Below are 57,074 nucleotides of genomic sequence, written 5' to 3'. Positions count from 1 at the left end.
TGCCATGGGCAAGGCACTGGAGATCGCCACGGCGCATCTGGATGAGCGCATGGCCCACGAGAGCGAGCTGCGCGATTATGTCATCGACCGCGTCCTCAAGAACATCCCGGAAGCCCGCCTGAACGGCGGCCGCAGCCCCCGTCTGCCCAACAATGTGAACATCAGCTTCCCGGGTCTGGAAGGCGAGACCATCCTGCTGGATCTGGATATGCACGGCATCTGCGCCTCCACCGGCTCTGCCTGCAACTCCGACAGTCTGGACCCCAGCCACGTCCTGCTGAGCATCGGCGTGCCTGAGGAGATCGGCCACGGCTCCATGCGGTTCACCTTTGGCCCGCAGAACACCATGGAAGAAGCAAAATATCTGTGCGACGTGCTGGAGGAAGTGATCCCCCGCCGCCGTGCTATGAGTTGTATGTGGCTGCAGGGCCAGAACACGGCCCGCCAGTTCAGCCTGAAGGGAGAGCAGTAATTATGGCAAGCATGTATAGCGCAAAGGTCATGGAGCATTTTGCAAATCCGCACAATGTGGGTGAGATCCCCGACGCAAACGGCGTGGGCGAAGTGGGCAACCCCAAGTGCGGCGATATCATGCGCATGTACCTGAAGATCGAGAACAACGTGATCGTGGATGTCAAGTTCCTCACCTTCGGCTGCGGTGCCGCCATCGCCACCAGCAGCATGGCCACCGACCTCATCAAGGGCAAGACCATCGACGAGGCGCTCAAGCTGACCAACAAGGCTGTTGTGGAAGCTCTGGAAGGTCTGCCTCCCATCAAGGTGCACTGCTCTGTTCTGGCCGAGCAGGCCGTCAAGGCTGCTCTGTCCGACTACTACCGCCGTCAGGGCATCGATCCGGAACCCATCGTGGGTAAGCTCGAAGAGGACTGCGACCACTGCGAGAGCTGCGGCCACTGATCCCCGCATTATGGAAGCCTGCTATTGGACAATGTGCCCGATGGCGGGCTTCTTTTTTGTGGAAATGGGAATCCTTTACAGCATATTGAAAAATGATATAATAGAGAAAAGATTGTTGCCTTTTCAAAAAAGGAGGAAATATGAAAAAATGCAAACTTGCAGCGATGGCATGGTTAAGTGTATGTATTGTTCTGTTTACTTCCTGTGGCAATTCTGTGGGGGTATCTTCTGGTTCCACTAGCGAGGCGAAAAGTACGGCTGTAAGCGAAAGCACAGCGGAAGAAAAACAGCCCTATGAGATACTTCGTGAGAAAGAAGATGAAACAAAACAGATTGCGGCAGACGAAGAACAGCAGGTAAAAGAGCTTCAAGATGCGCTGAATGCGGTTAATTTCTATTATGAAGAATTTGACGGCGGTGATGCTCTGATGGGGGTAAGCCCCAATTGCGAAAATAACGAAAAACAGGGAAAAAGCTGCATTGTCCCAGTTATTTATGTTTTTGGTCCGTCGGTGGACCCAATAGCATGTATAGGGTTTGATTACATAGGTGATACGTATCTGGATATGGATACGATTGAAATTGATACGGATAACTATAGATATACCTATGGAAACACAACGTTTATAACTGATGTTCAGAAGGACAAGCTGACAATATCTCCGAATGGCGATGAAAAAACAGAAGAGGTTGCATTTCGCCTTGCGACAGAAGATGACTTGGATGCATTAGTGGATATTGTGGAATCGGATGAAGTTGGTCTGACATTCGCAAAATACAACACCGCAAAGCCGGTTTTCGTAGAATGCGAAATGCCGGAAGGAGATAGACAGGCTATCACAGATGTATTGAATGCGTATTACCTGTATCTAAATGCCAGCGAGAAGGTGCGTGCAAAAGCACTTGCAGATATTTCGTATACAGAAGTTGAATCGTGAATAGGAGGAGATAAGAATGCGGAGAAAAATTTCAGCAATCCTTGTAACAGTGCTGATAATGCTGATGGTAATGCCAATGGAGGCTTTTGCGGCAGTGCCTTCGGTACAGGAAGTGGAAACACTGATTGCACAGATCGGGACAGTCACGCGCGAGAACCGCAGTGCAGTCGAAAAGGCTGTCAATGCTTATAACCAATTGGACGATGCTTCTAAGGCTGGCGTGTCAAATTTTGATGTGCTGGCTGAAGCACAGCAGATTCTTGGCATCAAGGACGCGCTGGCGAAATTGAATGTCGAACACGACAGAGTAGAAAATAATTACACAATATCGGATTCTTATGTTGAGAGTACGCTGAATACAGGGCTATGTATGATTGCACCGAGCATTCGTGTTTATGGTGACAGGGACGAACTGGTTTTAATGATTTCTTTTGTCTATGTTGGAGATGAACTCCTAAATGCAAATAGGGTCATCGTGCGAGCAGGGGATAACAAATATACTTATAATCAAGATGCCTTTAGTGCAATCGGCCGAGATGTTTGTAAAATCAATACGGGTAAACTCAAATGGGTGGAGGGCTTTGTAACAAGAGCAGAAGATTTCGATATTGAACTGCTGCGGGATGCATTAAGTTCACAGGAAGCAATTTTCCGATTTAGCGGATATCAGAACTATGACTATGTATTAACGCAGCAAAATCGTCAGGCCATCACGGATGTGCTGAATGCCTACAACCTTATGTGCTCTGTCAGCCCGGATGTACTGCGAAAAGCGTTGGCATGACTTTTGAGCTGTGGGAACAGGCTGTTTTAAATAGCCGACGCTGTTGTATCCTATCCAAAACGTAATAAAGTAAGTGTAAAATATTATTTGTTTACAAAGATGCCCTGAATATGCACTCGTTCATGAAAAATTCATATATTGTTCAGAATGAGTTCACCACTTTTCGGTATAAGTAGGGCAACACAGGCGCAAAGAGCGCCGAACTCCCACGGAAGCGGACGAAGAACAGGGCAAAGAACGGTTTGCGGCACGCACTGCAAAGCGGGTGCGTCGGCCCCGGAAAACGTCCCGCCGCACAGGAAAGGAAACGAGTTAGTATGAAAATTGGTTTTTGGGAACTTGTCGTCATCGTGATCGTGGCGTTCGTGTTCATCGGCCCGGATCAGCTGCCTGTCTACGCAAAGAAGATCGGCAAGATGCTGCGTGAACTGAAAAAGTACACCGGCGCTGCTTCTGAGGAGATCCAGAAGAACGTTGTGGAGCCGCTGAATGAGATCCAGGCTCCCCTGAAGGAAGCTGTTGCCCCGCTGACCGATATCAAGAAGGATATCGACAACAGCGTCAAGGATGTGACCAAGAGCTTTACCGGTATCGGCAAGACCAGCAAGGAGGAAGCTGCCAAGGCAGAAGCCGCCGAGGAAGTGGCCGAGCTGACCGAGGAGCCGGTGGAAGAGCTGGAAGAGGACGCTGCACCTGCCGCCGCCAAGGCAGAGGAGAGCGCTCCCGCTGAGGAGACCGCTGCACCTGCCGAGAAGGCCGAAGAACCCGCCGCCCCGGTTGAAAAGGCTGAGCCTGCCGCTGCGCCCGCAGAGGAAAAGGCCGAGCCTGCTGCAGAAGCGGCTCCCGCACAGGAAGCTGCCGAGGCTGCTCCTGCGGCCGAGCCGGTGGAGGAAGACCCTCGTCAGAATGATGTTCTGCCGAAGGACTGATTACTTACTGGATGCACCCGCGCCCGCGGTTGCCTGATACATGCAATAAGCCCGCCACGCGGCGCGGCAAAGTAAAAAGGAGATTTTTATTATGCGTATTGGTACTAACGAACTGCTGATCATCCTGGTCGTCGCTCTGCTGATCTTTGGACCCAAGAACCTGCCGAAGCTGGGCAAGATGTTCGGCAAGACCATCAACGGCTTCAAGAAGGGCATGGAGGACGAGGAAGGCTCCGATGATTCCGAGGAGAAGACCGAGAAGAAGGTTTCCAAGAAGGACGAAGACGAGGAGTAATTGTGGCTACGAACGTTAAGCGCAAAAAGAAAAAAGCCGAAGTCATGGCAGAGGACGGCAGCATGACGCTGACCGGCCATCTGAAAGAACTGCGGAACAGGCTGATCATCTGCGCGGTGGTGTTCGTGGTGGGTGTTGTGGTCTCGCTGGCATACGCCGACCGTCTGATCGATCTGCTCACTGCCATGGGCCGCGACTATTACGAGTTTGTTTCCATTGCCCCGCAGGAAAAGCTGATGCAGTATTTCCGCGTCTCCATTCTGGCAGGCGTGGTGGTCACCGTTCCGGTGGCGTTCTACCACATTTATGCATTTGCAAAGCCGGGCCTGAAAAAGAGCGAGAGCTTCTTCTTCAAAATGGTCATGCTGCTGGGCCTGATCCTGTTCTGCGTGGGCGTGCTGTTCGCCTACAAGCTCATGATGCCCTTCATGCTGCGTTTCCTCAGCACCGGCATCGAGGGTGCCGAGTACATCCAGACCACCACCAGTATCGAGAGCTATGTCAACCTCTGCTTGACCATGTTCATCATTTTTGGCTGCGTGTTTGAGATGCCTCTGATCACCATCATCCTGTCCAAGATGGGCATTATCAACCCGCAGCTGCTCAAGCAGGTGCGCGGCGTTGCCATCGTGATCATCTTCTTCATCGCGGCCGTTGTCACCCCGCCGGATATCGTGTCTCAGTGCATGGTGGCCGGCCCCATGGTGCTGCTGTACTTCATCAGCATCTTCCTGAGCGGCATCTTCTATAAGCCGAAAGAGGACGATGATGACGAAGATGACGAGGATGAGGACGAAGAGTAAGCTCTGACTTCTGGTTTTCTGTTTTATCATTGCAAAAACAAAGGCTGCTGCGCCATTTGGTGCAGTAGCCTTTTTGTATGTAGCCTTTTTGTATGTGGAAAATGCTTCCGGTGCAGAGCGTAATCGCGTGGGGCAGATTCTATGGCTTTTGCAAAAGGCATTACCGCCGAATATGTACTCTTTTGCACGCACAAAAGAGTACCAGAAAGGACGGCGGTGCCCGTAGGGCATGAAAGCCCCGGTGGGGCTTTCAAGGCGCAGACCGGTTTGCGCAGCAAATGCTGTGTGTTCAACACAGCAAGGTCTCCGCTACTTTCGAGGCGCGGGAGGCGGCGGGTTGCGGCTCCCTGCGTCTGCTTCGTGCCTTGGACGGCACTCGCATCCTGCAGGCCGCTGCCCCAACTCGTCCAAAGCGAACGCGGCGGCAATTCCAAATCGTTGCTGCTCAGTCTATACAAGCCACTCGCCCTGTGCTAGAATGAAACCAACAAATCAAAGGCGGTGAAACCATGCATCCACTCCCGGAATACCCTCGCCCGGCCATGCGCCGGGACAGCTATGAGAACCTGAACGGCCTGTGGAAGTACGCCATTACCCAGACAGCTGAATACCCTGCTGCGTGGGACGGCAGCATTCTGGTGCCCTACTCGCCGGAAGCAAAGGCCTCCGGCGTTGGCCGCACCCTGCAGCCCGGCCAGTGGCTGCACTACCACTGCACCTTTGCTCCCCCTCCGGGAGAAGGGGGCCGGGTGCTGCTGCACTTCGGCGCGGTGGACGATGCCTGTGCGGTGCAGGTGAACGGCCATCTGGTGGGCGGCCATCGGGGCGGCTACTGGCCCTTCACACTGGATGTCACCGCCCAGCTCAACGATACGGGCCGCAACAGCCTGTGGGTGGCCGTGCAGGACTCCACGGACAGCGGCACGCAGGCCCGGGGCAAGCAGACCCTGAAGCCCGGCGGCATGTTCTATCCGGCCCAGAGCGGCATCTGGCAGACGGTCTGGATGGAGCGTGTGCCGGAAAACTACATCCAGTCGCTCACGGTCACGCCGGACTACGATGCCCGCACCGTGACCGTGAAAGCCCATACTTCCATGCCCGGCGGTGCGGTGAACCTGTGGGCCGTGGTGCGGGCCGGGGGCGTGACCATTGCCGAGGACTGGGGCAGCGACGAAGCGGACCGGGACGGCGAGGTGACGCTGAACATCCCGGAGGAACATTTCTTTCCGTGGAGCCCGGATACCCCGTTTTTGTATGACCTGACCGTGGGTACCACGCAGGGAGGGGAGGAGCAGTTCGACACCGTGCACAGCTACTTTGCCCTGCGCAAGTGGAGCTGTGAGCCGGATGCGCGGGGCGTGCTGCGCTTCTGCCTGAACGGAAAGCCCATCCTGCTCAACGGCCTGCTGGACCAGGGCTACTGGCCGCAGGGCCTGTATACCCCGCCTTCCGATGCGGCGGTGGAGCGGGAGCTGAGCGAGGTGAAAGCGCTGGGATTCAACCTGCTGCGCAAGCACGCCAAGATCGAGCCGCAGCGCTGGTACTACCACTGCGACAGGTTGGGCCTTGTGGTCTGGCAGGACATGGTGAACGGCGGCAGCAGATACAACCTGTGGTTCGTCACCTACCTGACCAATGTGCTGCAGCCCCTTGTGCGCCGCCTGCCCGACGCAGAGCCGCTCTGGGGCCTGCTGAGCCGCGGAAAAGCATCCAGCCGGGAAACATACCGCAAAGAGCTGCAAGCCACCGTGAAAGCCCTGCGCTGCCATCCGTGCATCGGCTGCTGGGTACCCTTCAACGAAGGCTGGGGCCAGTTTGATGCGGCCGGGGCCGTGCAGGCCATCCGCGCGCTGGACGATACCCGCCTTGTGGACGAGGCCAGCGGTTGGTATGATCAGGGCGGCGGAGATGTGTGCTCCATCCACAACTATTTCTATCCGCTGCATGTAAAGCCCGGAAACCGTACCGTGGCCCTGAGTGAATACGGCGGTATTGCATGGCCCATGCCGGGGCACGAAGCACCGGGCAAAACCTACGGCTACGGCACGGCCAAGAGCCGCGCAGACCTGACCGTCCGCTGCAAAAAGCTGCAGTTGGGCACAGTGCTGCCGCAGCTGAAAAAAGGACTTTCGGCGCTGGTGTACACCCAGCTGACGGATGTGGAAGATGAGGTGAACGGTCTGTTCACCTATGACCGGGCCGAGATCAAGCCGGATGCCAATGCCGTCCGCTCGGTGAATGCTGCCCTTGCCGCAGAGTTCGCAAAAGTGACGCGATGAAAGAAAAAACTCCCTCAGTCATCACGCAGCGATGACTGAGGGAGTTTTATGTTACAGCAGCTCTCAGTTGTTGGCGCTGTTGTTCACGATCTTTTTGGCGGGCAGCTTGTTCATGGCAGAGCTGTCCAGATCGTGTGCCAGCTCTGCACCGCCTGCGGCCAGTGCGTCGTCCAGCTCGCCGCCCTTCATATCGCTCAGGATCTGGCTGCGCAGGTCGTCCAGCGAGGAAACGCTCAGCGGGTCTACACGCACCATCAGGAGCAGGGTGTAGCTGTTGATCTGCACGGCAGCGGCTTCGCCGTAGGAAAGGCTGCGCAGAGCATCGGCTGCGCCATCCTGCGTAAAGGCCGAAGCAACATCGCTCTCGGTCAGCAGCTCGGTCTGGACGCTGGCGCTGTCGTCGGAAGTTTCGCCGTCCAGCACGGCGTAGATGTCCGGCAGGGCATTCTGTGCGGCCTCATGCAGGGCGCTCACCTGATCCGAGACCGTCTCGCCGCCTGCAGTGTTGACGCTGTCGGCAGCAGTCTGGGCCAGCCGGAGCATTTTGGTCTTCTGGTCGTCGTTTGCAAAGGCATAGGTGCTGGTGTTGTACAGCGGGATGCTGATGTAGCAGATCTCATACATGCTGTCGTCCAGATGGCTGGTCAGCTCGTCGTCCTCCACCGGGGCCTCGCCGTTTTTGCCGTAGACCAGTTCCAGCAGGGCGGTGTGCTCCATCTGCAGACGTTCATATGCCTTGACGGTCTCCAGACCGATGCCGTTGGCGGTGTAGGTGTCGCCGTACTGGTCCATCATCTGCTGGGCATAACGGTCGGCAGTGGCGATCTGCTCGTCGGTCAGCTCACCGCCCAGTGCCTTGAAGCGGGCATCCACAGCGGCCAGCGTTTCCAACGTTTCCTGCGTTTTCTGGGCCACATAGTCGCTCACAACTGCGGTCTCGCCGCTGTCAGAGTCGGTGGTGATGGTCTCTTTCAGGAAGGCTCTTACGTCGGTGGTGTCCTGATCGGTGCCGGCAAGCTGGGCGGCCTGCTGGTAAGCACCGTACTGTGCCAGCAGATACATGCCGGAGGTGATCTCAAAATCACCGATGCTGCCCACGGTGTCCGGGGCGGAAATGGTGCAGCCCACAAGGCTGAACACCAGTGCAAGTGCGCAGATCAGCGCGAGAAGTTTCTTTTTCATGGCAATGCTCCTATGATGTTTATTTTTGCTCGGCGGAGGCAAGGATCTCTGCCATCGCCTTGAGGATGCTTTGCAGCAGCTCCAGCGGCTTTTCGTCGGGCTGCAGCGTGACCGAGAGATAGGGCCGGTTGCCTGCACCGGCGGTGACGCGGCCATTGAAGGCTACCAGCAGGCCCCGGATCATGGGCAGCTCCAGACTTTCCAGCTGCAGGGTGAGGGTGTCCTTTTTCTGGGTCACTTCGGTCACGCCCACAGCGCTGGCCTGCACGCGTACCAGCGACACGTTGACCAGATCGCTCACCGAGGGCGGCGGGTCGCCGTAGCGGTCGATGAGCTCGTCCAGCACATCGGCGGCATCCTCTGCCGTCTGGATGGCGGCAATGCGCTTATAAGCTTCAATGCGGCCCGGGCCGTCTGCGATATATTTCTCCGGGATGAAGGCATCCACCCGCAGATCCACAAGGCATTCGCTCTTGTCCCGCCGGACAGGTTCGCCCTTGGCCCGGGCGATGGCCTGCCCCAGCATCTTCACGTAGAGGTCGTAGCCCACGGCCTCCATGTGGCCGTGCTGGCTGTGGCCCAGAAGACTGCCCGCACCCCGGATCTGCAGATCCCGCATGGCGATGCGGAAGCCGGAGCCGAAGGCCGTGAACTCCCGGATAGCGGAGAGCCGCTTCTGGGCGATATCGGTCAGGGTCTTGTCCCGCCGGAAGGTGAAGTAGGCATAGGCCTTGCGGCCGGAGCGGCCCACCCGGCCTCTGATCTGGTACAGCTGGGCAAGGCCCATGCGGTCAGCGTCCTCGATGATGAGGGTGTTGCAGTTGCGCACGTCGATGCCGGTCTCGATGAGGGTGGTGCACACCAGAATATCGATCTCGCCGTTCAGCAGATGCTGCCACACGGGGTTCAGCTCTTCCTCGGTCATCTTGCCGTGGGCAATGCCGATGCGTGCGCCGGGCACCAGCTTGCTCACATGGGCGGCGCAGGCTTCGATGTTGTCCACCCGGTTGTGCAGGTAGTACACCTGCCCGCCCCGGGCAAGCTCCTTCTTCATGGCTTCGGCAAGGATCACGTCGTTGTATTCCAGCACAAAGGTCTCCACGGGCTGCCGCTCGATGGGCGGCTGCTCGATGGTGGAAAGGTCCCGGATTCCGCTCATGGCCATGTTCAGGGTGCGGGGGATGGGGGTAGCCGAAAGGGTGAGCATGTCCACCCCGATGAAGTTCTCCTTGAGCTTTTCCTTGTGCTTCACACCGAAGCGCTGCTCCTCGTCGATGATGACAAGGCCGAGGTCATGGAACTTCACGTCCTTGGACAGCAGCCGGTGGGTGCCCACCACGATGTCCACACTGCCCGACTGCAGGCCCCGGAGGGTCTCCTTCTGCTGCTTTGCGGTGCGGAAGCGGGACATCATCTCCACCTTCACGGGAAAAGCTTCCATGCGGGAGAGGATGGTGTTGTAGTGCTGCCACGCCAGCAGGGTGGTGGGGGCAAGGATGGCGCACTGCTTGCCGCCCATCACGCACTTGAAGGCGGCGCGCAGGGCCACTTCGGTCTTGCCCACGCCCACGTCGCCGCACAGCAAGCGGTCCATGGGCCAGCCCTTTTCCATGTCCTGCTTGATCTCGGCGGTGGCGTTCAGCTGGTCGTCGGTCTCGTCGTAGTCAAAGCGGGTCTCAAAGTCTCGCTGCCAGTCGCCGTCCGGCGGGAAAGCGTAGCCCGTGGCCTGTCGGCGGCGGGCGTAGAGCTCGATCAGTTCCTGCGCCATCTCCTCGGTGGCTTTTTTCACCTTGGCGCGGGTACGCTGCCACTCGGCGCCGCCCAGCTTTGCCAGCTTTACCTTTTCCTCGTCGCCGGGGGCGGTGTAGCGGCTCAGCAGGTCCAGCTGGGTCACCGGAACATACAGCACATCCGAGCCGGAGTACTGCACCTTCAGGTAATCTTTCGTGGCACCCTGCACTTCCAGCCGCTGGATGCCCGCATACATGCCGATGCCGTGGCTCTGGTGCACCACATAGTCCCCGGGCTTGATGTCCGAAAGGCTGGAAAGGGCGTTCTTGTTCTTTTTGCGCTTTTTGGTCTCGGCGGAGATTTCTTCCTCCAGACCGTGCCTGCGGCTGGACAGCACTGCCGCATGGGCAAACGGAAAGGTGCACCCGGCGGTCAGATGGCCCGGCAGCACCTGTACGATGCCTTTTGTGGGCCGCACATCCCGGCTCATGCTCACGGAGTAGCCCTTGTCGGCAAGGTCGCGGGTGAGGGCGGCGGCACCCTTGGGCGTTCCGGAAAACAGGGTGACGGCATAGCCCTGCGCAATGAGCGGGTCAAGGTCTTCTCGCAGGGAGACAAGGTCGCCGTTCCAGTTGGGGGCGGCAAAGGCCTCGGCGTTGATGAGGTCTTTCAGCTTAAATTCGTTCATGCCGCGCAGGAAGTTCTCGCACAGCAGGGTGCTCTGCTTCTGGGCGGCAGCGGCAAGGTCGTCCATGGTCTGGTAGAGTACATCCAGCCCGGGGCAGAGCACACCCTCTTCCAACAGGCCGGTCAGCTCTTCGCTGCGACGGAACTCGGTGGCCTTCTGGGCATCCCGGATGCCGCCCACCTCGTCCAGAATGAACAGCGGTGTGTCCAGATGATCCAGCAGGGTGGCCGGGCTCGGATAGCGCAGGCCGTAGTATTTATCCATGGCTTCCGGCATCAGTCCGGAGTCCAGCTGAGCAAGGTCGGCTTCCGTGGCCTTTTCCAGTGCGGTGCGGTGCCGGCCGCGTGCCTTTTTGATGGCGGCACGCAGGGCCTCGGCAGTCTCGGCGGTATCGCCGAACAGCACCTCGCGGGCAGGGGAAAGATAGATCTTTTCCAGTGCGCTGTCCCGCCGCTGGGTGAGCAGGTCGAAGGAGGAAATGGAATCGATCTCGTCGTCCCAGTACTCCACGCGGGCAGGCTGGCGCATATCCGGCGCATAGATATCCACGATATCGCCGCGCACACTGAACTGTCCCGGGCCGTCCACCTGACTGCGCCGCACATACCCGGCGGCGAACAGCCGGGCCACAAGACCCTCGCGGTTGTACACCATGCCGGGTTTGAGGGTAAGAGTGTTCTTTAAAAATTCATCCCGGGGCACGGTGTACTGCAACAGCGCTTCGGCGGGCACGCAGACTGCGTTCAGCCGCCCGCCTGCAAGGGAGCCCAGCACCGAAAGGCGGCGGTACTCGTACTCGCGGCCCGCGCCCTCCACTGGGCGCAGCATAAAGTCCCGGGGCGGGAACACGGCGGCAGAAAGGCCCAACGCCTTGAGGTCGTCCGCAAAGTGGGTGGCCTCGGCCTCGCCGGGGGTCACGATGCACAGCACCCGGCCAAGGTCTTTCTGCAAGGCAGCGTACAGCAGGGCACGGCCTGCGGGCGGCAGACCGAACAGCGCGGCAGGACCAGGCTTTGCAAAGCTGGCCGCGATCTTCTGATATTCCGGTGTGGCCTTGAGTAAGGCTTCGTACATGGAAAAACCTCCTTTCCTGTTGGGATGACCATTTGAAATTGCCGCCGCAGACGGGTTGCGGCACCCAGCATCTGCTTCACGCCTTGAGCGGCGCTCGCATCTTGCTGGCCGCTGCCCCAACAACTCCTCCCTGTTTCCGCCACTGGCGGCGGTCGTCGCTGTTGCGCTTTGGCAATGGCAGAGGAATGATTATTTTTTATTTGCAGCAGAGAAAAGCCTGCGGGCTTTTCTCCGCTGTTTTTTCACGAGAGGAGTCGTGACCTCAAGATGCATCAAAGAACACAAATGCAGTTCGCCAGTGCTGCTCCACTCGGTGAAAATGTGTTTGGAGCGGCCCGCAGGCCGCGACAAACACGAACAATAAAAATAAAATTCCGCTGAAAATGCCCAGAGCGCAAGCGGAGGGCAGTTTAAATGAGGTCCTTACCCGTTATACTTGCTCTGTGCCAGACTCAGCTTGCCGTCCATGATGAGCTTTGCGGCGGCTTCCAGATCAGGGTAGCGGCCGCTCAGAGCCTTGGCATCCTCTGCCGGGAACTTGCCCAGCACCCACGCGGCAAGGTCGTAGTCCGGGTGGGGCTTGGCACCCACGCCGATGCGGATGCGGGGGAAGTTCTCCCCGCCCAAGCGGGCGATAATGCTCTTCAGGCCGTTATGTCCGCCTGCGGAGCCGGAGGGCCGGATGCGCAGCTTGCCGGGGTTCTGGGTGATATCGTCGCACAGAACGATGACGTGGTCGGCAGGGATCTTGAAAAAGCCCGCCGTGGGGGCGATGGAGTCGCCCGAAAGGTTCATGTAGGTCAGGGGCTTGAGCAGCACCACCTTGTGGCCGTCCACTTCGCCCTGACCCCACAGACCTTCAAATTTGGTTTTGCTGACCGAAATGCCCCACTTGTCGGCCAGATAGTCCAGCGCGGCATAGCCCGCATTGTGGCGGGTGCCGTCGTATTTTGTTTCCGGGTTGCCAAGACCGGCGATCAGCCAGATGTCATTTGTATTCATGAGTGTTATATTTTCCTTTTTGTGATAAATTGTCCGATGCAAGTCCTAAGTATAACATACGCGCGTGCAAAAAGATATACATCATAAGCGAAAAAGATGCACCTGCAAACAAAAACCGCCGCGCAGGGCCATCCTGTGCAGCGGTCTGTACGCGAAAAACGGACAGCTTACTTGCTCTGCTCGTCTTCCAGCTTCTTTTTTTTGGCAATGTAGGCTTCCATCTTGGGCTCTGCCCAGCCCTCCAGATTGGTCTGGCGCTCCCGGGCGATGCCCAGCGCCTGTGCGGGCACGTCCTTGGTGATGGTGCTGCCGGCGGCGGTGTAGGCACCATCGCCCACCTTCACGGGGGCTACAAGGTTCGTGTTGCAGCCGATGAAGCAGTAATCGCCGATCTGGGTGCGGAACTTATCCTTGCCGTCGTAGTTGCAGGTGACGGTGCCGCAGCCGAAGTTGCAGTACTTGCCCACGTCGCTGTCGCCGATATAGGTCAGGTGGCTCACCGTGTTGCCCCGGGCAAAGTTGGAGTTCTTGGTTTCTACATAGGCACCCAGGTGCACGCCGTAGTCGGTGACGGTGTTCACCCGCACATGGGTGAAGGGGCCGATGTTGTTGTGAGGACCGATGTGGCTGCTGTATACCTGACTGGCGTTGACGGTGCTGCCCTCGTCTACGATGCTGTCCTCGATGAGGGTGTTGGGGCCGATGATGCAGCCCGCACCGATGACCGTCCTGCCGCGCAGGATGGTACCGGCCAGAATGACGGCACCCGGGGCGATGACCACGTCCGGTGCAATCTGCACGGTGCGGCTGTCGATGATCACGCCGTTTGCGATGTGCTGCAGCAGAATGACCTCGCGGGCGGCTTCGGCGGCATCCAGCTGCTCACGCGCTGCATTCAGCGCGGCAGAAGAAACAGAATTTTCCATACGATAGATCTCCCTTCCGGCACGGCGGCTCCCGGCGGGTGGATGATAAGGCCCGACCCGGAAAAATGATGCATCCATATCCAAAGATGGATACAACAGAAGCTTTGTGCCGACAAAAAAGAAAAAACTGAAATTACAGGGATGGAAAGTTGTATCCAACAGACGGATAATCCGCGTCAGAAAACGAAAAACCTCTCGAACTTTTTCCCATTTTATATTACCGGAAAACTCGGCAAAATTCAAGTGATTTGCATAAAAAATATCAAACAAATTCGGTGTTTTGCACGGTGGAAACGGATGGATTTTCTGGTATAATAATTTAGCATTCACAAAACAATGTTCATCGATCAAATGAGACAAGGCAAGCGATGAGGCTGCGGCGCGGATGCTCCGCAGTCAAAAATGGGAGGTAAACAACGCATGAGCAAAAAGTATCTGTACTACTTCAGCGAAGGCAATGATGCTTTCGGCGGCGACAAAGTCACCATGAAGAACACTCTGGGCGGCAAGGGCGCCGGTCTGGCAGAAATGACCGCAGCCGGTATGCCGGTGCCGCAGGGTTTCACCATCACCACCGACGCCTGCACCCAGTATTATGCAGACGGCCGTCAGATCAATGACGAGATCACTGCTGATATCTTTGAGCATCTGAAGGGTCTGGAGCAGATCACCGGCAAGAAGTTCGGCGATAACCAGAACCCCCTGCTGGTCTCCGTCCGTTCCGGCGCACGTCAGTCCATGCCCGGCATGATGGACACCATCCTGAACCTGGGCCTGAACGACGAGGCTGTTGAAGGTCTGGCAAAGAAGACCGGCAACGCCCGTTTTGCATACGACTGCTACCGTCGCTTTGTGCAGATGTTCGCGGACGTCGTTATGATGGTCCCGAAGAGCCTGTTCGAGGTCGAGATCGACAAGATGAAGGAAGCCAAGGGCGTCAAGAACGACGTTGACCTGACTGCTGACGACCTGAAGGAACTGGTCGGCACCTTCAAGAAGATCTACGAGGAGAACGAAGGCCGTCCCTTCCCGCAGGATCCCCGCGATCAGCTGATCGAGGCTGTCAAGGCCGTCTTCCGCAGCTGGGACAACCCCCGCGCAAATGTCTATCGTAAGATGAACGAGATTCCCTACGAGTGGGGTACCGCAGTCAACGTTCAGCAGATGGCATTCGGCAACTCTGGCGACCGCTCCGGCACCGGCGTTGCATTCACCCGTGACCCCGCCACCGGCGCTAAGAAGCTGATGGGCGAGTACCTGATCAATGCACAGGGCGAGGACGTTGTGGCCGGCGTGCGCACTCCTTCTCCCATCAGCCACCTGAAGGATCAGATGCCTGAGGTGTACGATCAGTTCGTTGAGATCGCAACCCGTCTGGAGAACTACTTCCGCGATATGCAGGATATGGAGTTCACCATCGAGGACGGCCACCTGTACATGCTGCAGACCCGTAACGGCAAGCGTACCGCTCAGGCTGCTCTGCAGATCGCATGTGATCTGGTGGACGAGGGCATGATCACCGAGCAGGAAGCTGTCCTGCGCGTGGAGCCCAAGCAGCTGGATACCCTGCTGCATCCCCAGTTCGACGCCGCTGCCCTGAAGGCTGCAGAGGTTGTCGGCAAGGGTCTGGCTGCTTCTCCCGGTTCTGCCTGCGGCCAGATCGTCTTTACTGCTGAAGAGGCAGAGGAAATGGTCAAGTCCGGCAAGATGAAGAAGGTCGTTCTGGTCCGTCTGGAGACCAGCCCCGAGGATATCGTGGGCATGCAGGTCTCTCAGGGCATCCTGACCGTCCGCGGCGGCATGACCAGCCACGCAGCCGTTGTTGCCCGTGGTATGGGCACCTGCTGTGTCTCCGGCTGCGGCAATGACAACGAGGTCAAGATCGACGAGGAAGCAAAGACCTTCGAGATCAATGGCCACAAGTTCGTTGAGGGCGACTGGATCTCCATCGATGGTTCTACCGGCAACATCTACGGCGAGCAGGTCGCTACCGTGGCCGCTACCGGCAATAAGAACTTCAACCGCTTCATGGGCTGGGCAGACGCTGCTCGTCAGCTGCTGGTCATGACCAACGCTGATAACCCGCGCGACGCACAGCAGGCAGTGGATCTGGGTGCTGAGGGCATCGGCCTGTGCCGTACCGAGCACATGTTCTTCGCAGAGGATCGCATCAAGGCTGTGCGTGAGATGATCTGCGCACGTACCGTGGAAGAGCGCGAAGCTGCTCTGGCCAAGGTCGAGCCGTTCCAGCAGGGTGACTTCGAGGCCATGTACCGCATCATGGGTGAGCGCCCGATGACCATTCGTTATCTGGATCCGCCTCTGCACGAGTTCCTGCCCACCAAGGACGAGGACATCAAGGAACTGGCTGCCGATATGGGCATGACCTATGATGACCTGAAGAACGTGGTTACTTCTCTGCACGAGTTCAACCCCATGATGGGCCACCGTGGCTGCCGTCTGGCTGTTACCTACCCTGAGATCGCAGCCATGCAGACCCGCGCTGTGATCAAGGCTGCTCTGAACGTCTCTGCTGAGACCGGCCATGTGATCACCCCGCACATCATGATCCCGCTGGTCGGCGAGGTCAAGGAGCTGAAGTTCGTCAAGGACGTTGTGGTCAAGGTTGCTGACGAACTGATTGCTGCTGCTGGCGTTGAGATGAAGTATCAGGTCGGTACCATGATCGAGATCCCCCGTGCAGCCCTGACTGCCGGCGAGATCGCCAAGGAAGCCGAGTTCTTCAGCTTCGGCACCAACGACCTGACCCAGATGACCTTCGGCTTCAGCCGTGATGATGCCGCCAAGTTCCTGGGCGCATACTACGAGAACAAGATCTATGAGAGCGATCCGTTCCAGCATCTGGATCAGATCGGCGTTGGCAAGCTGGTCAAGATGGCTGCCCACGACGGCCGCGAGACCCGTCCTGATCTGGGTCTGGGCATCTGCGGCGAGCACGGCGGCGACCCCACGAGCGTGGAGTTCTGCCACAATGTCGGTCTGGACTATGTCAGCTGCTCTCCCTTCCGTGTGCCTATCGCACGTCTGGCTGCCGCTCAGGCTGCCATCAAGAATCCCCGCAAGTGATGGTGTGGGCGCTTGAAAAGCGCGAATAAAAACCCATAAAGCAAACGAACCGCCCCGGTTTCCGCAACGGAAGCCGGGGCGGTTTTTGTGTGCTGAAGAATATCAGGGAATGCAGACGCTTCCTCCGGATGGCGCGTGGTGCTGCCTGCAATTTTTTGGAAGGATAACGAGCACCCTTCCGCTCCCTGCATTTGCGGGGACGGAAAGCATCCGAAGAGCGCTGCCGACAGTGGCAGCGTGGAACATGGCGGTACGATTTGGGCTGTCATATCATAAAGAAGCAAGTGCAGGGCAGACCGTTGAAAAAATGCTGAAAGCATTCTGGAGCCCCCTGTGCTTGAAGCGAACGAACCTGCCGGAAGATCGTGCCGAAGGAGAACCATGGATGATCTTGGCGTTCAGCCGTGGAGAGCGGGGGAGAATCGGAGGCTTTGGTGCGAAAGCACAAATGTTTGCACAAGATAACACACTGCAAACATTTGCATACAACAAAGAGATTTTGCCGAAAGCGGGAGGATTGGAGCAATTCAAAGGAGAGAAAAAAGAGTGAAAAGGACAGATTGCTATAAAATTCCGAGAAATACTGTACGTTCCGACAAACATAACGGGGATTGGTTGACAAATAGTTGGGCATGGGCTATAATGCAAACGTAGTTCATCGAAAGACTGACTCGTAAGAAATGTGATCTTAGGAGAGGGAGAGTCGATGATAATTTTATCGGATGAATGCAAACGTTTGCATATAAGAGAAAAGAGACGGTGGGGGAAGGTGGTGCGGAAAAAACCACGCTTCTCACCCGCACAAAAGGAGGCAAAACAAATGGCGCAGATCATGACACGCGAACAGGCGGCAGCTCTGATTCAGGATGGGGATACCGTAGTGATCACGGGCAGCGGCGGCGGTGTGATGGAGGCGTACCACACCCTTGAGGGAATCGAGGAACGCTTTCTGAATACAGGCCATCCCGCAAACCTGACCCTGGTGCATGCCTCCGGCATTGGCGATAAGAACAGAGCCGGCGTTACCCGCTTTGCCCACAAGGGCATGGTCAGGCGTGTCATAGGCGGTCACTGGGGCTGGTCGCCGGAGATGCAGGCAATGGCGGTCAACAATGAAATCGAGGCTTACAATTTCTCGCAGGGCGTCATCTGCCACCTGTATCGCGAGATCGCAGCACAGCGCCCGGTGCTGATCACAAAGGTTGGCAAGTATACCTTTGTGGATCCGCTGCTGCAGGGCGGAAAGCTGAACGAAGTGACCAAGGAAGATCTGGTGGAACACATCAAGATCCATGACGTCGATTATCTGATGTACAAGACCTTCCCCGTCAACATCGCGGTCATCCGCGGCACCTACGCAGACGAGAGCGGCAACATCAGCTTTGATCAGGAGCCCGCACGGCTGGATATGCTGGAAGCTGCGCAGGCAGCGCACAACAGCGGCGGCAAAGTCATTTGTCAGGTCAAAGGCATCGTGGCAAAAGGCAGCCTGAGCGCAAAGCGGGTCTGGATCCCCGGGGCATACATTGACGCCATTGTGGTGGACCCCGCTCAGATGCAGACCGGGGAGGGCGAGTACAATCCTGCTTTCAGCGGGGATGTCACCATCCCGATCAGTCAGCTGAAAGCATTCCCGCTCAACGCACGCAAGGTCGTGGCCCGCCGGGCATTTATGGAGCTGGAGCAGGGTGCCATCATCAATCTGGGGTTCGGTATGCCGGATGGTGTTGCAGCAGTCGCTGCGGAGGAGGGCTTTGCAGACAAGGTCACGATGACCATTGAGCAGGGCATCTACGGCGGCATCCCCGCACAGGGCGCGATCTTCGGCGTGGCAAGCAATCCGGATGCATTTTTGGACGAAAGCACGCAGTTCGATTTTTATTCCGGTCATGGTCTGGATACCACATTTCTGGGTCTGGCACAGGCGGATGCACAGGGCAATGTCAATGTGAGCAAGTTCGGGACGACGATCTCCGGCAGCGGCGGATTCATTGATATTTCCCAGTCTGCAAAGAAGGTGGTGTTCTGCGGCACGTTTACCACAGGCGGGCTGAAAACCGCCATTGAGGATGGCAGGCTTGTGATCCAGCAGGAAGGACGCATCCACAAATTCGTCCCGGCGGTCGAGCAGATCACCTTCAGTACGCAGTATGCAGCGGAAGAGCAGCAGACCGTCGTGTATGTCACAGAGCGCGCGGTGTTCAGGCTGACCCAAGACGGTGTGGTGCTGACCGAGATCGCGCCGGGCGTGGATCTGGAAAAGGACGTTCTGGCACAGATGTACTTCCGTCCAAAAGTGGCAGAGGACCTGAAGATCATGGATGAATGCATCTTCCGCCCGGAACGGATGCACTGCAAGGAATGACGCATTGAAGCAGGAACCCGATGGCATAAGACGCTGTCGAACGATAAAATTCAGAAGGAGTGTGTACCTATGAGTGAAGAAATCTATCTGGAAAAGAAAACGGGCTATGCGATCATGACGATCAACCGCCCCAAGCAGATGAACGCACTGAACACCGGCATCGTGGAGCAGATCGACAAGCTGCTGGACGAGGTGGAGGCAGATCCCTCCATTCGCTGCCTGATCATTACCGGTGCGGGCGAGAAATCCTTTATCGCCGGTGCAGATATCGGACAGATGGGAACGCCGGGCTATCAGCCGGCCGATGCCCATTATCTGATCACCTGCGGCTACAAGGTGTATAACCGCGTGGAGGGGCTGAAGATCCCCACCATTGCAGCCATCAACGGCTATTGTCTGGGCGGCGGTCTGGAGCTGGCCATGTGCTGCGACTTCCGCATCTGCAGCGCAAATGCACGGTTTGCCCTGCCGGAGATCGCGCTGGGCATCATTCCCGGCTGGGGCGGTACGATCCGTCTGCCGCGCATCATCGGCGAAGGCCGCGCAAAGGACATGATCCTTCGTGCAAAGCGCATCAAACCCGACACCGCGCTGCAGTATGGTCTGGTCACCGAAGTGTTTGAAGATGTCGCCGCTCTGCGTGCAGGTGCCGATTCGCTTGCACAGGAGCTTGCCGCAAAGGCACCCATTACCATGGCGATGGACAAGGAGATGATCAACCGCTCGGTCTTTACCTATAACGACCTGACGGACTCGCTTGCTCTGTCTTACTGCTTCACCACGGCGGACTCCCGCGAGGGCATTTCCGCTTTCCTCGAAAAGCGCACCCCGGATTTCAAGGGCCGCTGAACCACAACGGAACAGGGCTGTATTAGAAGGAACAGCCTGAAAATAAAAAAGGCTTGTGCCGATTGCCAAAAACAGGAGGGTTTTATTATGGCGAAGAAGATGATCTCCCGACGCAATTTTATGAAGTGCACCGTTGCCATGGCTGCAGCAGCAGGTCTTGCTGCATGCGGCGGCTCCGGGAACTCTACCAGCACTGCGGCATCCAGCACTGCCGGAACTTCCAGCACGGCAGCATCGGGCGAGACCGTAAAATATCGCTGCTCCACAAACCATGCGGAGAACTTCAACGTTTCGCAGGCGCTACGGTATTGGTCCGATCTGGTTCTGGAGCGCACCAATGGGCGCATCGAGATCGACATTTATTACGATGCCGTTCTGGGCGATGAGAAGTCTGCCATCGAGCAGTGCCAGTATGGCGGTCTGGAGTTTGCGCGCATCAACATCAGCCCCATGTGCGAGTTCGTGGATGATCTGAATGCGCTGAGCATGCCTTACATCTACAAGAACGACGAGCATTTCTGGAAGGTCGCTGAGACGCTGGGCATGGACATCCTGCGCAGCGATAAGATGAAGGAAGCCGGTTTTTACGGTCTGACCTGGTACGATGGCGGCACCCGCAATTTCTACAACTCCAAGCACGAGATCCACACCCCGGCAGATATGAAGGGCATGAACATTCGCGTGCAGGAGTCGAACCTGATGATCAGCATGATCGAGGCGCTGGGCGCAGTTGCGACCGCAATGCCGTATGGCGATGTCTATTCCGGCCTGCAGACCGGCGTCATTGACGGTGCCGAAAACTCCATGGTCCAGTACAAGGAAGTTTCGCACTGCGAGGTGGCAAAGTACTTCACGCTGGACGGTCATACCCGTGCACCCGATATGCTGGTTATGAGCGAGAAACTTCGTCAGAAACTGAGCGAGGATGATGTCAAGATCATTGCGGATGCTGCAATGGAGAGCTGGGTGTACCAGCGTGACCTGTGGGCAGAGGTCGAGGCAAATGTCCGTGCTGAGCTGGAAAAAGCTGGCAATGTGATCACAGACCTGACCACCGATGAATTCCAGCAGTTCGTGGATGCATGCTCGCCGCTGTGGGAGAGCTACAACGACGGCAAGTATCTGGACCTCATCAATCAGGCTGTGGCAATGGGCTAAAAAGCGTCTGATTTGGCGGTTCTGGGTACAGAGCAGGGCTGCCAAACGATCAAAGGGGTGTGCAGGAGTCAAGAGTCGTTCCGAATTGTTGATTCCTGCACACCCTGTTTTTTTCGAGGGAAAGAACTTATGATCACGGGAAAAACACGTTATTATGCGATCCTCGGAGACCCCATCGAACAGGCGCTTTCACCGGTGGTGCACAACGCGGCATTTGAAGCACTTGGCATGGACGCCGTGATGCTGGGGTGCCGTGTAACGCCGGAGGAGCTGAAAAAGGCAGTGGAAGGCACCCGTGCGCTGCACTTTGAAGGGCTGGCGGTCACCATGCCGCACAAAACGGCGATCATCCCGCTGCTGGACGAATGGGAAGAAAAAATTGATTTTCTGGGTGCTGTCAATGTTGTCACCTGCAAAAACGGCGTCTACAAGGGCTATAACACGGACGGTGACGGCTTTGTACAGAATATGAAGCAAAACGGCACAGATCCTGCGGGCAAACGGGTGTTCCTGTTTGGTGCAGGAGGTGCAGCACGCGGTCTGGGGTACGCCCTTCTAGAAAGCGGCGTCAGCAGCCTGACCGTGTGCAACATTGATGAGCCGATGGCAATGGCGATGATCGGCCCGCTGCGCAAGCGCTTTCCGCAGGCAGAACTGGATTTTGTTCTGCTGGGGGATGAGAGCATCTCGCTGCGCTGTCTGCAGTCGGAGATCCTCATCAATGCCACCAGCATGGGCATGAATGACTCGCCGTCGCCGCATGTGGACATGGTGCCTTGGACCCGGCTGCCGCGTTCCACGGTCTGTGCGGAGATCATCCATAAACCGTTGGAGACGGCATTTGTCCGCGCTGCCCGTGCCGCAGGCCTTACGACCCTTACCGGAGACGGGATGCTGCTGTATCAGGGCATTGAGGCATTCCGTCTGATGAATGGATGCGATGCGCCGCAGTCCGCAATGAGGGCGGCCTTGCAAGCAAGATTGGAGAGTGAAAAGCGATGAAAAAGATTCGACAGATCCTCATTGGGCTGTTCAACATGGTATATAACATTTTTCTGCGCTACTCGCAGGCGGTCCTGCTGGTGATCGTGGTAATCGTTTCGACGGACGTGTTCTGCCGCAACGTGTTGAGCTACAGCATCAAGTGGGCACAGGAGGTCTCCCTGCTCCTCATCGTCTGGATGACCTTCCTGAGCATGGCGATCGGTGAAGAAAAAGATCAGCACATCGCCATTGAACTATTCTATAATCTGTTCCCGAAGCCCGTCAGGAAGTTTTTTGATGTGCTCAACAAGATGATCCTGGCTGTGGTCGGCTGCTTCCTGTGCTTCTTTGGCACAAAGCTCGTAATGAGCACATGGAGCAGCACCCTTGCCGCTACGAAGTGGCCGGCAGGCATGCTGTATCTGATGATCCCCGTGGGCGGCGGATTCATGGCATTTTTTGCAGTGCTGGATCTGCTGGGCTGGAAAAAGTATAAAAATACGAATCAATACGGCGATCAGCTGCTGGAAGCGTCATTGGACGATGGCGGTCAGAGCGCAGCGAACTGATCGACTGACAAAAATAACAGGAGGGTGAATTATGCAGGAATCTGTTGCTGTTTTCTTGCTGATCGGCTTATTTGCCGTGATGATCATATGCCACCTGCCGGTAACGTTTGCCATGGTGATCGCTACCGCAACGACCATGCTGTACCTGAATATCCCGATGATGACCATGGTGCAGCAGATGGCAAAATCCGTCAACTCGTTCTCGCTGCTGGCGATCCCGTTCTTTATCCTGATGGGCGAGATCATGGGTGCAGGCGGAATATCAGACCGACTGCTGAAGTTTGCCAATGTTCTGGTGGGACGTTTCCGCGGCGGTCTGGCCTTTGTGAACGTGCTTGCTTCCATGTTCTTTGGCGGCATTTCCGGTTCTGCGGTTGCAGACGTTTCCTCTCTGGGCAAGATCGAGATCCCCATGATGGAGGATGCCGGATACGATAAGGACTTTTCCATCTGCGTTACCGTTTCCAGTGCATGTCAGGGACTTCTGATCCCTCCCAGTCATAACATGGTGCTGTATGCAATGACCGCAGGCGGCGTGTCGGTCGGCAAGCTGTTTCTGGCGGGCTATGCGCCCGGCATCCTGCTGGGCGTTGCACTGATGGCGCTCTGCTACATTTTTGCGATCAAACGGAACTACCCCAAGGGTGATCCCGTATCGTTCAAGGAAGCTCTGGTCATCACCAAGGACGCTGTTTTTGCCATCGGCGCAATGTTCATCATTGTGGGCGGCGTTGTTGCCGGTCTGTTCACCGCTACCGAGGCCGCAGCCATCGGCTGCATCTACTGCCTGCTGGTGGCAACGCTGGTCTACCGTCAGCTGAGCCTCAAGGATATGGGCCGGATCCTGTACAACACGGTCAAGACCCTTGCCATGATCTACAGTCTGATCGCTGCGGCAGGTGCCTTTGCATGGATGATGGCCTACCTGCGCATCCCCGCAAAGTTTACCGGGATTCTGATGGATGTCAGTGACAACAAGATCGTTGTTCTGCTGCTGATCAATGTTCTGCTGCTTTTGCTCGGCTGCATCATGGACATGGCTCCGCTGATCCTGATTATGACCCCGATCCTGCTGCCCGTTGTGCAGAAGTTTGGCATGGATCCCGTTCAGTTCGGCATCATGCTCATTGCAAACCTGGCCATCGGCCTGCTGACGCCTCCCGTTGGCTCCTGCCTGTATGCCGGCTGTGCTGTGGGCGGTGCCAAGATCGAAAAGGTCACCAAGTGCATGCTGCCCTTCTACCTGACAATGGTCGTCGTTTTGCTGATGATCACCTTTATCCCGGCGCTGAGCATGACGCTGCCCAACCTGATGATGTGAGATGCGGCTGACGGAGTGTGACCCTCGGATAAGTCAATTGCGTGCGCTGTATCACCGCCGAGGGAACAGCGCGATCGTCCTGACCCAGCCCATGAACCTTTCGTGGCTGCTTGGGGGCAGGATGCAGATCGGCATCGCAGGCAGCGGCGCGGTGTGCACCGCTGTGATCAACGATGCAGAAGTGGTCTTGATTACCAATAACATCGAAGCACGCCGCCTGCAGGAAGAGGAAGTGGGGGATGTCCCCCGCATCCTTGCCCTGCCGTGGGCGGACGGAGAGCCTGCCGTGCAGGCACAGGCTGAACTTGCCGGAAACGCCCCCCTGCTGGAAGCGGACTGCGCAGAGGAACTGCAGCAGCTGCGCTCCTGCCTGCAGGGGACGCAGGAGCAGGAAGCGGCGCAGGTCGCAGCGCTGTGCAGCAGCGCGGTGGAGCGGGCTGTCCTGCTCATCCATCCCGGCATGACGGAATGGGAAGCTTCCGGCGTACTGTCCGGCTGCGCGGTGGCGAACGGATTGATCCCCAATGTGCTGTTTACGCCTGCGGACGAGCACATTGCACGTTATCGCCACGCGCTGAGCGGCCCGTATCCGCTGAAAAAAACGATGATGCTGTCCATGGGAGCACAGAAAAACGGGCTCTATGCAAGCATTACACGGTTTGTTAGCTTTGGCAGACCGGAGGAGGTGTTCCTCTCCGCGCAGGAAAAAACGTGTCAGGTGGCTGCAATGCTGTACTCGGAGACGCGCCCGGGCAAGCAATACGGCACCCTGTTTGCACAGCTGAAACGGCGTTATGCCAAAGTGGGGGCAGGCGAGCAGATCGCTCTGCACCATCAGGGCGGCATGGGCGGTTTCCAGACGCGGGAAAACCGGCTGACTCCGGATCTGCCCGGACAGGTGCAGGCACATCAGCTCTATGCTTGGAACCCATCGGTGACCGGGTTCAAATCCGAGGATATGCTGCTGGTGGGGGAGAACGAAAACCGGATCCTGACCCGCACGGAAATCTTCCCGCACAAGACCTTTTATTATAAGGATCAGGCATGGGATATGCCGCAGGTCCTGATTCTGTAAAGGAGAACCGTTATGAAACAGTATTTCAAACCGCATGAGATCCTGACGAAAAAAGAACCGGCAGACCTTGGCATGGTGTACACCTCGGTACAGCGTGTGGAAGTGGGAGCGGAGCCTGTTGCGCTGGAAAGCGGAGCGGAAGAACTGTGCTTCATCTGCATCGGAGGCAGGGTGGATTATCAGACAGAGGGACAGAGCGGCACGGCGGTCCAGATGGATATGCTGTATCTGCCCATCGAGTCCGGCATCACCTTCACTTCCTCCGAGGGCGGGGTAATGATGCGTTACGGCGCACCCTGTACCCGCAGGACGAAGTTCGGTCACATTCGCTTTGCGGATGTGGACAAGGACAGCCGCCACAAGGTGTATGGAAAGGTGGAAAACGGCACCCGCCGCGATGTGTGGAACTACATTGACGAATCCTTCGATTCCTCCCGCTTCCTCACCGGCATCTGCCATGGCGCGGACGGCGGCTGGACCGCATGGCCGCCCCACGAGCACGGCAGGGAGCGCGAGGAGACGTACGTCTACTTTGGCATGGGCAATGGCTTTGCCGCACAGTTCGTGTACGATGATATGGACCAGCCCATCGTGGCAGCACTGGTGCGGGATGGTGACGTGATCACCATTCCCCACGGCTACCATCCCAATGTGGGCTGCCCCTGCGGCGGCATCACCTACGCGTATGTGATGGTGTCCACCACAGCAGAGGACCGCAAATTTATGGACCTGCGCACGCAGAAGATCTTTGGCGATAAACTGGAGTGATGACCATGAAACAGGCGTTGATCAACTGTCCCTCGCTTGCAAACAGCAGCCTGCTGGAGCTGGAAGAGGATATCCGCCAGTTCTGGAACAGCGGGGTGCGCTGGTTCCATATTGATATCATGGATGGGCACTATGTGCCAAACCTCTGTTATCCGGTGCGGCTGGTTGCAGACCTGAAAGCAAAATACCCGCAGGCGATCGCTGATGTGCATATGATGGTCACAGACCCTGCTGCCTACATCGAACCCCTGCGCGCCGCAGGCGCAGACTATGTCAGCTTTCACGCCGACAGCACCCATTTTGTGATCCGCAGCCTGCGTGCTATCCGCGAAGTTGGCATGAAGGCGGGCATCGTGCTCAACCCCTCGCAGCAGGTGGACGTGATCCGCCCGTATCTGGACTGGGTGGATCTGGTGGTGCTGATGACTGTGGAACCGGGCTTTGCCGGGCAGAAGTTCATGGTGGAGTCGCTGCCGCGGCTGGAAGAGCTGTCAAAGCTCCGGGAGGAAACAGGCAAAGAGTTTCTGATCTCCATTGACGGAGGTATCAATTATCCCAATGTTCAGCCCTGCGTCCGGCGCGGTGCAAACCTGTTTGTCACCGGTGTCTACACGGTGTACCGTCAACCGGACGGCATCCCGGCAGCATGTCAGCGCTTTGAGCAGGAAATGCGGAAAGGTCTGGTGGAGTGATCCGATGAAAAAAGATGTAGCACTGATCACCGGAGCAAGCCGCGGCATCGGTCTTGCGGCAGCACGGCAGCTGGCAAAAGACGGATACCGGGTGGGGATCATCAGTACAGGCCCGCAGGAACGCTACCCCGATGCGGTGGCCGCGCTGAAAGCGGACGGCGCAGAGTTCTACTGGTTCAGCGGAGATCTGGGCAGCAGCGCAGACCGTGCACGCATTGCCCGGGAAGCGGTCCAGACGCTGGGCGAGATCCGCATTCTGGTCAACAACGCAGGCGTGGCACCCAAGACCCGCACCGACCTGCTGGAGATGACCGAGGAAAGCTACGACCGCGTGCTGGGCGTCAACACAAAGGGCAGCATGTTCTTTACCCAGCTCATTGCAAAACACATGATCGGGCTTTCGATGGAAGGCAGGGTCAAGCGCGGCACCATCGTCAACGTTTCGTCCTGCTCGGCAGATGTGGTGTCTTTGAACCGCGGCGAATACTGCGTGTCCAAGGCGGGGGTGTCCATGCTGACTAAACTGTATGCTGCGCGCCTCGCCCCGGAGGGCATTCTGGTGCATGAGGTGCGGCCCGGCGTCATTGCCACAGACATGACCACCACCGTGCAGGAAAAGTACGACAGGCTCATTGCGCAGGGGGCGTTTCCCATTGCGCGGTGGGGCACGGCAGAGGACGTGGCAAACGCGGTCTCCCTGCTGTGCAGCGATCAACTGGCGTATACCACGGGCAACTATCTGGATGTGGACGGCGGTTTCCACATTCGTGTCCTGTGATCTGCAGAGCAAAAAGAGGTGAGGAACAGCAAAAGGGCGGATAAAAAGCTTGCTGGTGCAGAAAGGACTGCAAATCATGGAAACGAAGAAATTTACATTCCGGCGCAGCGATGTTATAATTGTAGGGAGTGGAGCGGCAGGCTTAAATGCCGCGATCGCCCTGAAAAAACAGGGCATACAGGACGTAACAGTGCTTACCGAGGGACTGACCTTTGGGACCTCGCGCAATACTGGCTCGGACAAGCAGACCTACTATAAGCTTACCAGTTCCGGAACCACGCCGGACAGCGTGCGTCAGATGGCACAGACGCTGTTTGATGGCGGCTGCGTGGATGGGGATATCGCACTGGCGGAGGCGGCGGTCTCGACGAGAGCGTTTTTCCATCTGGTCGATATCGGAGTGCCGTTTCCCTGTAACCGGTATGGGGAGTATGTGGGCTACAAAACGGACCACGATCCGTTCAAACGCGGCATTTCGGCAGGTCCGCTGACTTCCAGATACATGACCGAACGGCTGATCGAGGAAGCAAAGGAGCTGGGTGTCCGGATCCTAGAAGGCTATCAGGCTCTGGAGATCCTCACGGCACCGGACGGGGAACAGAAAAAGGCAATTGGTGTGCTGGCGCTGGAATACAAAAAGCAGGAACCGACCTATGCGGTGTTCGGTGCCGCAAATGTGATCTACGCCACCGGCGGCGAAGCCGGAATGTACAAGACCTCGGTGTACCCCACGGCGCAGACCGGAGGCACGGGTCTGGCGCTGCGTGCGGGTGCACGGGGCAAAAACCTTACCGAGTCGCAGTATGGCATCGCATCCATCAAGTTCCGCTGGAACCTCTCCGGCAGCTACCAGCAGGTGCTGCCCTGCTACATCTCCACCGATGAGAACGGCGGCGATGAGCGGGAGTTTCTGGAAGATGCTTTTCCGGATGCGCAGTCCCAGCTCAACGCGATTTTCCTCAAGGGCTATCAGTGGCCCTTTGACCCGCGCAAGACCCGCAGTTATGGCTCTTCGCTGATCGACATCCTGATCTACATTGAAACGGTGCAGAAAAAGCGGCGCGTCTTTCTGGATTATCGGCGCAACCCGCGCTGTGCCCTGACCGATGGCAAAATGGATTACACAAAGCTCAGCGAAGAAGCACTGGAATATCTGCGGGAGTCCGGTTCCATGCAGGAACTGCCCATCCAGCGCCTTGCGGCAATGAACCCCGCCGCCATCGAGCTGTACCGCAGCCACAACATCGACCTTGCCGCCGAGCCGCTGGAGATCGCCATCTGTGCCCAGCACAACAACGGCGGACTGGCAGGAGACTGCTGGTGGCAGAGCAACATCCGCCACCTGTACCCGATAGGTGAGGTGAACGGCACCCATGGCGTGTACCGCCCGGGCGGCACGGCACTGAACGCGGGTCAGGTGGGCGGCATCCGAGCGGCAAGCTACATTGCACACCACGATGCGGCTCTTGCCCCGCCGGACGAGCAGCAGGTGCTTGCGGCAGCCGGGGAACAGATCTGGGCTGCAATGGAGTTTGGCATGCAGGCGCTGCAGCGCGGCGGCAGCTTTGATATGGCTGCAGAGCGTGCAGCACTGCAGGAGCGCATGTCCTGCTGCGGTGCGGTGATCCGTGGGCGTGAGGCAGTACAGACAGCGTGTGAGGAAGCACTGCAGCAGCTGCATCGCATCGAGAAAGAAGCATCCCTGTCCACTCCCTTGCTTCTGGGACAACTTTATCGGTTACGGGATCTGGCGGTAAGTCAGTTCGTATATCTGTCTGCGATCCGCAATTACATCCAGCAGGGCGGCAGGAGCCGCGGCTCTTACCTGATCTGCGACCCGGCGGGCGAAAAACCGCTGGGATCGCTGCCGGAGATTTTCCGCTTCGTGCTGGAGGATGGAACGATGCTGCAGACCATACAGGAGGTGGAGTATGCGCAGGGCGCGTGCACCTTCTACTGGCGCGGCTGCAGGCCGATCCCGGAAACGACCGAATGGTTTGAAAAAGTCTGGCAGGAATACCGCAAAGGCGCGGCATTCCAGTAAATATTTAAAGTAAAGGCAGAGTGGTAGTATGGTAACCATCAAAGACGTTGCAAAGTACGCAGGCGTATCCTACAGTACTGTGTCACGGGCACTTGCGGACAGCCCGCTGGTGGATGCCAAGACCAAGAAAAAGGTCTTGCGAGCGGCGGAGGAAATGCACTATGTGCCCAATCAGATGGCGCGCAGCCTCAAGGGCGGCAAAAGCCGCACGGTGCTGCTGATCGTGCCGGATTTGACAAATGCCTTCTTCCCCAAGATGGTTACATGCTTTGAAGAAAATCTGCGCAAGCACGATTACAGCATCCTGCTGGGCATCTCGGACAACACCGAAGAGCAGGAGAACCGCTGCTTTGAGCGCGCCAGCTCCTTCGGGGCAGAGGGCATTGTGTGGATCGCCTGTGATGAGAATCAGGAGCGGATCAGTAACCTGATCCGGAGCACCGATGTGCCGGTGATCCTGATCAATCGCGAGATGGATGTGGACGCTGCCTGCGTCACCAACGACAATCGCCGCGGTGCATGTGCTGCGGTGGAATGCCTGCTGCAAAACGGGCACCGCCGCGTGGCATGTCTCATCCGTGATGTGAACCAGCAGCACTTCAAAGAACGCTACCTAGGCTGTCAGGATGCATTCCGAAAATATGGTATCTCGGACGAAGAAGTAACGTATCTGTGCGCGGAAAATACCGGCACAGCATATGAGGAAGCCTGCAGGCTGCTTGCCGCGCCGAACCGCCCCACTGCATTTTTTGTGTTCAGTGACTGGCTGGCGGACAGTGTGTACAGCGCGGCGGCAAGCCTTGGACTTTCGATCCCGCAGGACGTCTCGGTGGTGGGCTACGATGACATTGACCGTGCACAGTACATGCTGCCGGCACTGACCACATGGCACCACCCGATCGAGCAGATCGCCACCGTGTCGGTGGACATCCTCATGCGGCAGATCGACGGCGACACCGCTACCCGCGGCAACCACATTGTGGTGCCGGGCAGACTGGTGGAACGCAATTCGGTCCGGGATCTGACAAAACAAGACAATGAACCAGCCCCGGTAGTCCCGGGCTGAACAGGAGGATTGAATGATGAGAAAGACTGCAATCGTGACCGGCGGAAGCCGCGGCATTGGGTTTGGCATTGCACTGGAGCTTGCAAAGCATGGCTATAACATCGCGATTCTGGACGTGAATGATCTGGAAGATCCCAGCCGTCCGGATTACAAAGAGAACATGGCAAAGCTGGAAGCTGCCGGGGCGGAATATCTGTACCAGAAGGGCGACACCCGTACTGCTGCAGACCGCGAGAGCTTTGTGAAGGCTGTGGTCGAGCGTTTTGGCGAGATCGACGTGCTGGTCAACAATGCAGGCGTGGCCCCCAAGATCCGGCTGGACATGCTGGAGACCACCGAAGAAAGCTTTGATTTTGTGGTGGGCACCGTGCTCAAGGGCACCATGTTTATGACCCAGCTGGTGGCAAATCAGATGCTCAAGCAGCCGTGGGACCCGGAAAAAGAGCCGAAACGGGGAACCATCATCAACATTGGCTCGGCATCTGCCACCGTATCTTCTACGAACCGTGTGGAGTACTGTGTGGCAAAGTCCGGCCTGATGATGCTGACCACCTGCTATGCCGACCGTCTGGCGGCGGAGGGCATCATGGTGCACGAGCTGCGCCCCGGCGTCATTGACACGGACATGACCAAGGTGGTGCACGAAAAGTACACCCGCCTCATCGCCGAGGGGCAGTTCCCCATTGCACGCTGGGGCACCCCGGAGGATCTGGGCAAGGTCGCGCGTCTGGTATGCGATGACGATTTTGTTTACACCACCGGCAACTACATTGATGTGGACGGCGGATTCCATATCCGCCGCCTGTAATAGGCGATGCGGGCGGCGGTGTACGGTGCCGGGGCGCTGGGAACAGTGCTTGGCGCGGCGCTGACCCGCAGCGGGGCCGATGTAGAGCTTGTGTCCCGCGATCAGGAGCATGTGGATGCACTGAACCGCAGCGGGGCACGCATCACGGGTCTGCGGGAGTGGACAGTTCCGGTAAAGGCGTGCACACCGCAGCAGATGTCCGGACGCTATGACGTGATCCTTCTGCTGACAAAGCAGATGGCAAACACGGCGGCGCTGCCCCGGCTGGCAGAGCATCTGGCTCCGGATGGGATCGTGTGCGCCTTGCAGAACGGCATCCCGGAACCGGAACTGGCAGCAGCGCTTGGTGCAGACCGGGTGGCGGGCGGTGTGGTCACATGGAACGCGGTACGCATCGGGGCAGGGCAGGCACGGCTCTCGCCGCCGGAAAGCTCGCTGCATTTCAAGATCGGATCGCTGCCCGGCACAGATCCCCGGAGGCTGGACCCGGTAAAGGCACTGCTGGAACGGTTCTGCCCGGCAGAGCCGGTGGAAGATCTGCTGGGTCTGCGCTGGAGCAAGCTGCTCATCAATGCGGCACTCAGCTGCCCGGCAAGCATTCTGGGCGGAAAATGCGGTGCTGTGTTGGAAGATGCGCGCTGGCGTCGGATCGCGCTGTATCTGCTGCGGGAGTGTATCGCGGTGGGACATGCCGCCGGGGTGAAGTTTGAACCGGTGCAAGGGTACGATTACCCCGCCGAGCTTGCATTTTCTACCCTGCGGGAAGAACAGCAGGTGCTTGCGAAGATGCCGGAGCTGTTTGCACGGAATGCGCCTGCCGTTCCCAGTATGCTGCTGGACCTGCAGAAAAAACGCCCCTGCGAGATCGGAGCGCTGAACGGCTTTGTCTGCCGCACAGGACTGGAACGCGGGGTGCCGACCCCTTTCAATGATACAGCTGTCCGGCTGGTCCGCGAGATCGCAGCGGGAGAAAAAACATTTTCACCGGAACATGCGGTGGAGTTTGCGGCACTGCTGCCGGAGTGATGGGAGGTGCTGATTTTGTCAACATTGGAATTGAACGAAAAGGAAAAAAACGTCCAGTCCATCCCCATGGGACAGAAGGCGTATTATTCCAAGACCATTTCCGAGGCGGATGTCACGCTGTTTGCCGGCATCACCGGCGACAGCCAGCCGCTGAGCACCAATGCCGAGTTTGCCGCAGCGACATCTGCAGGGCGCTGTGCCGTGCAGAGTGAACTGCTGGCAAGCTATACCTGGCCGGTGTCCACCGAGATCGCCAGCCCCGGTGCCGTGACCATTGATCAGGAGCTGACCTTTTATAAGCCTGTCTATGTGGGCGACACCATCACCGTGGTGGGGGAAGTGACCAGAAAGGTGCTCGAAAAGAAATATGTCTATGTCCGCACGACTGTGTACAACCAGAACGATGAAATGGTTGCAGACGGCTATGTGCGGGAACTGATGCAGGTGCACTGAAAGGAGGCGGAACACGATGGAAATGAGCTATCCCCCTAAAATACTGCATGTGGGCGATTTTGCGCTGTTTCCCAAAACGGTGAGCGCCTCGGACGTGACATTGTTTGCCGGAGTGAGCGGCGACATGAACCCGCTGTACCTGAACGAGACCTACGGACAGCACAGCAGCTACAAAATGCGTCTGGTCCCGCCCATGCTGATCGCCAGCATGATGGGCGGCGCAGTAAACCGTCTGCTCCGTCCCTCCTCCTGCCCGGTGGAACGCCGTTTTTCGGTAAGAAAGCCGATGCAGGTGGGCGACACCCTTACGACCCGCGCCGAGGTCAGGGAGATCGACGAAGAAAAAGGGCAGGTCCGCGTGGAGCTGACCGCCTACAACGCCGCCGGTGAGCTTGTGATGCAGGGCGAGTCGGTGGAGGATGTCCGGATGTGCAGAGGAGGCGAGGAGCGTTGACGCAGGATAAGTCGGTCACTGCAAAGTGCATACAGGAAATTCGGGTCGGGGATACCGCCTATGCGGCAAAGACCGTGACCGAGGCAGACGTGATGATGTTTGCGATGCTGAGCGGCGACTATGCACCTCAGCACGTCAGTGCAGCATTTGGCGCAACGATGAGCTACCACAGCCGCATTGCCCATGGGATGCTTACGGTGGGTCTGGTTGGGCCGGTCCTGAACAGACTGTGCGGGGATGCGTCCTGTACGGCGTACCAGAAGGTGCACTTCAGCAGTGCAGTGCTGCTGAACGATACCGTTTATGTCAAAGGCACGGTGACAGCAGTGGACCCCGAAAAGCAGCTGGTCACCATCGAAGCGACCGCGGCACGCAAAGAAATTCTGGAAAAGCTCGAAGCTGGCACCGCACAGAAGGGGGAGCGCCCGTTTCTGTCTGCAGTGTTCCAGCAGAGCCTTGCAGTATAAAGGGAGGAAAAACACCATGGCAGAGATCCATAAGATCAGCATTTATCAGGATATCGAAGGCACCGAGTTCCCGGCAGGCCGCCGTACCCGCGTTCTGGTGGGTGTGGACAGCCCCCTGCAGGCAGAGCACTATGTGGTGGGTACCGCAAATGTCCATCCCGGCGGCGGTGTGCCGGAACATGCCCATGAGACCGAGGAAACCTACATCATCCTGTCCGGCACCGGTGAGATGATCATTGACGGAGAGCCGGTGCCCATCAAGTCGGATGATGTGATCTATCTGCCCCCCATGCAGCGCCATGAACTGAAGAACACCGGTGACACCGAGATGCGCACGATTTTTGTGTACGCGCCCAAGATGGTGGTGGAGCACTGGGCACAGGAGTCCAAGGGTGAGCTGCCCATGAAGTAAGTCCCGGCGGGGCAGTCCGCCCATCGGGGGACTGCCGCAAAATGGAATGCAGAGCGGAAAAAGCCTCTGTTCTCATGCAATGGAGAACAGGGGCTTTTTGCTTTGCCGGATCCTGAATGGGACAAAGTGCGGCAGAGCGGGCAAATTGGCTGCGCACGACCCGGGTGCCAAACGGCATCCGGCGCTGCCCCAAGGCGGGCAAGTGGGGCGCTGCACGGAGCAAGTGTGAATATATTTCATTCAAACATGAATATTGACACTATGTTTTCATATACGCTTGCGTTTTATGCGTAACGGGTGTATGATGCGTCACATCAGCGAAGTGCGTTGAAAAGAAAACGGAGACTAACTATTAAAAGTCAAGACCCAAAATGAAAAAATCCGTCTGCCGACCGCTGCCCCTGACAAACAGCATTCAAATGCTGAAATCAGAGCAGCGAGGGCGACGGAGAGAACAGCAAAGCAAGCCCAGCCAGCCCTCGCACGAACAGGATAGCATTTGAATGCTTCGGTTCGTCAAGGGTTCGCTGCGCCAGCTAAGTTGTTCTTGGATCTAGCTCAGGCTCAGGAGAAAATCAGGCAGCTGCAAGATATGCCTTGCCGGATTTCTGCAAGGCATAGATCAGCCGCACGAGTTTCTTCATGGCATGGGATAAGGCAATATTGTAGTGCTTCCCTTCAGCACGTTTTTTGGCAAGATATTTAGCAAAGACTGGGTTCCAATGGCAGACATACTTGGTTGCGTTGTAAAGGGCATGTCGCAGGTAGCGAGAGCCACGTTTTTCCATGTGAGCGTAACAGTTTGTGAGTTTTCCGGACTGGTATGTAGATGGAGAGCAGCCAACATAAGCAAGAATCTTGTCAGGAGAACTGAAATTGGAGAAATCCCCGATTTCTGCGAGGATCACAGCGGCGGAGTTTACTCCTATGCCCGGAATCGAAAGAATCGGCGGGTTCAGTTCATCCATGATCTGCTGAATGGAATCTTCGATTTCGTTAATCTCGGAGGTGAGTTCCTGAATGAGTTTAATGGTATGATCACCGATTTGAAGACGCATACAATACCAGTACCGATGACAGGAAAGGAGGCCCACGCAATATGTGTGATGTGCTTGATAAAGTGGAAAACAGAGGCATTGAAAAAGGCATCGTGAAAGGCGAGAGCCGCGGAGAAAACAAAATGGCTTTACTGGTAAAGAAGCTCCTTGACCAGAATCGCATTGACGATGTAAAGAGGGCTTTCGAAGATGAAAAGAGCCGTGCGGAGTTGATGAAAGAGCTTGAGATCAATTGAAAAATTGAAAACCGCGATGTGTCGTTACTCCGAACGCCCTGTAATTTTGGCTGCCGCTCAGGCTGCCATCAAAAATCCCCGCAAGTGATGGTGTGGGCGCTTGAAAAGCGCGAATAAAAACCCATAAAGCAAACGAACCGCCCCGGTTTCCGCAACGGAAGCCGGGGCGGTTTTTGTGTTGACTGGCAGAATATCCAAACGGTAAAATATACATGCAACAATTTCCGGAGTGGATGTGGAAATTCTGGACGTGGAACGAATTGAGCAAAAATGCTATAATTTTAACAGCGATAAGAAAATAAATGTGCTAATCAACAGGCCGGGGAGGTGAAAAGATGGACGAGCGGATCTGGACGATCGCTGAAATACTGGACCAAAGTGGCCCTATGACGGCGGATGAACTGGCCGCACAACTGAAACTCAGCGGCAAAACAGTGCGGAGCCTGATTAAGACCTACGCAAAGGAAATGCAGGAAAATGGCTTTTGCATCACAGCCAAACCCGGCAGGGGGTTCGGCATTGAGATCACGGATGCACAGATGTATGTGTCGGGCAGCAAACCACAGCAGGGAGAACAGACCGGCATCCCGCAGGACGCGCAGGAGCGGATACAGCGGCTGAGACAGTATCTGCTGGAAAAGGATGGCTATTCCAAGCTGGATGATCTAAGCGAGCAGTTTTTTGTGTCGCGGCGGTCAATCTCCAACGATCTGCGCGAAGTGGAGCGGCAGCTGGCGGAATACGGGCTGAGCATCCGCCGCAAACCGGGCTACGGCATCTGCGTGGTAGGCCGTGAGACGAACCGTAGGATCTGCATTGCGGCGCAGCGGGACGAGAGCCGCCCGGTCGGGCAGCAGATACAGGAGCTGGTCAGCCGGGTGCTGGAAAAAGAAAAATTCGCCATGTCCACGATGGCGCTGGATAATCTGGCGGTCCACCTTGAGGTCGCAGTGGAGCGCATCCGCACAGGGCACGCGATAGAAAGCTCGGATGGTATGCAGGCGGACCTTCCGGAGCGGATCCTAGAAGTGGCCAGCCACATCGCCGTGCAGATCGAAAACATGACGGGCGTGGCTTTTCCACTGCCGGAGGTCTGCTACATTGCTATGCATCTGAACGGCAAACAGATGTACCGGGCAAACGCAATGACCTCGGATGAAAATTTGGTGATTCCGCAGGAGGTCAACCGCATCGTATCGGATATGATCGAGCAAATCTACGAGGCGTTCCGCATCGACTTCCGGGACAATCTGGAACTGCGCATGGGCCTGTGCATGCACATGGTGCCCTTGCTGGCGCGGATCAAGAGTGGGATGCGGATGAAGAACCCGATCCTGCAGGATATCAAGCGGGAGTATCCGCTGGCCTACGAGATGGCCACACAGGCGTGCAGCGTGTTGCAAGACATCAGCCCGAACCCCATCAAGGAGGACGAGATCGGTTATATCGCCGTCAGCTTTGCGCTGGCACTGGAACGGCAGAAGGCCAAAGAGTGGGCACCTAAAAACATCCTGATCGTCTGCGCCAGCGGCAAAGGCAGCGCCCAGCTGCTGGCTTACCGCTACCAGCAGAAATTCGGCAAGAATTTGGGCCGGGTACAGACCTGTGACGTGATCGGGCTGCGGAGCGTGAACTTCAGTAAGATCGACTATGTGTTTTCCACGGTGCCTATTCCCATTTATGTCCCGGTGCCCATCCGACAGATCCAGTTCTTCCCCACCGAAAAAGAACTGACCCAGATGAAAAAGCTCTTGATGCAGGGCAAAAAGGGGACTGTGGAAGAATATTTCAGCCCGGAGCTATTTCTGCCACATCTCAACTGCGAAACACGGGAGCAGGTACTGGAACAGATGTGCCGGTTCGTGTGCGGCAAAAAAAAGCTGCCGGATGATTTTTTACAGCTCGTGAAAAAGCGGGAATCGCTGGCCGCCACTTCGTTTGGTGGGCTGGTGGCAATGCCGCATCCGTGGAAGGCAGTCAGCAAAGATACCTTCGTCTGCCTTGCCATTCTGGACAAGCCCGTGCAGTGGGGCGAAGCAAAGGTACAGGTGGTATTTCTGGTGTCCATCGCGGACGATGCCACCGCAAAACTGCAAAAATTCTATCAGGTTGTTGCGCAGCTTATGGTCGATGAAGCCTGCATCTGCAAATTGATCGCAGAGCGCCGGTTCGAGGTCCTGTTGGGGCTGCTGAGACAAAAAGAACAAGGACTGGAGGAACAAGAAAATGGTTGATGACGAGAAGTACGAAGTTGCATTTGAAATTATCGCCTGCGCTGGTGATGCAAAATCGCTGGCACTGATGGCAATCGAGGAGGCCCGCAACGGCAATTTTGAACAGGCCGAAAAAAATCTGGCCGAAGCAAGAGAGCAGATGGCCAAGGCGCACGATGTACAGAACGATATGCTGCAGAGCGAAGCTCAGGGCAGGAGCGTGGAACTGAACATCGTGCTGATCCACGCAGAGGATCACCTGACCATGGCAATCATGTCCATCGATTTTGCAGAAGAGTTCATTGAACTCTATAAGCAGAATCATAAATAAACACGGAACACAAGAAAGGAAGAATCGTTATGAAAATCATGCTGGCTTGCTGTTTGGGAATGTCCACGAGCGTCGTCGTCCAGAAGATGAAGGACGCTGCAAAGGAGCAGGGCAAGGACTATGAGATCTGGGCTGTGGATCAGAACAAGATTGCGGAGAACGTTGGCAACTTTGATGTGCTGCTGCTGGGCCCGCAGGTGCGCCATCTGCAGCGCAAGGTCAAGGCAACTGTGGGTGACAGTGCACCGGTGGCGGTCATTGATGCACTGGCCTATGGCCGCTGCAACGGTGCTGCCATTCTGAAGCAGGCCGAGGATCTGGTGAACAACGGCTGAGTTGTTTGGAAAATCCCTTTTGGAGGAGAAAAAACATGAGTAAATTTAGCGACAAGTTCGTTGATGGCATGAGCCTGGTGGCCGAAAAAGTGGACGAAAACAAGTTCCTTGGTGCAATCAAGGATTCGTTCACCATCTACATGCCGTTCGTTATCGTTGGCTCGTTCATGAACCTGTTCAACACCATCCTGTGCAGCACCACTACCGGCCTTGCCAAGTGGGTCCCCGCACTGGAAGCACTGAAGCCTATCTTTACCGCTGCAAACTTTGCAACGCTGTCTTGCATGACCCTGCCCATCGTGTTCCTGATCGGCCTCAAGCTGGGCAAGAAGAACAATGTGCCAGAGCACATCTCCGCTATTATGGCGCTGGCTTCCTATCTGACCATCTGCCCGCAGATCGTCTCTGTAGTGGTGGACGACAAGACTGGCACCGCCAGTGGCCTGCCCGGTGCAGCATTGGGGTCTCAGGGTCTGTTCGTGGGTATGCTGATCGCCATTCTGGCAAGCCAGCTGTTCGCCTTCCTGATGACCTTCGATAAGCTCAAGATCAAGATGCCGGCATCTGTTCCCACTGCTATCACTACTTCTTTCAACGCTCTGATCCCCATCGTGCTCACCCTGTTGGGCGTTTCCGTTGGCGGTTACGCATTCCGTCAGATCAGCGGCCAGTACCTGACCGACTGGATCTACACCACCATCCAGCATCCTCTGGAGAATGCATTCCAGAGTCCTGCCGGTCTGTTCATCATCATTCTGGTCTGCCGTGCATTCTGGTTCCTGGGTATCCATGGTGACCTGATCATCAAGCCTGTGCGTGACCCGTTCTTAGCTGCTGCTCTGGCTGCAAACGTTGCCGCTGTTGCTGCTGGTCAGACTCCGTCCTCTCCCATCACCTACGGCTTCTGGGTCGCATTTGTGGCTCTGCCGGTTTCTCTGCCCGTCTGTCTGGCCATCTTCCTGGTGTCTAAGCGTGAAGATTATCGCGCTGTTGCCAAAGTTGCCATTGGCCCCGCACTGTTCGGCATCAGCGAGCCCATGGTCTTTGGCCTGCCTCTGGTTTTGAACACCACCATGCTGATTCCCTCCATCCTCTCTGTTATGCTGTGCTCCGGTACTGCACTGTTTGCAAGCACGATTGGCTTTATGCCCTGCAACACCGTTGACGTTGCCTTTGGTACGCCCGTGCTGCTGAGTGCACTGATTGGCCACGGCTGGCAGGGTGTTGTGGTGCAGATTATTGGTCTGGCACTGGCAACGCTGGTGTATATCCCCTTCATGATCGTTGCCAATAAGCAGGCAGAAGTAGAGCAGGCCGCTCAGAACTGATAAAAGGAGAACTGCTGTGAAAACCTTTGCAAAAAACTTCTTATGGGGCGGCGCACTGGCGGCAAACCAGTGCGAGGGCGCTTATCTGGAAGATGGAAAGGGCTTAGAGATCTGCGACCTGTTGGAGACCGGCAAAGATCGTTTCATCAAGCTGGATCCGGCGCTGGAACTGCATGAGGGGCACGTCTATCCCTCTCATGAAGCGATCGACTTCTATCATCACTACAAAGAAGATATTGCCATGTTTGGCGAGATGGGCATGAAATGTCTGCGCACCTCCATTGCATGGAGTCGCATTTTCCCGAACGGCGACGATGCCGAGCCAAACGAGAAGGGTCTGACCTACTACGAGGATATGTTCCGGGAATTGCACCGCTGGGGCATTGAACCGGTGATCACGATCTCTCACTTTGAGACTCCGCTGGCGCTGGTCAAAAAGTACGGCGGCTGGGACAACCGCAAGCTGGTCGGCTTTTTTGAGCGCTACTGCAAGGTGCTGTTTGAGCGCTACAAGGATCAGGTCAAGTACTGGATGACTTTCAATGAAATCAACAACACCCTCAAGCTGCCTTATCTGGCAGCCGGCATGGTGGTGGCAGATGATGACAATGCACCGCAGCGGCAGTATCAGGCTGCACACAATATGTTTGTGGCCAATGCACTGGCTGTCAAATCCTGCCATGAGATGATACCGGGTGCAAAGATCGGCTGCATGCTGTCTTTGAGCACGGCATATCCCAATACCTGCCGCCCGGAGGATGTGATGGAAACCTATCAGCTTCGTCAGCGTTCGCTGTTCTTCTCGGATGTGATGCTGCGCGGCCGTTACCCCTCTTACATCGATCGCAAGTGGGAAGAGCTGGGCGTACAGGTGCAGATGGAGCCGGGCGATTCTGAGCTGATTGCACAGAACACCAACGACTATCTGGCTTTCAGTTACTACATGACCTCTACCCACATTGCCGGCATGAAGATCCGCTCCAATACGGGCGGTCACGTAGGTGCGGACAATCCCTATCTGGAAAAATCCAAGTGGGGCTGGCCTATCGACCCGGTGGGTCTTCGATTCGTCTGCAACGAACTGTATGACCGCTACCAGAAGCCCATGTTCATTGCTGAAAACGGCCTTGGAACGGCAGACACCATTGACCCGGATGGCCGCATCCGCGATACTGCCCGCATGGAGTACCTCAAAAAGCACATCGAAGCTTTGCAGCAGGCTGTGGCTGACGGCTGTGATATCTTCGGCTACACTTGGTGGGGACCCATCGATATCGTGAGTGCCGGCACTGGCGAGATGGAAAAACGGTATGGCTTTATCTATGTGGATAAGGATAATCAGGGCAACGGAACCCTGCAGCGTCGGAAGAAAGATTCCTTCGAGTATTACAAAAAGGTGATCGCTTCCAACGGACAGGATCTGGAACTTCCCGCCGAGGACTAATCAAATAAAAAAGATCGGTGCAGTATTTTTCAAAACAACAAGAAAAATACTGCACTTGATTTTTTTGTGTGAGAGTGCAGTACGTACAACAGCTGCCGCAAAGGAATATCGATATGATAAGCTTGATTCTGGCAAAAAAGATCCTTTCGCTGTTTTTGGTCATGGCTCTGGGCATTGTGCTGGTGCGCTGCGGCATCGTCCGCAGTCAGGACAGCAAGGTGCTCTCCATGATCTCACTGTATCTGGTCATGCCATGTGTGATCATCTCGTCGTTTCAGGTGGAGTATCAGCCCGAGATTCTGAACGGTCTGCTGCTGGCACTGGCTGCGTCAGCGCTGCTGCATCTGGTGCTGATCGTGGTGGTTGGCTTTCTGGGCAAGGTGCTGAAACTGGATGGTGTAGAGGAGACCTCGCTGATCTATTCCAACGCAGGGAACCTTATTATTCCCATTGTGACGGCCATTCTGGGCAAGGAATGGGTCATTTACACCAGCGCATTTCTTTCGGTGCAGCTTTTTCTGCTGTGGAGCCATGCTAAAATGAAGCTCTGCGGAGAAAAAGGAATCGACCTGAAAAAGATTCTGACCAATATCAACATGATCGCCATTTTTGCTGGGGTGCTGCTGTTCCTGCTGCGGATCCAGTTGCCTGCACCTGTGCAGGATGCGGTGGATTCAATCAGCAGTATGGTTGGTCCAATGGGAATGCTGATACTCGGTATGCTGATCGCAGAAATGGACCTGAAAAAACTGCTAAGCTATCACAGACTATGGTGGATCACGCTGCTGCGTCTGGTGGGCATCCCGCTGATAGGAATCGTACTGTTGAAATACAGCGGCCTTGCAGCACTAGTGCCGGAGGGCAGAACAATATTGCTGGTTACACTGCTTGCCATCTGCACGCCGTCCGCGTCCACACTGACCCAGATGGCGCAGGTGTACGGCAAAGATGCAGACTACGCCAGCGCGATCAATGTGGTAACGACCCTACTGTGTATCGTCACGATGCCGCTGATGGTGGCATTGTACCAGATGTAAGTACGTGCGAACGCTCTGCAATTTTATCACCCGCCCAGGGCTGCCATCAAGAATCCCCGCAAGTGATCGCGTAAGGGCTTGAACCGACACAAATAACACAAATAAAGCATAACAAATACCCCTCGGTTTCCTGCTGCGGAAGCCGAGGGGTGTTTTGCGTATTAAGGGTGGAACGAATGCGCCCTGTGATTTTATTCCACCTTCAAGCGGACCGAGGTGCCGGGCTTTTACGATGAAGAAGAAGTTTTATGCGGGTTCCCGCCGAAAAGGCTGCGAGTGCTGAACAGGACAGGCCACCGGTGCATCCGGTGCAAACTGCAGGTATTCCCGCGGGGCAATGCCCAGCAGACCGGCCAGCAGGCCAAGGCGCTTTTGCTCCAGTGCACAGTTGAGCCGGGTGACGGAATCGTTGTAGATCAGGCTGCTGGTATAGACCATCCGACTGTAGCAGTTGGCCGCTTCCATGCAGCGCTGGTAGGCGGGGTCTGCTTTCAGGGAAGGGTGGTTCTCGGCCGCAATGGTGATGTAGGACATGGCCTGTGCAAGATGCTGCTCCTGTTCCAGCACCTGCGCCGGTGTGGACAGGGCATTGATGGAGGGCGGCAGCAGCACCAGCTGGGCCGAAAGGCCGTGGGTGCGGGCCAGTTCCAGCAGGGCTTCCAAAGCACGGAAGCGGGAAGAAAGCTGCAGGCCGATCTGGTTCATGGCAGTGTTGACATTCTCGTTCAACTCGCTGAGACGGCGGCAGATGTAGCTGAGCCAGACCACGGCCAGCAAAATGACCGGGATGAGCAGAAATGCCATAGAAGACCCTCCCTGAAAAAAATAAGCTCAGACGGCAGTAGAACCGTCTGAGCTTACTATAGCGCAAAAGCAGTGCCGACTGGTGCAATTGGCACGAGTCGCCAATAAAATGCATTGAATCGACCTTTTACAGAGAGATGCGCAGCACAAACTGGTCCTGCTGCTGCGAAAAGCTGTACATGCCGCCATACTGCTCCACAATGGCGCAGATGCTGCGCACGCCAAGGCCGTGGCCGGGCTGGCTGGTGGTGGGGATGCCCTCGGCACAGAACTGCACCGGGAAGCTGCAGGAGTTTGCGATCTGTAAAAACAGTCTGCCGTCCTTTTGGTAGGCGGTGGTCTCCACAACAGCGGGCTTTCCAGCCTCGCGCTGGCGCTGCCCGGCGTGCAGGGCATTTTCCAGCGCGTTGGAAAGCAGCACACACAGGTCGCTGTCCGGCAAAGGCAGCACCAGCGGGATGGCGGCATGCACTCGGAAGTCGATGCCGCTGTTCTGCGCGCGGGTTGCAAAGGCCGAGAGAATGAGGTTTGCGGCCTCATTTTCACAGTAGACGTTCACCTTGCTGGCTTCGATCTCTGCGCACACGCTGTGGATGTACTCCTGCGCGGCTTCGGCACGGCCATTTTCGATGCAGGCGGAAATGTACTGTAAATGATGGCGCAGGTCGTGGCGGTAGGTGCTGGCCTTGCGTTGGCTTTCCCGCAGGGCATCGATCTCGCGCACAGCCTGCGCTACCTGCAGGTTCAGGCTATTCTGGGTCTGCTCCAGCTGGCTGCGCCGCTTCTGCTCCTGCGTGGTCTGCAGCACAAAGGCCAGATAGGCCAGACTACACACAAAGGGCATGAACTCCACTGCAGCCTGATTGCCGCTGGAGAGCAGATCGGTATAAATGCGGGTAAAGTAGTCAAAGACATAGCTCAGCAGCGGGATCACGCCGAACTGCAGCTGCAGCTTGAGCGAAGAGTGCGACAGCGCGCGCACCGAAGGCGCGATCCAGTGCACCAGTGCCAGCAGCAGCGGCAGGGTGACGACCAGCTCGGTGGCATCCTGCAGCGCGGTGCCGCCTGTCGGGAACAGCGCAATGACCAGCAGTGCGGCCCAGCGCCGCAGCTGGCAGCACAGGTAGGCTGTCAGCACGGCGATCAGTGACCAGAGCACCTTGCGGGTCATGGCGACCAGCAGTATGACCAGCGGCAGGTGGGTAATGACCGGGTAGAGATACCGGGCAAAGCTGGTGCTCCACCGCAGGCTCACAACGCCCTGCAGCGCCAGCATCAGCACGGTGCATCCCGCAAGCAGGAGCTTGCGCTGGCGGGTCCATTCCAGCTCACAGAACGCGGCGGACAGCACGATGCCGAAAATACCCACCGAGGCAAGGTTGCACAGCGAAAGCGCATCTGCAAAGGGTGTGCTCATATCATCACCTGCTTTCGGCGGAAGGCATATTCCAGATACTGCCGCCGGATCTCAGCAGACTTTCCGTGCGGAATGGGGATCTGCGCAAGGTTTGTCAGGGTAACGGCGCGGGTGGAGATGTTCTGGATATACTCCATATTTACAAGGAAAGAGCGGTGCGTGCGCAGAAAGCTCTCGTGAGGGGTCAGCTGGCGGGCCAGTTCGTCCATGCTGCCGGTGCTTTCCAGCACGGTGCCGTCCACCAGATGGAACAGCAGGGTACGGCCCAGCACTTCACAGTAGAGCAGCTGGTCCAGATCGATGCGGGAGATGCCGGTCTTGCAGCGCAGGATCAGGCTGCGCTGGTCGGCGCGGCGGCACTCGGCGATCACCGAATCCGTCAGACGGAAAAAGCTGTCCTCCCAGATGGGCTTGATCTGGTAGAAATAGGCACCCACCACATAGGATTCCACTGCAAACTCGGCGGAAGAAGTGAGAAAGATGATCTTGACGACATTATCGTACTGCCGGATCTCCTTGGCGGCGGTAATGCCGTTTTCGGCCGGCATGATGACATCCAGAAACAGGATATCGTACCGGGTGCCCTTTTCGATCTCGGCCAGCAGATCCAGCGGGCTGTGAAAGGCTGTGCACTGGATCTGGACACAGCGCTGGGCGCGATATTTTTCCAGCAGAGCAGAGAGCTGGTCCAGAACTGTCTGGTCATCGTCGCAGAAGGCGATCTGGATCATAACGGGTTTAACACATCCTTTGTTCGCGTCAGCCAGAAATTACAGCTGGGCCTTGCCCATGCAGTAGGTCTGCAGCACATCGTAGTTGTCGTCCAGCACCACAAGGTCGGCATCCTTGCCGATCTGGATGGAACCCTTGCGGTCATCCAGATGCAGGCAGCGTGCCGGGTTGATGGTGCAGGCGTTCAGTGCATAGTTGAAGGGCACCATGGCCTCCTCCACCAGAATGCGCAGGCCCTTGTTGATGTTCAAAGTGGAACCGGCCAGCGTGCCGTTGTCCAGATGGGCGCTGCCGTCCGGGTAGATGGTGATATGGTTGCCGCCAAAGATGTACTCGCTGCCAATGGGGGTGCCCTTGGCCATCAGTGCATCCGAGATCATGATGGCGTAATCCGGGCCTTTGCTCATGAAGTAGTTGTTCAGGGCAGCAGGGGTGGAGTGGCAGCCGTCGCAGATGATCTCGCCGTACATGGTGCGGATGCGGTAGGCTGCGCCCACCAGACCGTTGGCGCGGTGGGCGAAGGGGGACATGCCGTTGTACACGTGGGTCATGGAGCGGGCACCGTTGGCATAGGCCATCACGGCCTGCTCATAGGTGGCGGCACTATGGCCGATGCTGACCACCACGCCGTGCTCGGTCAGGTAATGGGTCAGTGCAAACCCTTCGTCGTGTTCCGGTGCAAGGGTCACATAGCGGATGTGGCCGCGTGCTGCCTGCTGGTAGTGCTTGAACTGCTCCACGCTGGGCTTTGCAATGTACTCCGGAGGCTGTGCGCCCTTGTACTTCATATCGAGGTAGGGGCCTTCAAAGTGGATGCCAAGGATCTCGGCACCTTCGTAGCTGCCCTCCATCACGTCGGCCACATTGGCCACGGCGTTGGTCAGCACCTCCACGCTCTGGGTGACGGTAGTGGCCAGAAAGCTGGTCACACCCTCAGAGACGATATGCTTTGCCCAGTAGCGCAGGCCCTCCGGCTTTGCGTCGTTGGTGTCGAACTCGTAGGCACCATGGCAGTGGATATCCATAAAACCGGGCACGATGCGCTTGGAGCCATAGTCCACATCGGCCTGCTTTTCACCATAGGGGAAGATGCCGGTGATCTTGCCCTGCTCCAGCTCGACTGCGGCAGAAATAAACTGGTCGGCGATCCATACTTTTTTGCTCTGGATGATCATATAATCAGCCCTCCGATATCATCATAAAACCTACATATGCTGCACACGACAGCACAACCATTCTGCAGAAAAGTATAGCATTTTCTGGCGGGAATAACCAGCCTTCGCGCGCCTTTTCAAAAAAATTAAGCTGGAAAATGAAAAAACGATCGCAGTTTGCACAAAGAAACAGCGTAAAACCAGAAACCCGGAGCCTTTTTGAGCCGTTTTGGCCGAAAAAAGGTTCCGGGTTTTGTGCATGATCTTTTCAGAGAGCTGTTTTGCAACAGCCCCTTAATATGAAGTAAGCCCCAGGCTTACATCCAAAGCCTGATCCACACGTTTCTGATCTTCCGGCGTGATCTGCCCGGCCCGCTCCCGCAGGCGGTGCTTATCCAGCGTGCGGATCTGCTCCAGCAGCACCACGCTGTCCTTGGCAAGGCCGGTATCCGCTGCCCGGATATTGATGTGGGTGGGCAGGCGGGCTTTGTCCAGCCGGGATGTAATGGCCGCAGCGATCACGGTAGGGCTGTGCCGGTTGCCGATCTCGTTCTGCACGATCAGTACCGGGCGCACGCCGCCCTGCTCCGACCCCACCACCGGCGAAAGATCTGCATAAAAAACTTCTCCTCTGTGTACCTCCATGGAATCTCCCTCCCTGCATTTGGAGGATGCGCCCCGCTTATGTGATGCGTCCGGCGCATCTTCGTCTGCTCTCAGTATGAGCCGGCTGCGCGCCGGTTATGCAGCGCAGGGGATATTCCATTGTATGCACAAAGGCTTACAGAGTTTCCAGTGTGCAGAAGGCCAGCGCCATGCCGCCCTCGTGGCTCAGAGAGAGCCGGGCGGCAAGGCCATGGGCCTGCATCCATTCCGCCGTCTGGCCGGAAAAATGATAGGCAGGTGCACCGTTTTCCAGCCGGACAGCCTCGATCTCACACAGGGAGAACGGCTCCCGCAGGCCGGTGCCTGCCGCTTTTAAAAAGGCCTCCTTGGCGGCAAAGTTGGCTGCGGCGCTGGCAAGCCGGTGGGCGGTGCTGCGCCCGGCGGGCAGTGGTTCGTCAAGGCTCAGCGCAGCGCGTTCGGCCTCGCCGTACACCCGGCGGATAAAGGTTGCAGCGTGTGCGCCGGTAAGGCTTTTTTCCAGATGCGCGATCTCGCACAGGTCGCAGCCGATGCCATACAGCATAAAGGCCCTCCTTCTGCCGCATTTGCGGCGGTGCAGGCCGTCAGCCTGCAAAATCAGGACCGGAAATTTTATGCAAACTGTGCAAATCCGGTCTGTTTAGCTTGAAGTTTCCTCGCAATTCGTGTACAATGAATGTAGTTCTTCCTAAGGGGGTGTATTCCGTGAGTGGCGAGACCGCTATTTTTTCGATCCACGACAAAAAGGACTATGAGATCCATGAGATCGTACAGCAGGTGTACGATGCTTTAAAGGAAAAAGGCTATAATCCGGTCAATCAGCTGGTGGGCTATATCCTGTCCGAAGACCCCACCTACATCACGACCTATAAGAATGCCCGTTCCATGATCCGCAAGGTGGATCGTGACGATCTGCTGCAGGCCATGCTGCGCAGCTATCTGAACGTCTGATATCGCTTGTCTGCTCATGCCCCGCCGTCGCTATGATGGCGGGGCTTTTTCATAATAGAATGCAGATGCCGTTTACCGTTACAGCTCCTCCGGTGAAAACGCAATTCAGAAAAATCCGCAGATCTTTCTGAATTGCAACTATATAAAATAAAATTTTCGCTGAAGAGGGCCAGAGCGAAACGGAGGCCATTCCAACCGTTACGGCTGGAACGGCAGCGTAAAGATCTGGTTTACGACGACCTCATATTCCCACGGTTCCCGCACCTTGCGCAGCTGCTTTTCCAGCTTTTCGGCCCCCTCAAACTTGTGAATGAGGTAGAACCAGTGTCCCTTCATGCGGCTCACCGCGCACCCGGCGCTGCCGAACAGTTCGGAGTATCCGTGGTAGAGGTCGTCAAGGTATCCGCGCAGCTCTTCCCGTGCGGCCGGTGCGCCGCCGCGTGCTTCACGGAAGAGCGCCGGGTCCGCAATGATGCCGCGCCCCACCATGATGCCGGACAGCTGCGGATACTGCGCTTCCAACGTGTGCAGGTCCGCAGCGGTGGTCACATCGCCGTTGTAGCACACGGGCATCCGGCACCCGGGCAGGGAGGCAGCAAAAGCGGCACGGTCGGCCTGCCCGCGGTAGAGCTGGCGCATCACACGCGGGTGGATGATCAGCTCACAGATGGGATACCGGTTATAGATGTCCAGAATGGCAGCAAATTCTTCCGGCTTTTCCACGCCCAGCCGGGTCTTGACCGAGACAGGCCCTTCCGCATTGGCAAATACGGCGGCAAGAAAAGCGTCCAGCTTGACGGGGTCGCGCAGCATCCCGGAACCCTTGCCTTTGGCGGTGACGGTGCCGGAAGGACAGCCGAGGTTCAGGTTCACCTCGGTGTAGCCAAGGCCGCGCAGCTCGCCGATCATCCATGCGGCAAGTTCGCCGTCCTTTGCCAGCAGCTGCGGGATCACCGGTACACCGGGGTTTGCCGCAGGGGCAAGCTCGGCCATCTTCTTTTTAATGAGCACCCGGTTCTCCGGCGGGGAGATGAAAGGGGCATAGTAGCGGTCGGCATTGCCAGCAGGGCCGAACCATTTCTGGTGTGCCTGCCGCCACACCCGGTCGGTCAGGCCCTCCATGGGGGCAGCATAGTAATTCATGGGCAAATCTCCAAAGTGTTTGATAGGGATATTGTAACAAAAAACTCCCGCCCTGTGAAGTCACAGAACGGGAGAAGCGAGCTTTTTGAAAGATCAGTCTGCAAACAGCGGGGTGGACAGGTAGCGGTCGCCGGTATCGGGCAGCAGGACCACGATGTTCTTACCGGCGTTCTCCGGGCGCTTTGCCAGCTGCAGGGCAGCATAAACAGCAGCACCGGAGGAGATACCCACCAGCACGCCTTCCTTGTGGCCGATCAGACGGCCGGTGGCAAAGGCATCGTCGTTCTCCACGGCAATGATTTCGTCATACACCTTGGTGTCCAGTACGTCCGGCACAAAGCCCGCGCCGATGCCCTGGATCTTGTGTGCGCCTGCGGTGCCCTTGCTCAGCACAGGAGAGGAAGCAGGCTCTACAGCCACCACCTTGACGTTCGGGTTCTTGCTCTTCAGGTACTGGCCCACGCCGGTCACGGTGCCGCCGGTGCCCACGCCTGCCACAAAGATATCCACCTTGCCGTCGGTGTCCTCCCAGATCTCGGGGCCGGTGGTCTCGATGTGGGCCTGAGGGTTAGCCGGGTTCACGAACTGGCCGGGAATGAAGGAATTCGGGATCTCCTTTGCCAGCTCGTCGGCCTTGGCAATGGCACCCTTCATGCCCTTGGCACCCTCGCTCAGCACCAGCTCTGCGCCGTAAGCCTTCATCAGCTGGCGGCGCTCCACGCTCATGGTCTCGGGCATCACGATGATGATGCGGTAGCCCTTGGCGGCTGCCACAGCGGCCAGACCGATGCCAGTATTGCCGGAGGTAGGCTCAATGATCACGGAACCTTCCTTCAGCAGGCCCTTTTCCTCGGCATCATCGATCATCTTTTTGGCGATGCGATCCTTGACAGAACCGGCCGGATTGAAGTATTCCAACTTGGCAATGATGTGGGCAGGCAGCTCCTGCTCCTTTTCAATGTGGGTCAGCTCCAGCAACGGAGTATGACCGATCAGCTGATCTGCGGCAGTATAAATCTTGCTCATTGTAGTTTCCTCCCTGATACAGTTATGGGCACATGTGCCCTGCCGGACGACCTGGTTCTAAAACCTTTATACCGACATCGTTTGTGGGCTTGATGGTATTATAGACCCGTTCTATGCGGTTGTCAATGGATTTTTTGAAAAAAGTGGGATTGAAATATTATTTACCCTGTTGTATAATAGGTTAAAAACTCAATCTATAACCAACAAAGGAAGTACACTATTATGATCGTGTCCACCAAAGGGCGCTATGCACTGCGCGTGATGATCGACCTTTCCGAGCATCAGTCTGAAAAATATGTCCCTCTCAAGGAGATCGCTGCCCGGCAGGAGATCTCGGAAAAATATCTGGAAAACATCCTTAAGGTGCTGGTGCAGAACGGCTTTCTGGAGGGCTTGCGCGGCAAGGGCGGCGGCTACCGGCTCACCCGCAGCCCGGATCAGTACACCGTGGGCGAGATCCTGATGCTGACCGAGGGCAGCCTTGCACCGGTGAGCTGCCTGACCCCCAGTGCGGCCCCCTGCTCCCGCATGGCAAACTGCCGCACCTACGAGATGTGGAAGGGGCTGAACGATCTGATCTCCAACTACTTCGGCAATATCACGCTGGCCGATCTCGCCCGGCCTGATCAGGCCGGGAATGATTATGTGATCTGACGGTATTTCTGATAACATGCAAAAAAGCGCACCGGCTTGACCGGCGCGCTTTTTTTTGCACAGTTCTCGGCAAAATGTGCAGTGTTTCTTATCCAGAATCACGGTTGATGGATTGGGGCAGGTGCGGTATACTTTACCCTTGATGTGACCATTTACGCTTTTGATCGAGGAAAGGGGAACTTTACTACGAAATATATTTTTCAGTTTGCGCGCATTCTTGCGTTTTGTTTTTTGGGCGAGATCCTTCATGTAGTGCTGCCGCTGCCAGTCCCGGCCAGCGTCTACGGTCTGGTGCTGCTGCTGGCAGCGCTGAACTTCAAGCTGGTAAAGCTGGACGATGTGAAAGAGGTGGGAACCTATCTCACAGGCATCTTCCCGCTGTTGTTCGTGCCCGCTGCCGCCGGTGTGATGGAACTGTGGGCAGAGATGGGCGAGATGCTGCTGCCCATCCTCATTGCCATTATCCCGGTCACTGTGCTGGTGATGGTGAGTGCAGGCAAGACCACGCAGGCCCTGACTGGCCGCAAGAAAAAGGAGGCTGACAATGACGCAGCTGCTGAATGATTTTTTGTCCGGCTCCGCAGCATGGGGCGTTCTGCTTACGCTGGCTGCGTTTGCACTGGGCACCCTTATCAATAAGGTGACAGGCAAAGCCATTTTTAACCCGCTGCTGCTGGGCAGCATCTTTGTAATCATCTTTCTGTCGGTGTGCAGCATCCCGTATGCAGACTACAAGGTCAGCGCGGCACCGGTGAACTATCTGCTGCTGCCCGCCACCGTGGCACTGGCCATTCCGCTGTATGAAAAAATCGACCTGCTGAAAGAGAACGCCGCCGCCATCATTGCGGGTATCGCGGTGGGCACGCTGGTGAGCCTTGGCAGCGCACTGGCGCTGGCACTGGCGCTGGACCTGACCCGTGAGCAGTATGCCACCCTGCTGCCCAAATCCGTGACCACCGCCATCAGCATGGATGTGGCCGCTGAGCTGGGCGGCATTGCTGCCCTGACCGGTGCAATCGTCATTGTTACCGGCATCGTGGGAGCGCTGCTGGCTGAGACGGTGTGCAAGATGTTCCACATCACCGACCCCATCGCCAAGGGCGTGGGCATCGGAACTTCGGCCCATGCCGTGGGCACCAGCAAAGCCCTGCAGATGGGCGAGGTGGAAGGTGCCATGAGCGGCCTTTCCATTGCGGTGGCCGGTGTGCTGACCGCAGTGCTCTGCCCGGTATTTGTGAACCTGATCCGGTAAACGATTTAAAATAGCCGCTTTGGCTTTTTTCAGTAGAATTTATTGGTTGATCCGGGAACCTCAGTTTACAACAAAAAATGAGATAGGCAACCCCTTTCGGGGAAGTCTATCTCATTTTTTCGTTGGGGCTGTTTTTATACGCCGCTGTGTTCCCGTTCATCCTTCAGGATGGCCGTCACGCTCTGCATGGTGCTTACTGCACGATGCAGTTCTTCGTCGCCAAGTTCTGCACGCAGGCGGACATAACAGCGCTGCATGAACGCGCGCTCCTCCGCCATCAGCTCCACAGCCTTGCTGGAAAGCTCCACATAGGTGCGGCCCGCTTCACGGTCGGTCTTCCATGCCACAAAGCCCTTGTCCTGCAGCTTTTCAACGGCCTTGGAAAGCTCTGTCACCTTCAGGCCCATCACAGCAGCAAGGTCAGCCAGATAAACCTTACGATCCGGGTGCTGTTCGGCCTGCATCTTAATGTAATATAAGATCAGGTAATCCGCCCGCTGGATGGTGCTGAACACCTTGTCGATATCAAAATTGTGCAGGAAGAACCATTCTTCCGGGTGATGTTTCAGTTCCACGCTCATCATGCATCCTCCCTGTTATTCCCGCTCATTGCGGCGGATATATTCGTGGGTGCCGCCAAGGCTCTTGTAGGCCGGGCGGATGATCTTGTTTGCGCTGAGCAGCTCTTCAATGCGGTGGGCGCTCCAGCCCATCACGCGGGCCACGGCGAACAGCGGCGTGTACAGCTCCATGGGGATGCCCAGCATATCGTACACAAAGCCGCTGTAGAAGTCCACATTGGGGCTGACACCCTTGAAAATTCTGCGCTCCTCCGCGATCAGCTGCGGGGCCATGTGCTCGATCTTGTTGTAAAGGGTAAGGTCCTTGTCGCGGCCCTTCTCGTGGGCCAGCTGTTCCACATAGCCCTTGAATACCACCTCACGGGGGTCACTGAGGGAGTACACCGCATGGCCCATGCCGTAGATCAGGCCCTTGCGGTCAAATGCTTCGCCGTGCAGCAGCTTTTTCAGGTAGGCTTCCAGCTCTTCATCGTCCTCGGTGTCGTGCAGGTTTTCACGGATATTCTGCATCATCTGCATCACCATCAGGTTGGCACCGCCGTGGCGCGGGCCTTTGAGAGAACACAGGGCAGCCGCCATGGCCGAGTAGGTATCGGTGCCAGACGAAGTGACCACGCGGGTGGTAAAGGTGGAGTTGTTGCCGCCGCCGTGCTCGGCGTGCAGCAGCAATGCCACATCCAGCACGCGGGCTTCCAGCTCGGTGTACTTCATATCCGGGCGCAGCATCCGCAAAAAGTTCTCTGCGGTGGAAAGCTCCGGGTCCGGCCGGTGGATGTACATGCTGCCGTCTTTTTCGTAGTGGTTATAGGCATGGTAGCTGTACACGGCCAGCATGGGGAAGATGCCGGCCAGCTGGATGCTCTGGCGCAGCACATTGGAAATTTCCAGATCACCGGCCTTGGGGTCGTAGGATGCCAGTGTAAGCACGCTGCGGGCCATGGAGTTCATGATATCGTGGCTGGGGGCCTTCATGATCACATCACGGGTAAAGTTGGTGGGCATGGTGCGGCACTCGCCCAGCACGCGGCAGAACTCTTCCAACTTTTCCTGCGTGGGCAGCTCACCGAACAGTAGCAGATAGCCCGCTTCCTCAAAGGCAAAGCGGCTGCCGGACGACCCGCGGATCAGGTCTTTCACGTCGTAGCCGCGGTAGAGCAGCTGACCGTCGGCAGGCTTTTTCACCCCGTCCACATACTGGAAGGCGCGGATATCGGAGATATTGGTCAGGCCCGCCAGTACGCCCTTGCCGTTTTCGTCGCGCAGGCCCGCTTTAACGCCAAACTCCTTGTACAGATCCTTGCTGATGCGGTCGTGTTCGGCGCACAGCGGCTGCTGCTGGTCGAAGTATCCCATTACGTTCTGCAGATGATCCATTGATAGTTGCTCCTTTCCTATTGCCGTCAGCTTGCGCTCACTTGGCAGGCCATCAGGAAGCTTTCTCTGCGAACAGCCCGGGACTCCAGTCCCGCCCTGCTGCCTGCGGCAGCAGAGGCTCACCCCAGGACATTCGCTGGAGAAACTTCCTGCCGCCCTGCCCGAAAAAACCGTATTGATTCGGGACGGCATTCACTTACATTCAGAATACTCTTTCAGATTACAAAAAGGATATTTCGGTGTCAAGGTACTGTTTGTAAATAAAAAAAGAACAAAATCGGAAAGCTGCCGGATGCGCATTTGCCCTTTAGCGCAGGGATGGTTTTTGAGACGGTAACGCACAAATAAGGCATCTTCCAGCCGGATCTCAGGGGACTTGCAACAAATAAAGCCACGACAAAACCGCATTTGTGAACGGTTCATCGTGGCTTTTTGTCATATCGGAGTGGCGAGACTCGAACTCGCGGCCTCCTGCTCCCAAAGCAGGCGCGCTACCAACTGCGCAACACCCCGGCATCCGGCGGCACTGCTGCACCGCCGGAATATAGTATATCGTTTTTGGAGCGATTCGTCAATAGCTGGCTCCGCCGCCTCATGCATACAAGATGCAGCCAAGCACTTCCTTGCCAAGCTCCCGGATCTTCTCATTTTGCGCGCTGACTGTTCGGTACTTGGAGCAGGCGCAGTCTGCCGCCAAAAGGATCACATCCGCCTGTGCAGCCTGCTGCACAGCTGCCGAACTGACCAGAATGCTGTCAGCCGATGCAACGGTCGTTCCTTTCAGCACGCTGCACGCCTGCAGCGCATCCCGCAGGGAAGCCAGTTGCTGGGCAGAGATGTCGCCCGTGATCAGGATATTCTCTGCCTGCGGCACACGGCTGTGAATCGTCGCTGCAATCAACTCGACCATCGCGCCGTTCATACTGCCGTCCGGCCGTTTTTCCAGCTTGTTGATGGCTGCATCCAGCCCCTTTGCCTTTTGAGAAGCATCGTTTGCCAGTGTGCCAAGCACCCCGATGCCGCAGTATTTTTGCAGTTCATCTGCCGCGCAAACCTTTCCTTCCACCAGGAAACTGCATACAGTAGCGCCGGCCACCAGTACGGCTCCCAGCAGGAAGCCTATCGCAGCATATTTCACAGCGGAGTTGCCCGCACCCTTCGGATCTTTCGGTTTTTCCGTTGCCGCAAAATCTTTGTCCGCCGTCTGGATACTCTGCTCCAGCAGTTCGTGATTGCTCTGGAGGTCGGTCAGATTGTTCTGCAGCTGGATCATATTGTCACGGGTGTTCTGCTGCTGATCTCTCAGACTGGTCAGCACGGTTGTGGTGCTGCTGAGAGAAACCTGCGTGGTCTCATGTTCACCCACAGTACTCTCAATGACATCGTATAACTGGGCAAAACGCTTCAGCATGGCATCCATGATGTCATTTGCCTGCTGGGCATCCTTGCCTTCCGTACTGATGGTCAGCAGTCGGGTTCCGCTGTCCACCGAAACCGTGATCAGTTCGCGCATATAGCGTTCTTCCATCCCGAACTGCTCCGCGATCGCTCCGATCGTTTCGTGGCTCGTCAGCAGACTGGAATAAGCGCTGAGCACCGCGCCGGTGTAATCCGGGTTCTGGTAGTCCATGCCCGGCAGGATCTTGTAATCGGTGGTAATATAAAAGACCGCATTTGCCACATTGACATTATACGGATCCAGACTGTTCAGCACAGACTTGTCAATGTACTCCTGCGCATTTTTAATATCGAACTCTGCACGGGCCTGATCCGCTTCATTCTGCTTCAGCTGATGATTGTAGCTCGCAACATTTTTGTCGTGCGCTGTTTGAGCAGCACGGTATTCGACCATGTCCTCTTCATACTTCTGCTCTTCTGCCGTTCGGACGATCTCTTCACCATTTTCAGATGCAGCTTCTGCCGCCTTCTGGCTGCGCACATGTTTGAACATGCCAACTGCGCCAAACAGCACCGCACAGGCAACTGCCGCTGCAAAGATCTGCCGGTATTTGTGCAGAACAGCGAAGAACAGTGAAACCAGATCGATCTCCTGCTCATACTCGGTTTGTTTTTCCATAAAATTTTCCATCCTCCGGTCGTCTCATTGTTTCATCTTTGTACGGGCATGGGCTTTTTCGAATCAACTGTAAAATTTGTTTTTCAGTTCCGTATAGCGTGCGCTCTTCTCGGCCTTATATGTTTCCATCACCTGATCAGCCAAAGCCGTGCTCTGTCCGTTTTCCTGCAGAATTGTGCGCATCTGGCTCACGATGCTGTCCATTTCCTTATCACAGGAAGCCTGCAACGCATTCAACTCGCTCGACTTGGAAAGAACGATCATAAGTTTCCTCGTCTGCGTTTTCTGACTTTTCGGAAGCGCCCTGTATTCTGCTTTTGATTCCGCAATGCAGGCGTTCAAGCCGTTTTCCGCACGCGCCTTGACCGCATACACCTGCCGGATCAGTGCCTTGAGTTCTTCTTCGTATCCTGCAGGTGCGGGCTTGCTTGACGCAGACGCAGACGCAGCCGATTGTGTTTTCTGGGGGCTGCTTTCTGCTTGAGGCTTATCGATTGTTTTGCTGGAAGCAGCCGAATGCTGCGAAGATGCCGCCTGCTCCGACCCGGCAGTTTGTTCCGTCTTTTCAGAGCTGCTCTCTTCATCCGATTCAAAAGCGATTCCGCCCGCATCCTGCAGAACGCTGTCCAGCGTGATATCTCCCTTGATCAGCTGACTCAATTCATCGTCTGTGACCGTAACCTTCTCAACGCTTTCGCTGGAACTGCCCGGTTCCTCCAGTGCGGAGTCCGCTTCCAACTGCGCATTTCCCATCGCAGTAAAGCCGAACCATGCTGCAGCACAAAGAGCCATCACTGCAAGCACGCCCCCTGCGATCAGAAGCCTCTTGTGTTTTTGTGTCTGTTTCATTTTCAATGTCACTTATTCAGATATCCCATAATCGTTTCACCAAGGCGGAAGACACCGTAAAGATAACCGGTCTTGGCAAAGATGTTCATATTCCAGAAATTCTTCATCCAGTCCTCCATCGGAGTGAGCGAACCTTTTTTTGCACTGTTCCACACCGCAGAGCGCGCATCGCTCAGCACCGCGTCACGCAGATAATTGCCGATCAGATAATTGAACAGACCCATGTAATCCGGCGAACCGCCGACGATATATACCATCTCATTTGCATCGATTTCAGAATATACATCAGGATAATTCATTTTTTTTCTCCTTTGATTCTCTTATAAGCAGCATTCCGTTCCAGAATGCCATACACTTTTATTATACCATTATCCTGAATCCGCCGCAATGGAAACACTGCCAAATATCCCCCGGATTTTTAAAAGCATTTCGATTATTCGTTCTATTTTTCTACTTTTCCCCGATGAAGCGTACCCTTTTCACAACAAACGGCGGGCAGAGAGCCTGC

The 57,074-nt window shown here is 56.5% G+C and carries 56 protein-coding genes, 1 tRNA gene and 1 pseudogene (1 of these 58 cut by a window edge); 39 read left to right on the top strand and 19 right to left on the bottom strand.

Annotated features, from left to right (window positions below):
• From DW937_RS07145 to DW937_RS07105, 8 genes are all read left to right on the top strand, one after another.
• A protein-coding gene (locus DW937_RS07145; protein ID WP_005937861.1) for a cysteine desulfurase family protein crosses the window boundary here: on the top strand, nt 1-472 show its final stretch. It extends 746 nt beyond the left edge of the window; 472 of the gene's 1,218 nt are visible here — the last part of the coding sequence; its start codon lies beyond the left edge, outside the window; the stop codon is at nt 470-472.
• 2 nt (nt 473-474) lie between these two features.
• A complete protein-coding gene (nifU, locus tag DW937_RS07140; RefSeq protein ID WP_005937858.1) occupies nt 475-918 on the top strand; it encodes a Fe-S cluster assembly scaffold protein NifU in 444 nt (147 codons plus the stop codon).
• 140 nt (nt 919-1,058) lie between these two features.
• Nucleotides 1,059-1,856 carry a hypothetical protein gene (locus DW937_RS07135; RefSeq protein ID WP_120120540.1) on the top strand — a complete coding sequence of 266 codons (798 nt, stop codon included), beginning with the start codon at nt 1,059-1,061 and terminating at the stop codon, nt 1,854-1,856.
• Between the two features lie 16 nt (nt 1,857-1,872).
• A complete protein-coding gene (locus DW937_RS07130; RefSeq protein ID WP_120120539.1) occupies nt 1,873-2,640 on the top strand; it encodes a hypothetical protein in 768 nt (255 codons plus the stop codon).
• A 317-nt stretch (nt 2,641-2,957) separates the two neighbouring features.
• A complete protein-coding gene (locus tag DW937_RS07125; RefSeq protein WP_120120538.1) occupies nt 2,958-3,569 on the top strand; it encodes a twin-arginine translocase TatA/TatE family subunit in 612 nt (203 codons plus the stop codon).
• Between the two features lie 91 nt (nt 3,570-3,660).
• Nucleotides 3,661-3,864, top strand: coding sequence for a twin-arginine translocase TatA/TatE family subunit (gene tatA, locus DW937_RS07120; RefSeq protein WP_097800908.1), 204 nt, complete (start codon nt 3,661-3,663; stop codon nt 3,862-3,864).
• Nucleotides 3,865-3,866: 2 nt separating this feature from the next.
• Nucleotides 3,867-4,667 carry a twin-arginine translocase subunit TatC gene (tatC, locus tag DW937_RS07115; protein WP_118526613.1) on the top strand — a complete coding sequence of 267 codons (801 nt, stop codon included), beginning with the start codon at nt 3,867-3,869 and terminating at the stop codon, nt 4,665-4,667.
• A 509-nt stretch (nt 4,668-5,176) separates the two neighbouring features.
• Nucleotides 5,177-6,946 (top strand): sugar-binding domain-containing protein, encoded by a 1,770-nt coding sequence (locus DW937_RS07105; protein ID WP_120120536.1) that lies wholly within the window; start codon nt 5,177-5,179, stop codon nt 6,944-6,946.
• A gap of 63 nt (nt 6,947-7,009) precedes the next feature.
• On the opposite strand, the gene DW937_RS07100 is transcribed toward DW937_RS07105, so the two are convergent.
• From DW937_RS07100 to DW937_RS07080, 4 genes are all read right to left on the bottom strand, one after another.
• Entirely contained in the window at nt 7,010-8,128 is a 1,119-nt protein-coding gene (locus DW937_RS07100) for a foldase (protein WP_120120535.1), read from the bottom strand.
• A gap of 19 nt (nt 8,129-8,147) precedes the next feature.
• Nucleotides 8,148-11,621 carry a transcription-repair coupling factor gene (gene mfd / locus DW937_RS07095; protein WP_120120534.1) on the bottom strand — a complete coding sequence of 1,158 codons (3,474 nt, stop codon included), beginning with the start codon at nt 11,619-11,621 and terminating at the stop codon, nt 8,148-8,150.
• Nucleotides 11,622-12,044: 423 nt separating this feature from the next.
• On the bottom strand, nt 12,045-12,623 hold the full coding sequence (gene pth, locus DW937_RS07085) for an aminoacyl-tRNA hydrolase (protein ID WP_097774427.1): 579 nt from the start codon (nt 12,621-12,623) through the stop codon (nt 12,045-12,047).
• A 167-nt stretch (nt 12,624-12,790) separates the two neighbouring features.
• Entirely contained in the window at nt 12,791-13,549 is a 759-nt protein-coding gene (locus tag DW937_RS07080) for a UDP-N-acetylglucosamine diphosphorylase (RefSeq protein WP_097781281.1), read from the bottom strand.
• A gap of 420 nt (nt 13,550-13,969) precedes the next feature.
• Here DW937_RS07080 and ppdK point away from each other — a divergent pair, with 420 nt between their 5' ends.
• From ppdK to DW937_RS06975, 20 genes are all read left to right on the top strand, one after another.
• The gene (ppdK, locus tag DW937_RS07070; RefSeq protein ID WP_120120532.1) at nt 13,970-16,636 is read left to right on the top strand and encodes a pyruvate, phosphate dikinase; all 2,667 of its coding nucleotides are present in this window, start codon (nt 13,970-13,972) and stop codon (nt 16,634-16,636) included.
• Between the two features lie 244 nt (nt 16,637-16,880).
• Nucleotides 16,881-17,186 (top strand): hypothetical protein, encoded by a 306-nt coding sequence (locus DW937_RS07065; protein WP_207666635.1) that lies wholly within the window; start codon nt 16,881-16,883, stop codon nt 17,184-17,186.
• A 270-nt stretch (nt 17,187-17,456) separates the two neighbouring features.
• Nucleotides 17,457-19,001, top strand: coding sequence for a CoA-transferase (locus DW937_RS07060; protein WP_097777187.1), 1,545 nt, complete (start codon nt 17,457-17,459; stop codon nt 18,999-19,001).
• A gap of 69 nt (nt 19,002-19,070) precedes the next feature.
• Complete coding sequence (locus tag DW937_RS07055) at nt 19,071-19,850, top strand: enoyl-CoA hydratase/isomerase family protein (RefSeq protein ID WP_097777188.1); 780 nt, start codon at nt 19,071-19,073, stop codon at nt 19,848-19,850.
• Nucleotides 19,851-19,937: 87 nt separating this feature from the next.
• Nucleotides 19,938-21,008, top strand: coding sequence for a TRAP transporter substrate-binding protein (locus DW937_RS07050; RefSeq protein WP_120120531.1), 1,071 nt, complete (start codon nt 19,938-19,940; stop codon nt 21,006-21,008).
• Between the two features lie 129 nt (nt 21,009-21,137).
• Nucleotides 21,138-22,010 carry a shikimate dehydrogenase gene (locus DW937_RS07045; RefSeq protein ID WP_097777189.1) on the top strand — a complete coding sequence of 291 codons (873 nt, stop codon included), beginning with the start codon at nt 21,138-21,140 and terminating at the stop codon, nt 22,008-22,010.
• Nucleotides 22,007-22,561 (top strand): TRAP transporter small permease, encoded by a 555-nt coding sequence (locus DW937_RS07040; protein WP_097777190.1) that lies wholly within the window; start codon nt 22,007-22,009, stop codon nt 22,559-22,561. The genes DW937_RS07045 and DW937_RS07040 overlap by 4 nt, the downstream gene beginning before the upstream one ends.
• 31 nt (nt 22,562-22,592) lie before the next feature.
• Nucleotides 22,593-23,882: a TRAP transporter large permease gene (locus DW937_RS07035; RefSeq protein WP_120120530.1), complete on the top strand. Its 1,290-nt coding sequence runs from the start codon at nt 22,593-22,595 to the stop codon at nt 23,880-23,882.
• A gap of 37 nt (nt 23,883-23,919) precedes the next feature.
• On the top strand, nt 23,920-24,957 hold the full coding sequence (locus tag DW937_RS07030; protein ID WP_165852910.1) for a M24 family metallopeptidase: 1,038 nt from the start codon (nt 23,920-23,922) through the stop codon (nt 24,955-24,957).
• A gap of 12 nt (nt 24,958-24,969) precedes the next feature.
• The gene (locus tag DW937_RS07025; RefSeq protein WP_120120529.1) at nt 24,970-25,725 is read left to right on the top strand and encodes a 5-deoxy-glucuronate isomerase; all 756 of its coding nucleotides are present in this window, start codon (nt 24,970-24,972) and stop codon (nt 25,723-25,725) included.
• 5 nt (nt 25,726-25,730) lie between these two features.
• Entirely contained in the window at nt 25,731-26,417 is a 687-nt protein-coding gene (locus DW937_RS07020) for a ribulose-phosphate 3-epimerase (RefSeq protein ID WP_120120528.1), read from the top strand.
• Nucleotides 26,418-26,421: 4 nt separating this feature from the next.
• Entirely contained in the window at nt 26,422-27,195 is a 774-nt protein-coding gene (locus DW937_RS07015; RefSeq protein WP_097777194.1) for a 3-ketoacyl-ACP reductase, read from the top strand.
• Between the two features lie 76 nt (nt 27,196-27,271).
• Entirely contained in the window at nt 27,272-29,239 is a 1,968-nt protein-coding gene (locus DW937_RS07010) for an FAD-binding protein (protein ID WP_097777288.1), read from the top strand.
• 28 nt (nt 29,240-29,267) lie between these two features.
• Nucleotides 29,268-30,305, top strand: a complete 1,038-nt coding sequence (locus tag DW937_RS07005) for a LacI family DNA-binding transcriptional regulator (RefSeq protein ID WP_097777195.1) — start codon at nt 29,268-29,270, stop codon at nt 30,303-30,305.
• Between the two features lie 16 nt (nt 30,306-30,321).
• Nucleotides 30,322-31,113, top strand: coding sequence for a 3-ketoacyl-ACP reductase (locus DW937_RS07000; RefSeq protein ID WP_097777196.1), 792 nt, complete (start codon nt 30,322-30,324; stop codon nt 31,111-31,113).
• Between the two features lie 18 nt (nt 31,114-31,131).
• Nucleotides 31,132-32,139 (top strand): 2-dehydropantoate 2-reductase, encoded by a 1,008-nt coding sequence (locus tag DW937_RS06995; protein ID WP_165852909.1) that lies wholly within the window; start codon nt 31,132-31,134, stop codon nt 32,137-32,139.
• Between the two features lie 15 nt (nt 32,140-32,154).
• Nucleotides 32,155-32,592 (top strand): MaoC family dehydratase, encoded by a 438-nt coding sequence (locus DW937_RS06990; RefSeq protein WP_133300969.1) that lies wholly within the window; start codon nt 32,155-32,157, stop codon nt 32,590-32,592.
• Between the two features lie 16 nt (nt 32,593-32,608).
• Nucleotides 32,609-33,046, top strand: coding sequence for a MaoC/PaaZ C-terminal domain-containing protein (locus DW937_RS06985; RefSeq protein ID WP_120120526.1), 438 nt, complete (start codon nt 32,609-32,611; stop codon nt 33,044-33,046).
• Entirely contained in the window at nt 33,043-33,513 is a 471-nt protein-coding gene (locus tag DW937_RS06980) for a MaoC/PaaZ C-terminal domain-containing protein (protein ID WP_120120525.1), read from the top strand. The genes DW937_RS06985 and DW937_RS06980 overlap by 4 nt, the downstream gene beginning before the upstream one ends.
• A 16-nt stretch (nt 33,514-33,529) precedes the next feature.
• The gene (locus tag DW937_RS06975) at nt 33,530-33,925 is read left to right on the top strand and encodes a dimethylsulfonioproprionate lyase family protein (RefSeq protein ID WP_242959194.1); all 396 of its coding nucleotides are present in this window, start codon (nt 33,530-33,532) and stop codon (nt 33,923-33,925) included.
• A gap of 575 nt (nt 33,926-34,500) precedes the next feature.
• Here the strand turns inward: DW937_RS06975 and DW937_RS06970 are convergent.
• Nucleotides 34,501-34,962, bottom strand: a pseudogene (locus tag DW937_RS06970) (transposase); the annotation flags it as partial.
• A 62-nt stretch (nt 34,963-35,024) separates the two neighbouring features.
• Here DW937_RS06970 and DW937_RS06965 point away from each other — a divergent pair.
• The 7 genes from DW937_RS06965 to DW937_RS06935 all read left to right on the top strand — a co-directional run bounded on the left by DW937_RS06965 (nt 35,025) and on the right by DW937_RS06935 (nt 41,907).
• Nucleotides 35,025-35,219: a hypothetical protein gene (locus DW937_RS06965; RefSeq protein WP_120120524.1), complete on the top strand. Its 195-nt coding sequence runs from the start codon at nt 35,025-35,027 to the stop codon at nt 35,217-35,219.
• A 335-nt stretch (nt 35,220-35,554) separates the two neighbouring features.
• A complete protein-coding gene (locus DW937_RS06960) occupies nt 35,555-37,453 on the top strand; it encodes a PRD domain-containing protein (protein ID WP_118526627.1) in 1,899 nt (632 codons plus the stop codon).
• Nucleotides 37,446-37,763, top strand: a complete 318-nt coding sequence (locus DW937_RS06955; protein ID WP_097777203.1) for a PTS lactose/cellobiose transporter subunit IIA — start codon at nt 37,446-37,448, stop codon at nt 37,761-37,763. The genes DW937_RS06960 and DW937_RS06955 overlap by 8 nt, the downstream gene beginning before the upstream one ends.
• A 29-nt stretch (nt 37,764-37,792) precedes the next feature.
• Nucleotides 37,793-38,098: a PTS sugar transporter subunit IIB gene (locus DW937_RS06950; RefSeq protein WP_097777204.1), complete on the top strand. Its 306-nt coding sequence runs from the start codon at nt 37,793-37,795 to the stop codon at nt 38,096-38,098.
• A 35-nt stretch (nt 38,099-38,133) separates the two neighbouring features.
• Entirely contained in the window at nt 38,134-39,426 is a 1,293-nt protein-coding gene (locus tag DW937_RS06945) for a PTS transporter subunit EIIC (RefSeq protein ID WP_120120523.1), read from the top strand.
• A gap of 16 nt (nt 39,427-39,442) precedes the next feature.
• Nucleotides 39,443-40,870 (top strand): 6-phospho-beta-glucosidase, encoded by a 1,428-nt coding sequence (locus tag DW937_RS06940; protein ID WP_097777206.1) that lies wholly within the window; start codon nt 39,443-39,445, stop codon nt 40,868-40,870.
• 113 nt (nt 40,871-40,983) lie between these two features.
• A complete protein-coding gene (locus DW937_RS06935; protein ID WP_118526633.1) occupies nt 40,984-41,907 on the top strand; it encodes an AEC family transporter in 924 nt (307 codons plus the stop codon).
• Between the two features lie 246 nt (nt 41,908-42,153).
• On the opposite strand, the gene DW937_RS06930 is transcribed toward DW937_RS06935, so the two are convergent.
• The 6 genes from DW937_RS06930 to DW937_RS06905 all read right to left on the bottom strand — a co-directional run bounded on the left by DW937_RS06930 (nt 42,154) and on the right by DW937_RS06905 (nt 47,203).
• Entirely contained in the window at nt 42,154-42,711 is a 558-nt protein-coding gene (locus DW937_RS06930; RefSeq protein ID WP_120120522.1) for a LemA family protein, read from the bottom strand.
• A gap of 127 nt (nt 42,712-42,838) precedes the next feature.
• Nucleotides 42,839-44,128 (bottom strand): sensor histidine kinase, encoded by a 1,290-nt coding sequence (locus DW937_RS06925; RefSeq protein ID WP_120120521.1) that lies wholly within the window; start codon nt 44,126-44,128, stop codon nt 42,839-42,841.
• Nucleotides 44,125-44,859 (bottom strand): LytTR family DNA-binding domain-containing protein, encoded by a 735-nt coding sequence (locus DW937_RS06920; protein ID WP_120120520.1) that lies wholly within the window; start codon nt 44,857-44,859, stop codon nt 44,125-44,127. The genes DW937_RS06925 and DW937_RS06920 overlap by 4 nt, the downstream gene beginning before the upstream one ends.
• Before the next feature lie 39 nt (nt 44,860-44,898).
• A complete protein-coding gene (gene nagA / locus DW937_RS06915; RefSeq protein WP_097777211.1) occupies nt 44,899-46,035 on the bottom strand; it encodes an N-acetylglucosamine-6-phosphate deacetylase in 1,137 nt (378 codons plus the stop codon).
• A 273-nt stretch (nt 46,036-46,308) separates the two neighbouring features.
• A complete protein-coding gene (locus DW937_RS06910) occupies nt 46,309-46,659 on the bottom strand; it encodes a type II toxin-antitoxin system PemK/MazF family toxin (protein ID WP_005942608.1) in 351 nt (116 codons plus the stop codon).
• A gap of 136 nt (nt 46,660-46,795) precedes the next feature.
• Nucleotides 46,796-47,203, bottom strand: coding sequence for a 4'-phosphopantetheinyl transferase superfamily protein (locus DW937_RS06905; protein WP_120120519.1), 408 nt, complete (start codon nt 47,201-47,203; stop codon nt 46,796-46,798).
• 161 nt (nt 47,204-47,364) lie between these two features.
• On the opposite strand from DW937_RS06905, the gene DW937_RS06900 reads away from it, so the two are divergent.
• Nucleotides 47,365-47,610: an IreB family regulatory phosphoprotein gene (locus tag DW937_RS06900; protein WP_097774456.1), complete on the top strand. Its 246-nt coding sequence runs from the start codon at nt 47,365-47,367 to the stop codon at nt 47,608-47,610.
• A 198-nt stretch (nt 47,611-47,808) separates the two neighbouring features.
• Here DW937_RS06900 and DW937_RS06895 read toward each other — a convergent pair whose 3' ends face one another.
• Both DW937_RS06895 and cysK read right to left on the bottom strand, forming a co-directional pair.
• Nucleotides 47,809-48,753 (bottom strand): tRNA-dihydrouridine synthase family protein, encoded by a 945-nt coding sequence (locus DW937_RS06895; RefSeq protein WP_120120518.1) that lies wholly within the window; start codon nt 48,751-48,753, stop codon nt 47,809-47,811.
• A 93-nt stretch (nt 48,754-48,846) separates the two neighbouring features.
• Entirely contained in the window at nt 48,847-49,779 is a 933-nt protein-coding gene (cysK, locus tag DW937_RS06890; RefSeq protein WP_005942619.1) for a cysteine synthase A, read from the bottom strand.
• 222 nt (nt 49,780-50,001) lie between these two features.
• On the opposite strand from cysK, the gene DW937_RS06885 reads away from it, so the two are divergent.
• The 3 genes from DW937_RS06885 to DW937_RS06875 all read left to right on the top strand — a co-directional run bounded on the left by DW937_RS06885 (nt 50,002) and on the right by DW937_RS06875 (nt 51,685).
• Nucleotides 50,002-50,433, top strand: a complete 432-nt coding sequence (locus tag DW937_RS06885) for an RrF2 family transcriptional regulator (RefSeq protein ID WP_120120517.1) — start codon at nt 50,002-50,004, stop codon at nt 50,431-50,433.
• A gap of 231 nt (nt 50,434-50,664) precedes the next feature.
• A complete protein-coding gene (locus DW937_RS06880; protein ID WP_243111439.1) occupies nt 50,665-50,997 on the top strand; it encodes a CidA/LrgA family protein in 333 nt (110 codons plus the stop codon).
• Nucleotides 50,978-51,685, top strand: coding sequence for an LrgB family protein (locus DW937_RS06875; protein ID WP_120120515.1), 708 nt, complete (start codon nt 50,978-50,980; stop codon nt 51,683-51,685). Before DW937_RS06880 ends, DW937_RS06875 begins: the two co-directional genes overlap by 20 nt.
• Before the next feature lie 134 nt (nt 51,686-51,819).
• On the opposite strand, the gene DW937_RS06870 is transcribed toward DW937_RS06875, so the two are convergent.
• From DW937_RS06870 to DW937_RS06845, 6 genes are all read right to left on the bottom strand, one after another.
• Nucleotides 51,820-52,269: a winged helix DNA-binding protein gene (locus tag DW937_RS06870; RefSeq protein ID WP_120120514.1), complete on the bottom strand. Its 450-nt coding sequence runs from the start codon at nt 52,267-52,269 to the stop codon at nt 51,820-51,822.
• A gap of 12 nt (nt 52,270-52,281) precedes the next feature.
• The gene (locus DW937_RS06865; protein ID WP_120120513.1) at nt 52,282-53,640 is read right to left on the bottom strand and encodes a citrate/2-methylcitrate synthase; all 1,359 of its coding nucleotides are present in this window, start codon (nt 53,638-53,640) and stop codon (nt 52,282-52,284) included.
• A gap of 440 nt (nt 53,641-54,080) precedes the next feature.
• Nucleotides 54,081-54,153 (bottom strand) — tRNA-Pro (locus DW937_RS06860).
• A 79-nt stretch (nt 54,154-54,232) separates the two neighbouring features.
• Nucleotides 54,233-55,717: a hypothetical protein gene (locus DW937_RS06855; protein WP_133300968.1), complete on the bottom strand. Its 1,485-nt coding sequence runs from the start codon at nt 55,715-55,717 to the stop codon at nt 54,233-54,235.
• Between the two features lie 63 nt (nt 55,718-55,780).
• A complete protein-coding gene (locus tag DW937_RS06850; RefSeq protein ID WP_120120512.1) occupies nt 55,781-56,566 on the bottom strand; it encodes a hypothetical protein in 786 nt (261 codons plus the stop codon).
• An 8-nt stretch (nt 56,567-56,574) separates the two neighbouring features.
• The gene (locus DW937_RS06845) at nt 56,575-56,865 is read right to left on the bottom strand and encodes a hypothetical protein (protein ID WP_118526657.1); all 291 of its coding nucleotides are present in this window, start codon (nt 56,863-56,865) and stop codon (nt 56,575-56,577) included.
• Nucleotides 56,866-57,074: the final 209 nt, after the last annotated feature.

It is taken from the genome of Faecalibacterium sp. AM43-5AT (assembly GCF_003603345.1).
Classification (GTDB): domain Bacteria; phylum Bacillota; class Clostridia; order Oscillospirales; family Ruminococcaceae; genus Faecalibacterium; species Faecalibacterium taiwanense.
Note: the sequence above shows the minus strand (reverse complement) of the source record. Positions and strands in the feature narration are given on the sequence as shown.

Excerpts from the sequence above, each read along its gene's own strand:
- nifU (WP_005937858.1), top strand. The coding sequence starts at position 475 with ATGGCAAGCATGTATAGCGCAAAGGTCATGGAGCATTTTGCAAATCCG.
- DW937_RS07135 (WP_120120540.1), top strand. The coding sequence starts at position 1,059 with ATGAAAAAATGCAAACTTGCAGCGATGGCATGGTTAAGTGTATGTATT.
- DW937_RS07130 (WP_120120539.1), top strand. The coding sequence starts at position 1,873 with ATGCGGAGAAAAATTTCAGCAATCCTTGTAACAGTGCTGATAATGCTG.
- DW937_RS07125 (WP_120120538.1), top strand. The coding sequence starts at position 2,958 with ATGAAAATTGGTTTTTGGGAACTTGTCGTCATCGTGATCGTGGCGTTC.
- tatA (WP_097800908.1), top strand. The coding sequence starts at position 3,661 with ATGCGTATTGGTACTAACGAACTGCTGATCATCCTGGTCGTCGCTCTG.
- DW937_RS07105 (WP_120120536.1), top strand. The coding sequence starts at position 5,177 with ATGCATCCACTCCCGGAATACCCTCGCCCGGCCATGCGCCGGGACAGC.
- DW937_RS07100 (WP_120120535.1), bottom strand. The coding sequence starts at position 8,128 with ATGAAAAAGAAACTTCTCGCGCTGATCTGCGCACTTGCACTGGTGTTC.
- mfd (WP_120120534.1), bottom strand. The coding sequence starts at position 11,621 with ATGTACGAAGCCTTACTCAAGGCCACACCGGAATATCAGAAGATCGCG.
- pth (WP_097774427.1), bottom strand. The coding sequence starts at position 12,623 with ATGAATACAAATGACATCTGGCTGATCGCCGGTCTTGGCAACCCGGAA.
- DW937_RS07080 (WP_097781281.1), bottom strand. The coding sequence starts at position 13,549 with ATGGAAAATTCTGTTTCTTCTGCCGCGCTGAATGCAGCGCGTGAGCAG.
- ppdK (WP_120120532.1), top strand. The coding sequence starts at position 13,970 with ATGAGCAAAAAGTATCTGTACTACTTCAGCGAAGGCAATGATGCTTTC.
- DW937_RS07065 (WP_207666635.1), top strand. The coding sequence starts at position 16,881 with ATGGCGGTACGATTTGGGCTGTCATATCATAAAGAAGCAAGTGCAGGG.
- DW937_RS07060 (WP_097777187.1), top strand. The coding sequence starts at position 17,457 with ATGGCGCAGATCATGACACGCGAACAGGCGGCAGCTCTGATTCAGGAT.
- DW937_RS07055 (WP_097777188.1), top strand. The coding sequence starts at position 19,071 with ATGAGTGAAGAAATCTATCTGGAAAAGAAAACGGGCTATGCGATCATG.
- DW937_RS07050 (WP_120120531.1), top strand. The coding sequence starts at position 19,938 with ATGGCGAAGAAGATGATCTCCCGACGCAATTTTATGAAGTGCACCGTT.
- DW937_RS07045 (WP_097777189.1), top strand. The coding sequence starts at position 21,138 with ATGATCACGGGAAAAACACGTTATTATGCGATCCTCGGAGACCCCATC.
- DW937_RS07040 (WP_097777190.1), top strand. The coding sequence starts at position 22,007 with ATGAAAAAGATTCGACAGATCCTCATTGGGCTGTTCAACATGGTATAT.
- DW937_RS07035 (WP_120120530.1), top strand. The coding sequence starts at position 22,593 with ATGCAGGAATCTGTTGCTGTTTTCTTGCTGATCGGCTTATTTGCCGTG.
- DW937_RS07025 (WP_120120529.1), top strand. The coding sequence starts at position 24,970 with ATGAAACAGTATTTCAAACCGCATGAGATCCTGACGAAAAAAGAACCG.
- DW937_RS07020 (WP_120120528.1), top strand. The coding sequence starts at position 25,731 with ATGAAACAGGCGTTGATCAACTGTCCCTCGCTTGCAAACAGCAGCCTG.
- DW937_RS07015 (WP_097777194.1), top strand. The coding sequence starts at position 26,422 with ATGAAAAAAGATGTAGCACTGATCACCGGAGCAAGCCGCGGCATCGGT.
- DW937_RS07010 (WP_097777288.1), top strand. The coding sequence starts at position 27,272 with ATGGAAACGAAGAAATTTACATTCCGGCGCAGCGATGTTATAATTGTA.
- DW937_RS07005 (WP_097777195.1), top strand. The coding sequence starts at position 29,268 with ATGGTAACCATCAAAGACGTTGCAAAGTACGCAGGCGTATCCTACAGT.
- DW937_RS07000 (WP_097777196.1), top strand. The coding sequence starts at position 30,322 with ATGAGAAAGACTGCAATCGTGACCGGCGGAAGCCGCGGCATTGGGTTT.
- DW937_RS06985 (WP_120120526.1), top strand. The coding sequence starts at position 32,609 with ATGGAAATGAGCTATCCCCCTAAAATACTGCATGTGGGCGATTTTGCG.
- DW937_RS06975 (WP_242959194.1), top strand. The coding sequence starts at position 33,530 with ATGGCAGAGATCCATAAGATCAGCATTTATCAGGATATCGAAGGCACC.
- DW937_RS06965 (WP_120120524.1), top strand. The coding sequence starts at position 35,025 with ATGTGTGATGTGCTTGATAAAGTGGAAAACAGAGGCATTGAAAAAGGC.
- DW937_RS06960 (WP_118526627.1), top strand. The coding sequence starts at position 35,555 with ATGGACGAGCGGATCTGGACGATCGCTGAAATACTGGACCAAAGTGGC.
- DW937_RS06955 (WP_097777203.1), top strand. The coding sequence starts at position 37,446 with ATGGTTGATGACGAGAAGTACGAAGTTGCATTTGAAATTATCGCCTGC.
- DW937_RS06950 (WP_097777204.1), top strand. The coding sequence starts at position 37,793 with ATGAAAATCATGCTGGCTTGCTGTTTGGGAATGTCCACGAGCGTCGTC.
- DW937_RS06945 (WP_120120523.1), top strand. The coding sequence starts at position 38,134 with ATGAGTAAATTTAGCGACAAGTTCGTTGATGGCATGAGCCTGGTGGCC.
- DW937_RS06935 (WP_118526633.1), top strand. The coding sequence starts at position 40,984 with ATGATAAGCTTGATTCTGGCAAAAAAGATCCTTTCGCTGTTTTTGGTC.
- DW937_RS06930 (WP_120120522.1), bottom strand. The coding sequence starts at position 42,711 with ATGGCATTTCTGCTCATCCCGGTCATTTTGCTGGCCGTGGTCTGGCTC.
- DW937_RS06925 (WP_120120521.1), bottom strand. The coding sequence starts at position 44,128 with ATGAGCACACCCTTTGCAGATGCGCTTTCGCTGTGCAACCTTGCCTCG.
- DW937_RS06920 (WP_120120520.1), bottom strand. The coding sequence starts at position 44,859 with ATGATCCAGATCGCCTTCTGCGACGATGACCAGACAGTTCTGGACCAG.
- nagA (WP_097777211.1), bottom strand. The coding sequence starts at position 46,035 with ATGATCATCCAGAGCAAAAAAGTATGGATCGCCGACCAGTTTATTTCT.
- DW937_RS06910 (WP_005942608.1), bottom strand. The coding sequence starts at position 46,659 with ATGGAGGTACACAGAGGAGAAGTTTTTTATGCAGATCTTTCGCCGGTG.
- DW937_RS06905 (WP_120120519.1), bottom strand. The coding sequence starts at position 47,203 with ATGCTGTATGGCATCGGCTGCGACCTGTGCGAGATCGCGCATCTGGAA.
- DW937_RS06895 (WP_120120518.1), bottom strand. The coding sequence starts at position 48,753 with ATGAATTACTATGCTGCCCCCATGGAGGGCCTGACCGACCGGGTGTGG.
- cysK (WP_005942619.1), bottom strand. The coding sequence starts at position 49,779 with ATGAGCAAGATTTATACTGCCGCAGATCAGCTGATCGGTCATACTCCG.
- DW937_RS06885 (WP_120120517.1), top strand. The coding sequence starts at position 50,002 with ATGATCGTGTCCACCAAAGGGCGCTATGCACTGCGCGTGATGATCGAC.
- DW937_RS06875 (WP_120120515.1), top strand. The coding sequence starts at position 50,978 with ATGACGCAGCTGCTGAATGATTTTTTGTCCGGCTCCGCAGCATGGGGC.
- DW937_RS06870 (WP_120120514.1), bottom strand. The coding sequence starts at position 52,269 with ATGATGAGCGTGGAACTGAAACATCACCCGGAAGAATGGTTCTTCCTG.
- DW937_RS06865 (WP_120120513.1), bottom strand. The coding sequence starts at position 53,640 with ATGGATCATCTGCAGAACGTAATGGGATACTTCGACCAGCAGCAGCCG.
- DW937_RS06855 (WP_133300968.1), bottom strand. The coding sequence starts at position 55,717 with ATGGAAAAACAAACCGAGTATGAGCAGGAGATCGATCTGGTTTCACTG.
- DW937_RS06850 (WP_120120512.1), bottom strand. The coding sequence starts at position 56,566 with ATGAAACAGACACAAAAACACAAGAGGCTTCTGATCGCAGGGGGCGTG.
- DW937_RS06845 (WP_118526657.1), bottom strand. The coding sequence starts at position 56,865 with ATGAATTATCCTGATGTATATTCTGAAATCGATGCAAATGAGATGGTA.